49 protein-coding genes and 3 pseudogenes (1 of these 52 running past the window's edge) are annotated in these 56,971 nt (G+C 74.3%); 24 read left to right on the top strand and 28 right to left on the bottom strand.

What is annotated here, in order from left to right:
* Both ACFYYN_RS26940 and ACFYYN_RS26935 read right to left on the bottom strand, forming a co-directional pair.
* Positions 1–651: the 5' portion of a carboxylate-amine ligase gene (locus ACFYYN_RS26940; RefSeq protein WP_500547822.1), read on the bottom strand. The gene continues 606 nt to the left of window position 1, outside the view; only the first 651 of its 1,257 coding nucleotides appear in the window; it begins with the start codon at positions 649–651; the stop codon falls past the left edge of the window.
* 76 nt (positions 652–727) lie between these two features.
* Positions 728–1,189: an SRPBCC family protein gene (locus ACFYYN_RS26935; RefSeq protein WP_499515568.1), complete on the bottom strand. Its 462-nt coding sequence runs from the start codon at positions 1,187–1,189 to the stop codon at positions 728–730.
* Positions 1,190–1,313: 124 nt separating this feature from the next.
* On the opposite strand from ACFYYN_RS26935, the pseudogene ACFYYN_RS26930 reads away from it, so the two are divergent.
* The 9 genes and pseudogenes from ACFYYN_RS26930 to fxsA all read left to right on the top strand — a co-directional run.
* Positions 1,314–1,562: pseudogene (locus ACFYYN_RS26930) on the top strand (50S ribosomal protein L11 methyltransferase); the annotation flags it as partial.
* Positions 1,563–1,626: 64 nt separating this feature from the next.
* Positions 1,627–2,259 (top strand): annotated as a pseudogene (locus tag ACFYYN_RS26925) (HemK2/MTQ2 family protein methyltransferase).
* Positions 2,240–2,509, top strand: coding sequence for a CDGSH iron-sulfur domain-containing protein (locus tag ACFYYN_RS26920; protein ID WP_500547821.1), 270 nt, complete (start codon positions 2,240–2,242; stop codon positions 2,507–2,509). Before ACFYYN_RS26925 ends, ACFYYN_RS26920 begins: the two are co-directional and overlap by 20 nt.
* Complete coding sequence (locus ACFYYN_RS26915; RefSeq protein WP_500547820.1) at positions 2,506–4,911, top strand: PP2C family protein-serine/threonine phosphatase; 2,406 nt, start codon at positions 2,506–2,508, stop codon at positions 4,909–4,911. Before ACFYYN_RS26920 ends, ACFYYN_RS26915 begins: the two co-directional genes overlap by 4 nt.
* A 282-nt stretch (positions 4,912–5,193) precedes the next feature.
* A complete protein-coding gene (locus ACFYYN_RS26910) occupies positions 5,194–5,634 on the top strand; it encodes an Lrp/AsnC family transcriptional regulator (RefSeq protein WP_361803599.1) in 441 nt (146 codons plus the stop codon).
* Between the two features lie 202 nt (positions 5,635–5,836).
* On the top strand, positions 5,837–7,387 hold the full coding sequence (locus ACFYYN_RS26905) for an amidohydrolase (protein WP_500547877.1): 1,551 nt from the start codon (positions 5,837–5,839) through the stop codon (positions 7,385–7,387).
* A gap of 532 nt (positions 7,388–7,919) precedes the next feature.
* Entirely contained in the window at positions 7,920–9,578 is a 1,659-nt protein-coding gene (gene lnt / locus ACFYYN_RS26900; RefSeq protein ID WP_500547819.1) for an apolipoprotein N-acyltransferase, read from the top strand.
* Positions 9,575–10,369 carry a polyprenol monophosphomannose synthase gene (locus ACFYYN_RS26895; RefSeq protein ID WP_500547818.1) on the top strand — a complete coding sequence of 265 codons (795 nt, stop codon included), beginning with the start codon at positions 9,575–9,577 and terminating at the stop codon, positions 10,367–10,369. The genes lnt and ACFYYN_RS26895 overlap by 4 nt, the downstream gene beginning before the upstream one ends.
* A 43-nt stretch (positions 10,370–10,412) precedes the next feature.
* Positions 10,413–11,054: an FxsA family membrane protein gene (gene fxsA, locus ACFYYN_RS26890; RefSeq protein ID WP_500547817.1), complete on the top strand. Its 642-nt coding sequence runs from the start codon at positions 10,413–10,415 to the stop codon at positions 11,052–11,054.
* Between the two features lie 63 nt (positions 11,055–11,117).
* Here fxsA and ACFYYN_RS26885 read toward each other — a convergent pair whose 3' ends face one another.
* The 3 genes from ACFYYN_RS26885 to ACFYYN_RS26875 form a co-directional block, all read right to left on the bottom strand.
* The gene (locus ACFYYN_RS26885; RefSeq protein WP_499515576.1) at positions 11,118–11,492 is read right to left on the bottom strand and encodes an RNA polymerase-binding protein RbpA; all 375 of its coding nucleotides are present in this window, start codon (positions 11,490–11,492) and stop codon (positions 11,118–11,120) included.
* 256 nt (positions 11,493–11,748) lie between these two features.
* A complete protein-coding gene (locus tag ACFYYN_RS26880; RefSeq protein WP_500547876.1) occupies positions 11,749–13,113 on the bottom strand; it encodes an MFS transporter in 1,365 nt (454 codons plus the stop codon).
* Between the two features lie 243 nt (positions 13,114–13,356).
* Positions 13,357–14,496, bottom strand: coding sequence for a hypothetical protein (locus ACFYYN_RS26875; protein ID WP_500547816.1), 1,140 nt, complete (start codon positions 14,494–14,496; stop codon positions 13,357–13,359).
* 1,624 nt (positions 14,497–16,120) lie between these two features.
* On the opposite strand from ACFYYN_RS26875, the gene ACFYYN_RS26870 reads away from it, so the two are divergent.
* Positions 16,121–16,762, top strand: a complete 642-nt coding sequence (locus tag ACFYYN_RS26870) for a class F sortase (protein ID WP_500547875.1) — start codon at positions 16,121–16,123, stop codon at positions 16,760–16,762.
* A 30-nt stretch (positions 16,763–16,792) separates the two neighbouring features.
* Here the strand turns inward: ACFYYN_RS26870 and ACFYYN_RS26865 are convergent, their stop codons facing one another.
* Together ACFYYN_RS26865 and yczE are read right to left on the bottom strand one after the other, a co-directional pair.
* Positions 16,793–17,581, bottom strand: a complete 789-nt coding sequence (locus tag ACFYYN_RS26865) for a glycerophosphodiester phosphodiesterase family protein (RefSeq protein WP_500547815.1) — start codon at positions 17,579–17,581, stop codon at positions 16,793–16,795.
* Positions 17,578–18,258 (bottom strand): membrane protein YczE, encoded by a 681-nt coding sequence (yczE, locus tag ACFYYN_RS26860; RefSeq protein ID WP_500547814.1) that lies wholly within the window; start codon positions 18,256–18,258, stop codon positions 17,578–17,580. Before yczE ends, ACFYYN_RS26865 begins: the two co-directional genes overlap by 4 nt.
* Positions 18,259–18,356: 98 nt before the next feature.
* Here yczE and yczR point away from each other — a divergent pair, with 98 nt between their 5' ends.
* Entirely contained in the window at positions 18,357–19,847 is a 1,491-nt protein-coding gene (gene yczR, locus ACFYYN_RS26855) for a MocR-like transcription factor YczR (RefSeq protein ID WP_500547813.1), read from the top strand.
* A gap of 97 nt (positions 19,848–19,944) precedes the next feature.
* On the opposite strand, the gene ACFYYN_RS26850 is transcribed toward yczR, so the two are convergent.
* Complete coding sequence (locus ACFYYN_RS26850; protein ID WP_499515581.1) at positions 19,945–20,331, bottom strand: hypothetical protein; 387 nt, start codon at positions 20,329–20,331, stop codon at positions 19,945–19,947.
* Positions 20,332–20,534: 203 nt separating this feature from the next.
* The gene (locus ACFYYN_RS26845; protein ID WP_500547812.1) at positions 20,535–21,854 is read right to left on the bottom strand and encodes a M28 family metallopeptidase; all 1,320 of its coding nucleotides are present in this window, start codon (positions 21,852–21,854) and stop codon (positions 20,535–20,537) included.
* Between the two features lie 167 nt (positions 21,855–22,021).
* Here ACFYYN_RS26845 and ACFYYN_RS26840 point away from each other — a divergent pair, with 167 nt between their 5' ends.
* Complete coding sequence (locus tag ACFYYN_RS26840) at positions 22,022–22,399, top strand: RNA-binding S4 domain-containing protein (RefSeq protein ID WP_499515583.1); 378 nt, start codon at positions 22,022–22,024, stop codon at positions 22,397–22,399.
* Between the two features lie 17 nt (positions 22,400–22,416).
* Here the strand turns inward: ACFYYN_RS26840 and ACFYYN_RS26835 are convergent, their stop codons facing one another.
* From ACFYYN_RS26835 to ACFYYN_RS26825, 3 genes are all read right to left on the bottom strand, one after another.
* Positions 22,417–22,884, bottom strand: a complete 468-nt coding sequence (locus tag ACFYYN_RS26835) for a tetratricopeptide repeat protein (protein ID WP_500547811.1) — start codon at positions 22,882–22,884, stop codon at positions 22,417–22,419.
* A 161-nt stretch (positions 22,885–23,045) separates the two neighbouring features.
* Positions 23,046–25,358, bottom strand: coding sequence for an ABC transporter permease (locus ACFYYN_RS26830; RefSeq protein ID WP_500547810.1), 2,313 nt, complete (start codon positions 25,356–25,358; stop codon positions 23,046–23,048).
* Positions 25,355–26,062, bottom strand: a complete 708-nt coding sequence (locus ACFYYN_RS26825) for an ABC transporter ATP-binding protein (RefSeq protein WP_499515586.1) — start codon at positions 26,060–26,062, stop codon at positions 25,355–25,357. The genes ACFYYN_RS26830 and ACFYYN_RS26825 overlap by 4 nt, the downstream gene beginning before the upstream one ends.
* A 134-nt stretch (positions 26,063–26,196) precedes the next feature.
* On the opposite strand from ACFYYN_RS26825, the gene ACFYYN_RS26820 reads away from it, so the two are divergent.
* Together ACFYYN_RS26820 and ACFYYN_RS26815 are read left to right on the top strand one after the other, a co-directional pair.
* Positions 26,197–27,105, top strand: a complete 909-nt coding sequence (locus ACFYYN_RS26820) for a sensor histidine kinase (RefSeq protein WP_500547809.1) — start codon at positions 26,197–26,199, stop codon at positions 27,103–27,105.
* The gene (locus ACFYYN_RS26815) at positions 27,102–27,815 is read left to right on the top strand and encodes a response regulator (protein ID WP_500547808.1); all 714 of its coding nucleotides are present in this window, start codon (positions 27,102–27,104) and stop codon (positions 27,813–27,815) included. Before ACFYYN_RS26820 ends, ACFYYN_RS26815 begins: the two co-directional genes overlap by 4 nt.
* Before the next feature lie 1,048 nt (positions 27,816–28,863).
* Here the strand turns inward: ACFYYN_RS26815 and ACFYYN_RS26810 are convergent.
* Positions 28,864–29,307, bottom strand: coding sequence for a YchJ family protein (locus ACFYYN_RS26810; RefSeq protein ID WP_500547807.1), 444 nt, complete (start codon positions 29,305–29,307; stop codon positions 28,864–28,866).
* 114 nt (positions 29,308–29,421) lie between these two features.
* On the opposite strand from ACFYYN_RS26810, the gene ACFYYN_RS26805 reads away from it, so the two are divergent.
* Positions 29,422–30,300, top strand: a complete 879-nt coding sequence (locus tag ACFYYN_RS26805) for a DcsG N-terminal domain-containing protein (RefSeq protein WP_500547806.1) — start codon at positions 29,422–29,424, stop codon at positions 30,298–30,300.
* Positions 30,301–30,303: 3 nt separating this feature from the next.
* On the opposite strand, the gene ACFYYN_RS26800 is transcribed toward ACFYYN_RS26805, so the two are convergent.
* The 6 genes and pseudogenes from ACFYYN_RS26800 to ACFYYN_RS26775 form a co-directional block, all read right to left on the bottom strand.
* On the bottom strand, positions 30,304–31,065 hold the full coding sequence (locus ACFYYN_RS26800) for a uracil-DNA glycosylase (RefSeq protein ID WP_500547805.1): 762 nt from the start codon (positions 31,063–31,065) through the stop codon (positions 30,304–30,306).
* A gap of 138 nt (positions 31,066–31,203) precedes the next feature.
* Positions 31,204–33,450 carry an MMPL family transporter gene (locus ACFYYN_RS26795; protein WP_500547804.1) on the bottom strand — a complete coding sequence of 749 codons (2,247 nt, stop codon included), beginning with the start codon at positions 33,448–33,450 and terminating at the stop codon, positions 31,204–31,206.
* A 48-nt stretch (positions 33,451–33,498) separates the two neighbouring features.
* Positions 33,499–34,122: a TetR/AcrR family transcriptional regulator gene (locus ACFYYN_RS26790; protein ID WP_500547803.1), complete on the bottom strand. Its 624-nt coding sequence runs from the start codon at positions 34,120–34,122 to the stop codon at positions 33,499–33,501.
* Positions 34,123–34,258: 136 nt separating this feature from the next.
* On the bottom strand, positions 34,259–35,413 hold the full coding sequence (locus ACFYYN_RS26785; protein WP_500547802.1) for a spore photoproduct lyase family protein: 1,155 nt from the start codon (positions 35,411–35,413) through the stop codon (positions 34,259–34,261).
* 111 nt (positions 35,414–35,524) lie between these two features.
* A pseudogene (locus ACFYYN_RS26780) lies at positions 35,525–35,653 on the bottom strand (DUF3152 domain-containing protein); the annotation flags it as partial.
* Positions 35,654–36,166: 513 nt separating this feature from the next.
* Positions 36,167–36,877 (bottom strand): TetR/AcrR family transcriptional regulator, encoded by a 711-nt coding sequence (locus ACFYYN_RS26775; protein ID WP_500547801.1) that lies wholly within the window; start codon positions 36,875–36,877, stop codon positions 36,167–36,169.
* Between the two features lie 118 nt (positions 36,878–36,995).
* On the opposite strand from ACFYYN_RS26775, the gene ACFYYN_RS26770 reads away from it, so the two are divergent.
* Positions 36,996–38,216: a saccharopine dehydrogenase family protein gene (locus tag ACFYYN_RS26770; RefSeq protein WP_500547800.1), complete on the top strand. Its 1,221-nt coding sequence runs from the start codon at positions 36,996–36,998 to the stop codon at positions 38,214–38,216.
* Here the strand turns inward: ACFYYN_RS26770 and tgmB are convergent.
* From tgmB to ACFYYN_RS26745, 5 genes are all read right to left on the bottom strand, one after another.
* Positions 38,183–39,139 carry an ATP-grasp ribosomal peptide maturase gene (tgmB, locus tag ACFYYN_RS26765; protein WP_500547799.1) on the bottom strand — a complete coding sequence of 319 codons (957 nt, stop codon included), beginning with the start codon at positions 39,137–39,139 and terminating at the stop codon, positions 38,183–38,185. The genes ACFYYN_RS26770 and tgmB overlap by 34 nt on opposite strands.
* A gap of 14 nt (positions 39,140–39,153) precedes the next feature.
* On the bottom strand, positions 39,154–39,345 hold the full coding sequence (gene tgmA / locus ACFYYN_RS26760; RefSeq protein ID WP_018562451.1) for a putative ATP-grasp-modified RiPP: 192 nt from the start codon (positions 39,343–39,345) through the stop codon (positions 39,154–39,156).
* Between the two features lie 243 nt (positions 39,346–39,588).
* Positions 39,589–41,076, bottom strand: coding sequence for a cryptochrome/photolyase family protein (locus ACFYYN_RS26755; protein WP_500547798.1), 1,488 nt, complete (start codon positions 41,074–41,076; stop codon positions 39,589–39,591).
* Positions 41,077–41,394: 318 nt separating this feature from the next.
* On the bottom strand, positions 41,395–41,949 hold the full coding sequence (locus ACFYYN_RS26750) for a GNAT family N-acetyltransferase (RefSeq protein ID WP_500547797.1): 555 nt from the start codon (positions 41,947–41,949) through the stop codon (positions 41,395–41,397).
* Positions 41,946–42,851 carry an amidohydrolase family protein gene (locus ACFYYN_RS26745; protein WP_500547796.1) on the bottom strand — a complete coding sequence of 302 codons (906 nt, stop codon included), beginning with the start codon at positions 42,849–42,851 and terminating at the stop codon, positions 41,946–41,948. The genes ACFYYN_RS26750 and ACFYYN_RS26745 overlap by 4 nt, the downstream gene beginning before the upstream one ends.
* 140 nt (positions 42,852–42,991) lie before the next feature.
* Between ACFYYN_RS26745 and ACFYYN_RS26740 the strand changes: the two genes are divergently transcribed.
* The 4 genes from ACFYYN_RS26740 to ACFYYN_RS26725 all read left to right on the top strand — a co-directional run bounded on the left by ACFYYN_RS26740 (position 42,992) and on the right by ACFYYN_RS26725 (position 48,882).
* Complete coding sequence (locus ACFYYN_RS26740) at positions 42,992–44,191, top strand: CaiB/BaiF CoA transferase family protein (protein ID WP_500547795.1); 1,200 nt, start codon at positions 42,992–42,994, stop codon at positions 44,189–44,191.
* Positions 44,192–44,221: 30 nt separating this feature from the next.
* Positions 44,222–45,364 carry an acyl-CoA dehydrogenase family protein gene (locus ACFYYN_RS26735; protein ID WP_500547794.1) on the top strand — a complete coding sequence of 381 codons (1,143 nt, stop codon included), beginning with the start codon at positions 44,222–44,224 and terminating at the stop codon, positions 45,362–45,364.
* 82 nt (positions 45,365–45,446) lie between these two features.
* Positions 45,447–46,661: an acetyl-CoA C-acetyltransferase gene (locus ACFYYN_RS26730; RefSeq protein ID WP_500326479.1), complete on the top strand. Its 1,215-nt coding sequence runs from the start codon at positions 45,447–45,449 to the stop codon at positions 46,659–46,661.
* 37 nt (positions 46,662–46,698) lie between these two features.
* Positions 46,699–48,882: a 3-hydroxyacyl-CoA dehydrogenase NAD-binding domain-containing protein gene (locus ACFYYN_RS26725; protein WP_500547793.1), complete on the top strand. Its 2,184-nt coding sequence runs from the start codon at positions 46,699–46,701 to the stop codon at positions 48,880–48,882.
* 53 nt (positions 48,883–48,935) lie between these two features.
* On the opposite strand, the gene ACFYYN_RS26720 is transcribed toward ACFYYN_RS26725, so the two are convergent.
* From ACFYYN_RS26720 to ACFYYN_RS26710, 3 genes are all read right to left on the bottom strand, one after another.
* Positions 48,936–49,712, bottom strand: a complete 777-nt coding sequence (locus ACFYYN_RS26720) for a MerR family transcriptional regulator (RefSeq protein WP_500547792.1) — start codon at positions 49,710–49,712, stop codon at positions 48,936–48,938.
* Between the two features lie 238 nt (positions 49,713–49,950).
* On the bottom strand, positions 49,951–51,537 hold the full coding sequence (locus ACFYYN_RS26715; RefSeq protein ID WP_500547791.1) for a PP2C family protein-serine/threonine phosphatase: 1,587 nt from the start codon (positions 51,535–51,537) through the stop codon (positions 49,951–49,953).
* A gap of 230 nt (positions 51,538–51,767) precedes the next feature.
* Complete coding sequence (locus tag ACFYYN_RS26710; RefSeq protein ID WP_500547790.1) at positions 51,768–52,925, bottom strand: PP2C family protein-serine/threonine phosphatase; 1,158 nt, start codon at positions 52,923–52,925, stop codon at positions 51,768–51,770.
* Positions 52,926–53,061: 136 nt separating this feature from the next.
* Between ACFYYN_RS26710 and ACFYYN_RS26705 the strand changes: the two genes are divergently transcribed.
* The 3 genes from ACFYYN_RS26705 (at position 53,062) to ACFYYN_RS26695 (ending at position 55,550) form a co-directional block, all read left to right on the top strand.
* Positions 53,062–53,556 carry a MarR family winged helix-turn-helix transcriptional regulator gene (locus ACFYYN_RS26705; protein WP_500547789.1) on the top strand — a complete coding sequence of 165 codons (495 nt, stop codon included), beginning with the start codon at positions 53,062–53,064 and terminating at the stop codon, positions 53,554–53,556.
* Positions 53,557–53,764: 208 nt separating this feature from the next.
* Complete coding sequence (locus ACFYYN_RS26700; RefSeq protein ID WP_500326469.1) at positions 53,765–54,982, top strand: PP2C family protein-serine/threonine phosphatase; 1,218 nt, start codon at positions 53,765–53,767, stop codon at positions 54,980–54,982.
* Between the two features lie 130 nt (positions 54,983–55,112).
* A complete protein-coding gene (locus ACFYYN_RS26695) occupies positions 55,113–55,550 on the top strand; it encodes a response regulator (protein WP_499517013.1) in 438 nt (145 codons plus the stop codon).
* A gap of 30 nt (positions 55,551–55,580) precedes the next feature.
* Here ACFYYN_RS26695 and ACFYYN_RS26690 read toward each other — a convergent pair whose 3' ends face one another.
* The gene (locus ACFYYN_RS26690) at positions 55,581–56,408 is read right to left on the bottom strand and encodes a DUF1206 domain-containing protein (protein WP_500438211.1); all 828 of its coding nucleotides are present in this window, start codon (positions 56,406–56,408) and stop codon (positions 55,581–55,583) included.
* A 169-nt stretch (positions 56,409–56,577) separates the two neighbouring features.
* On the opposite strand from ACFYYN_RS26690, the gene ACFYYN_RS26685 reads away from it, so the two are divergent.
* The gene (locus tag ACFYYN_RS26685) at positions 56,578–56,841 is read left to right on the top strand and encodes a GlsB/YeaQ/YmgE family stress response membrane protein (RefSeq protein ID WP_500547788.1); all 264 of its coding nucleotides are present in this window, start codon (positions 56,578–56,580) and stop codon (positions 56,839–56,841) included.
* Positions 56,842–56,971 lie beyond the last annotated feature (130 nt).

Raw genomic sequence — 56,971 nt, 5'->3', positions numbered from 1 at the left:
CCCGCAGGCCACCAGCCGGTCGACCTCGGCGTCGTGCTCCGCCGCCGACGCGAACCACGGGGGGATCCCGGAACCGGGGAACCGCGCCTGGTCCAGCACACGCCAGCTGGCGTAGCCGGAGTCGCGGCCCCGGTCGTAGGGCGAGTTGGCGGACAGCGCCAGCAGCGTCGGCAGCCACGGCCGCAGGTGGTTGAGGACCGCGACGGCGGTCTCCCGGTCCGGTACGCCCACGTGGACGTGGCAGCCGCAGGCCCGGTAGCCGGTCGCCTGGCTCTCGTAGATGCCGGCGATCGCGGCGTAGCGCTCGCCCGCACTGATCCCGGAGGGGCCGTCCAGTACGGGCGTTCCCGAAGAGACCAGCCGCGTGCCCTCGGCGGCGGCGGCGCCGGCCAGCAGGCGGCGCGTGGCCGCCAGCTGGCCGGTCAGCTCGGACAGGTGCGTGGCCACCCCGGTGGCCGACTCGATCTGCGCGGCCGACAGCTCGTGCTGCAGCGCGACGTCCGGGGCGGGCGGCGGCACGCACGAGGCCCGGGCGATGACGGCGGCCGCGCCGTCGACCAGCCGTCCGGTCCGCGGGTCGACCAGCAGGAACTCCTCCTCGACCCCGAAGGTCAGGCCGCCCGCCGGCGCCCGGTCGTCCACATCGCCCATGCACCCCCCTTACCCCGCCCGCACCGTGCCGGACCCGAACGGCCGCACGCGGAGGCCCCAGGGGCGGGCACGGGGATCATCCGCCCGGGGCGACACGACCGCGCCACGCGCCCGTCTCGCTGCCCCGTTCCTCGATGAAGTGCTTGAAGCGCCGCAGGTCGCCCCGGGCCCGCCGGTCCACGACGCCGAGCGCGTCGGCGGCCTTCTCCGCGAGGCCGGAGGTCTGGAGCTCCATGGCCAGGTTGACCCGTGTGTGCGAGGCGTCCAGCTCCTGGAACGTCACGACGCCGCGCTGCCGGACGTCCCCGGTGACGGTGCGCCACGCGACCCGCTCGTCCGGCAGCTGGTCGATGATCTCCGTGTCGAATTCCCGGCGGGCACCGGCGACGTTCGTCACCCAGTGGTTGTGCCGGTCGTCGACCTGCGTCACCTGTTCCACGCCCTCCATGAAGTTCGGGAACTCCTCGAACTGCGTCCACTGGTTGTACGCGGTGTGCAGCGGGACGTCGACGTCGACGGATTCGCTGATCGTGCCCATGGGTCCTCTCCTTCCGAGGAATCGTCGCTGGGTCGGCTTCCCGGTGCGGATGTGCCTAATCGTCCCGATCCGGCGGTCGGCCGGGTCCGGTGTTCGGTGCGGTGCCCTCGGGTAGCGGAGTGAGGTGTGGCTTCTGTGTCCACCCGGCGTGTACCGGCCCCAGGACGACACCTCCCTGCTCGGCGAGGCCCTCCGCCGCGAGGGACTGGCCGACGCCGCCGAGGTGCTGGACCCCGGCACCGGATCCGGCGTCCTCGCCCTCGCCGCGGCATCCCGGAGCGCGGCCCGCGTCACCGCGGTGGACGCCTCCGCACGGGCGGTGTGCGCCGCCCGGCTCAACGCGCGTCCGAACGGCCTGCGCGTACGGGTGCTGCGCGGCGACCTCACGGCACCGGCCGCAGGGTGCCGCTTCGACCTGATCTTCGCCAATCCCCGGCGTGTACCGGCCCCAGGACGACACTTCCCTGCTCGGCGAGGCCCTCCGCCGCGAGGGACTGGCCGACGGCGCCGAGGTGCTGGACCCCGGCACCGGATCCGGCGTCCTCGCCCTCGCCGCGGCATCCCGGAGCGCGGCCCGCGTCACCGCGGTGGACGCCTCCGCACGGGCGGTGTGCGCCGCCCGGCTCAACGCGCGTCCGAACGGCCTGCGCGTGCGGGTGCTGCGCGGCGACCTCACGGCACCGGCCGCAGGGTGCCGCTTCGACCTGATCGTCGCCAATCCCCCGTACGTGCCGTCCCCGCACGCCCACCACGCCCGCCGGGGCTTGTCCCCGGCCGGCAACGCGGGACCCGACGGGCGGGCGCTGCTCGACCGCGTCGTGGAAGCCCCGCCCCGCCCTTGCTGCTCCCCGGCGGTGCCCTGCTGCTCGTCCAGTCAGGACTCTGCGGCGTAGCGCACGCTGCAGCGGCTCGGCGGCGCCGGGCTGCGGCCCGCCGTCACCGAGCACCGGCGCATCCCCTTCGGGCCGCTGTTGCGGCGCCGCGCGTCATGGCTGGCGGCACAGGGGCTCATCGAGCCGGGCGAGGAGAAGGAAGAGCTGGTGGTGATCCGTGCCGAACGCGCGCCATGACCCCTTCGACGGCCCCGCACCCACCCGCGTGACCCTGACCGCGGACGGCCCGATCCTCATCGAGGGCCCTGTCGAGGTCGTCCTCGACGACGACCGCACCGTCCGCTCCGACCGGTTCGTCGTGGCCGTGTGCGCCTGCCGCCGCAGCGAGCGCCACCCCTGGTGCGACACCAGCCACCGCCGCGGCCCCCCACGGCCTACCCGGCGCGGGAGTTTTCCCTGGGGTGATTGTGCGATGCTCACAGGGTGAGCCACGACGGGGTCGCTTCGGCGTCCGGTGGCCGGCCGGACGAGCGGTCCGTGGCCGACCAACTGGCCCGCACCGTCGCACGGCTGCGCGCCGAACTCGACGAGGAGCGGCTCGCCGCACCCGCCCGGGCCGCGGCCGAGCGGGCCAAGGGCGTGCTGATGGGACGCCTCGGGCTGGGCCCCGGTGCCGCCCAGGAGGAGCTGGAGCAGCGCGCGGGCCGGGCCGGTCACACCGTGCTGGAGGAGGCATGGGCGCTGCTCGGCGACATCCACACCTCCCGCGTGCCGCGACCCCCGCCGTCGCAGCAGCCGGAACCGGCCCCCGAGGCCGACGCCCTCCCGCCGGCGCCCGACGGCGATCTCCGCTCCTTCACCTCGTCCCGGTACACCTCCCGGCACCACCGCCCCCCGCCGCGCCCGCAGGGGATCGGCGGCGTCCTCACCGCCGCCGGCACCGCCGAGGAACTCACCTGGCTGCTCGTCGGGCAACTCGGGGAGGGCGCGGACGTCGACGCCGTCCTGCTCTACAGCAGCGCACCGGCGGGCGGACTGGACCTGGTCGCCCACGCAGGCATCGACGCGGGCACCGCGTCCGCCTGGGGACACCTGCCCCCGCTGCCGCAACTGGCACCGGTGGAGGCGGTCCGCCAGGGCCGGCCGGTGTGGCTCAGCCGCCTCGACGAGGACGGCGCCGACCGCGCCCTCCTCGGCGACCGCCCCGGCACGTGGGCCTCCCGGGCGTGGCTGCCGCTGTGGCGTGGCGGTGGCGTCGTGGGCGTGGCCGGATTCCTCCGCCGACGCCCCGACGACTTCGGCACCGCCGACCGCGCCCTGCTGACGGCCGCCGCGCGGGCCTGCGCCGCCTGCCTGTCACCCGCCCCCGCCGCCACGTGGCCGGCGACCGTCCAAGCCGTCCTGGACACCCTGTACGAGGCGGCGGTCCTCCTCGTCCCCGTACGCGGCGTGGAGGGCGAGGTGACCGACTTCCGCATCGAGGCGGCCGCCCCGGCCTCGGTGGACGTGGCCGGCCGCACGGGCCGCGAACTGGTCGGCAGGCGCGTCCTGGAGTGCTACCCGACCGTGGCCGGCACCCCGCTGTGGCACGGGTACCTCGACGCCCTGGCGACCGGTGAGCCGTACGAGAGCGAGCCCTTCGAGTACCACGAGGTGGCCGCCGGCGTCCCGCGGAGCTCCACCTACTCCGTGGCCGTGGCACGCCTCGGTGACGCCCTGGTCGTCTCCTGGTTGCGGCACGACACGGCCGACCGCGAGGTCGAACGGCTGCGCCGGCTCCAGCACCTGGGCAACCTCGGCTGGGCCGACTGGGACCTGGCCGCCGACACCCTGAGCTGGTCACCGCAGGTGTACACGGTCTTCGACCGGGACCCGGCACTCGGGCCGATGCCGCTCGACGAGCTGCCGCAGCACCTCTTCCCCGAGGACGTGCCCGCCGTGGGCGCCGCGGTGCAGGCGCTGCTCGAACGGGGCGAGCCGGCCGACGTGCCCTTCCGCATCCGGACCGGGCACGGCACCCGCCACCTGCGTCTGGTCGCCGAGGCCGTCACCGACGCCGAGGGCACCCCCGTGGTGGTGCACGGCTTCTTCCAGGACCTGACCGCCCTGCGCCACCGCGAGATCGCCCTGGACGAGGCCCACCGGGCGTTCAGCTCCCAGCAGCGGACCCTGAACGCCGAGCACATCCTGGCGCGGCGGCTGCAGCGCGCCCTGCTGCCCGTCCCCGAGGAGCCCTTCGAACTGGGCGGCATCAGCTGCGACGTCTCGTACCTGCCGGCCGAGAGCACGATCCAGATCGGCGGTGACTGGTTCACCGCCGTCGCCCTGCCCGACGACTCCGTGCTGCTCGCGGTCGGCGACGTCGCGGGCCACGGCATCGAGGCCGCCGCCACGATGGCCGGGCTCCGCTACGGCGCCGAGGCCATGGCTTTGAGCGGCACGCCCCCGCACCGTCTGCTGGAGCGGCTCAACCAGGTGCTCATGAACACCGGCTCCGCCACCGCCACCATGGTGCTCGCCCAGTACCGGCCCGCAGAGAGCGTCCTCACCTGGGCGCAGGCCGGACACCTCCCCCCGCTCCACCTGCGCGGCGTTCGCGCCGAGTACCTGCAGCGGCCCGAGGGCCGCATCCTCGGGGCCGGCCGCGACAGCGTCTACGGCCTGAGCGAGACCCGGCTGCCCCCGGGGGACCGGCTCTTCCTCTTCACCGACGGCCTCATCGAACGCCGCGGCCAGGACCTCGACGTCGGCCTCGCCAACCTCGCCCGCGTCGCCGAGCGCGTCGCCACGGAGGACTGCACCACGGTCGCCGCCGTCCTCACGCACGCCCTGGGCCCCGCGAACCCGCGCGACGACACGTGCCTGCTCTGCGTCCGCGTCCGCGCCTGACCGGGACTCGCCACGCGGACGGCCCGCAGGGCGGAGAGCCGTCCGGCCCTGGCGAGGGCCCGGGCGTCGACGGCGGCGAAGGCGTCCCGGCGGCCCACCGTCAGGTCGTCCCGCTGGGCGGCCGGGCACGGGCGGCCCGAGGGGTCCGCAGACCGGGACCCCGGCGCCGCCGCCGTGCTCTCCCCGGCCCCGGCAGGTCGGCACCGCGCCGCCGCTCGCGCCCGGCCGGGACGGGGCGGCCGGATACCGTCGTCGTCCGGGGACCCTGTAGGTTCTTGCGCTGTGGAGGAGCTGGACCGGCAGATCGTGGAACTTCTCGTGGCCGACGGGCGCATGAGCTACACCGACCTGGGCAAGGCCACCGGCCTGTCCACGTCCGCGGTGCACCAGCGCGTACGGCGCCTGGAGCAGCGCGGGGTGATCCGCGGGTACGCGGCGATCGTGGACCCGGAGTCGGTGGGGCTGTCGCTGACGGCGTTCATCTCGGTGAAGCCCTTCGACCCGAGCGCACCCGACGACATCGCCGACCGTCTTGCCGAGGTCCCCGAGATCGAGGCGTGCCACAGCGTCGCGGGGGAGGAGAACTACATCCTCAAGGTCCGGGTGGCGACCCCGATCGAGCTGGAGCACCTGCTCGCGAAGATCCGCACCCTGGCCGGGGTCTCCACCCGCACCACGGTGGTCCTCTCCACGCCGTACGAGGCGCGCCCACCGCGCGTCTGAGGGCCCCACGGCCCCCTGACCCACCGCACGATCCCGTCCCCTCGCCCCCACCGGGGCCCGGGCGGGCCCACATCACATCGCGAGGCGAAACCCAGTGCCGCACACCACGAACGAGCCGACCACCAGCGGATCCGGCGCGAGCCGCACCGTGCTGCTGCGCGGCGGCAACGTCTACAGCCCCGCCGACCCCTTCGCGACGGCCATGGTCGTCGACGGCGGCACGGTCGCCTGGCTCGGCTCGGAGGGCGCCGCGGAGTCCTTCGCCGCGGGCGTCGACGAGGTGGTCGACCTCGCCGGTGCGCTGGTCACCCCCGCGTTCACCGACGCCCACGTGCACACCACCGCCACCGGCCTGGCGCTGACCGGCCTCGACCTGGCCCCCGCCCGCGACCTGACCGACGCCCTCGCCAGGGTCGCCGCGTACGCGCAGGCCAACCCCGGCCACCGGGTGCTGCTCGGCCACGGCTGGGACGAGAGCCGCTGGCCGGGGCAGCGCCCGCCGACCCGCGCGGAACTCGACGCGGCGACCGGCGGCCGCCCCCTGTACCTGACCCGCGCCGACGTCCACTCGGCGGTCGTCACCACCGCCCTGCTGGCGCTGGTCCCCGATGTCGGGACGATGGCCGGCCACCACCCCGACGGGCCGCTCACCCGCGACGCCCACCACGCGGTCCGGCGCGCGGCCTACGGCGCCGTCACGCCCGCGCAGCGTGCCGCCGCGCAGCGCGCCGCACTCGCCCACGCCGCCTCGCTCGGCATCAGCGCCGTCCACGAGTGCGCGGGCCCGGACATCTCCTCCGAGGACGACCTCACCGCGCTGCTGCGGCTGGCCGCGGCCGAGCCCGGGCCGCGCGTGTACGGCTACTGGGCCGAGGCCGTGACCGGCGCCGAGGACCTGGAGCGGATCCGGGACCTGGGCGCCGTCGGCGCGGGCGGCGACCTCTTCGTGGACGGCTCCATCGGCTCCCGCACGGCCTGCCTGCACGCCCCGTACACCGACGCCCCCGCCGTCGGCGGCACCGCCTACCTGGACGCGGCGGCGATCGCCGACCACGTGGCCCTGTGCACCGAGGCGGGGGTGCAGGCGGGTTTCCACGCGATCGGTGACGCCGCCGTGGCCGCCGTCGCGGAGGGGATGCGCGAGGCCGCCCGCCGGGTGGGCCTGGACCGGGTGCGCGCGCTGCGGCACCGCGTCGAGCACGCCGAGATGATGACCGAGGACACCGTCGCCGCCTTCGCGGAGCTGGGCCTGGTCGCCTCCGTGCAGCCCGCCTTCGACGCCGCCTGGGGCGGTGAGGACGGCATGTACGCCCAGCGGCTCGGCGCCGAGCGGGCCGGCACCCTCAACCCGTTCGCCGCCATGACCCGGGCCGGGGTGCCCCTGGCCCTCGGTTCCGACAGCCCGGTCACGCCGCTCGACCCCTGGGGCACGGTGCGCGCCGCCGCCTTCCACCGGACCCTCGAGCACCGCATCTCCGTCCGTGGCGCGTTCAACGCGCACACCCGCGGCGGCTGGCGCGCCGTGGGCCGCGACGACGCGGGCGTCCTCGTGCCCGGCGCACCCGCGGACTACGTGGTGTGGCAGGCCGGTGACCTCGTGGTCCAGGCCCCCGACGAGCGGGTCGCCAACTGGTCCACCGACCCGCGCTCCGGCACCCCCGGGCTGCCCGAACTCACCCCCGGGCTGCCGCTGCCGACGGCGCTGCGCACGGTGGTCGGCGGCCGTACGGTCTTCGCACGGCCGAACGAGTGACGGGTCAACGGCCGATGCCCCCGAACGGTTCTCCGTCGGGATGGCGTGGAACTTTCCCCGGCCTCGCGTTGACCTGCTGATTTGGTCAATCCGCGCAGGTCAAACGGCTGTTGACAGGCGACGGTCGGGGGCGAGTAGGTTCGGCCGGGTCCACCACCGGACGTCCGACCGGATCTCCGTGCGCCGACGGCCGCAGCTGGGCCACGGGGCGTCGCCGTACGGCGTGCGCCACTGGCAGCCAGGTCCAGCGCTCGCGGCACGGAACGCGGTCCGCCTCAACGAGAGGCTCCGCCCGGTCGGCAGGTGTGACCCGGGAGGGGCCCGGACGCCCAGTAGACAACGGCCTTGTCGCCGATCCGCAGCCAGCGGGTCCCAGGTCGGCCCGAAGGGCGTTCCGGGCCCCGAGCAGTTCACGCCCCTCCCGCGCCGCGGATCCGCCGCGGGAGGCTTTGCCCGCCCGGGGTCCGCGGACAGGTCCGTTGGGGGTACGGTCACTGTCACACAGTGACCACCTGCAGGAAGGCCGCGTACCTTGCGACCGCGCTCCGACGCCGCACCGGCCCCCGCCGCGCCGCCGGCGACGTCCGTAGAACCGCCGCCGCCACCCGCTCCGGCACCCGGCCGCATCGCCCGCACGGCGCGCGCCGTGCGGGCGAACGCGCGGCGGTCGGCGCTCGCCGCGCTGTGCGGCCTGGCCCTGGCGGCCGCGTTCCCCCCGTACGGGGTGTGGCCGCTGTCGGTCGCTGCCGTGGCCGGCCTGGCGCTGCTGACCCGGGGCCGTACCGCCCGCCAGGGCGCGTGGCTGGGCTTCGCCTTCGGACTGCCGTTCTTCGTGTGGCTCCTGCTGTGGCTGCGGGTGATCGGCTGGGACGCGGTCGTGGGCCTGTCCGTCATCGAGGCCGCCTTCGTCGCCGTGCTCGGCGCGGGTCTGGCGGTCACCTCGCGGCTGCGCGCCTGGCCGCTGTGGGGCGCCTGCCTGTGGGTGGCGGAGGAACTCGCCAGGGACCGGCTGCCGTTCGGCGGCTTCCCGTGGGGCAGGCTGGCCTTCGCGAACACCGCCACCCCCTTCACCCCGGTCGCCGCGCTCGGCGGCGCGCCGCTGGTGACCTTCGCCGTCGCGCTGTGCGGTTCGCTGCTGGCCGCGGCCGCGGTCGCCGTGTGGCGGCTGCGCAGGGGCCCGGTCGTCTTCGGCCCGCGCCGTTATGTGCCCGCCACGACGGCGGCGGTGCTGGCGGTGGCCACCTTCGCCGCCGGGTACGCGGTGCCGGTGCCCACCGCGGCCGACGACACCGTCCGGGTGGCCATCGTGCAGGGCAACGTCCAGCAGCCGGGCATGCACTTCCTGGGCCGGCCCCTGAAGATCCTCAACAACCACGTCGAGGCGACCCTGAAGCTCGCCGAGGACGTCAAGGCGGGCCGTGCGCCCAAGCCCGATCTGGTGATCTGGCCGGAGAACTCCTCCGACATGGACCCGTTCTCCGAGCCCCAGGCCTACGCCCTGATCACCAAGGCGGTCCGCGCCGTCGGCGTCCCCGTCCTCGTCGGCGCTCTGGTCGACGGCCCGGACGCGGACCACGTCCAGAACGAGGGCATCGTCTGGGACCCGGAGAGCGGTCCCGGCGACCACTACACCAAGCAGCACCCGGTCCCCTTCGGCGAGTACGTGCCCTTCCGCGAGCAGCTCACCAAGGTCATCAAGCGGCTCGACCAGGTCCCGCGCGACTTCTACCCGGGCAAGGGCAGCGGCGTCCTGCAGATCGGCCCGGCGAAGCTCGGCGACGTCATCTGCTTCGAGGTGGCGTACGACGGGATCGTCCACGACACCGTCACCGCGGGCGCCCGCGCCCTGGTCATCCAGACCAACAACGCCACCTACGGCCGCACCGGCCAGCCCGAGCAGCAACTGGCGATGTCCCGGCTGCGCGCCGTCGAGCACGGCCGCGCCGTGGTCACGGCGGCGACGAGCGGCATCACCGCCGTCGTCGCCCCCGACGGGCGGATCGAGCAGCAGACCGAGGAGTTCACGCAGACCGTGCTCAGCGCCCGGCTGCCGCTCCGCGACGATCTGACCGTCGCCGACCGCGTCGGCTCCGCTCCCGAATGGACCCTCGCTATGGTGGGCCTGCTGTCCTGGGCCGCGGCGATCATGCTGGGCAGGCGAGGACGTACCGAGACGGAGGAACAGCAGTGAGCGATGGCGGTGGGGTCACCCGTGGCGCAGCCCAGGGGAGGGCCTTCGGGCCGCTCGGCTCGGTTCTCGTGATCATCCCGACGTACAACGAGGCCGACAACGTCAAGCCGATCGTCGCCCGGGTCCGCGCGGCCGTGCCCGAGGCGCACGTCCTCGTCGCCGACGACAACAGCCCCGACGGCACCGGCAAGCTCGCCGACGAGCTGGCCGCCGCCGACGACCACGTCCACGTGCTGCACCGCAAGGGCAAGGAGGGGCTGGGCGCCGCCTACCTGGCCGGCTTCCGCTGGGGCATCGAGCGGGACTACGGCGTGCTCGTCGAGATGGACGCCGACGGCTCGCACCAGCCCGAGGAGCTGCCGCGTCTGCTGACCGCGCTCAAGGGCGCCGACGTGGTGCTCGGCTCCCGCTGGATCCCCGGCGGCCGGGTGGTCAACTGGCCGAAGTCCCGCGAGTTCCTGTCGCGCGGCGGCAGCACCTACTCGCGGCTGCTCCTCGACGTGCCGCTGCGCGACGTGACGGGGGGCTACCGGGCGTTCCGCAAGGAGACGCTGCTGGGCCTGGGCATGGAGGAGGTGGCCTCCCAGGGCTACTGCTTCCAGGTCGACCTCGCCCGGCGCGCGGTGAAGTCCGGCTTCCACGTCGTCGAGGTCCCCATCACCTTCGTGGAGCGGGAACGCGGCGACAGCAAGATGAGCCGGGAGATCGTCGCCGAGGCGCTGTGGCGGGTCACCGCCTGGGGCGTCGGCTCCCGTGTCAAGCGGCTGACGTCCGGGCGGCGCAGCGGCTGACCGGCCCTCCGGGCTCCGGCGGGGAGCAGGCACAATGGTGCGTATGACGATCAGCTCCCCGCCGCCGGCCGGTCCGCGGCAACCGGGCGGTGACGGGCGTCCGCGGCGGCGTTCGCGCGCCGGGACGTGGATACCGCTCGGTGTGGCCGCTTACGCGCTGCTGGAGATCTGGCTGCTCATCCTCGTGGCCGGGGCCGCCGGCGGGCTCACGGTCCTCGTGCTGCTCGTGGCGGGCTTCGTGTGCGGGGCGCTGGCCGTACGGCACGCCGGGCGCAGCGCGTGGCGGGCGCTGAACGAGGCGATGCGCTCCGGAGGGCCGGAGCGGGACCGGGAGGAGCCGAAGGGCTCCGGCGCCGGGAACGGCGGCAGCGGTGCGGCGCCGATCATGATCGGCGGCCTGCTGCTGATGGTGCCCGGGCTGATCTCGGACGTGGCGGGGCTGCTCTTCCTCTTCCCGCCGACCCGCTCCCTGCTGACGAGGGCGGGTGCACGCGCTCTGGACCGCCGGGCGTCCGCCGCCGGGGAGCGGGGCGCGGGCTCGGGCTCGCTGGGTGACCTCTTCGCCCAGGCGCGCGCCGCCGAGGAGCAGATGCGCATCCACCGCCCCGACGGCAAGGTGATCCAGGGCGAGGTCGTCGACCACAAGCCCGAGCAGGACGACGAAAACCCCGGGCCGCGGCACTGAGGCCACGCTCGCCCGGGGCGCACGTCTGATGGGGCCCGCCCCTCACGGGCCCAGTTCCTTCGGTCAGGCGGTCTTGCGGTGGTCGCGCGGATGTACCGCGATGTTCATGGCGCCGGAGCGCAGAACGGCCAGCCGTTCGGCCAGGACTTCCTCCAGCTCCTCGACCGTGCGCCGCTCCATGAGCATGTCCCAGTGCGTACGCGCGGGCTTGCTCGTCTTCTCCTCCGGGCCCTCTCCGTCGACCAGGAGTGCGATCTGGCCGCAGGCGCGGCACTCCCACTCCGGCGGGATCTCGGCCTCCACCGAGAACGGCATCTCGAATCGATGTCCGTTCCGGCATGCGTACTCAACGGTCTGGCGCGGTGCCAGATCGATGCCGCGGTCGGTCTCGTAGCTTGTCGCCCCGAGTCGCGTGCCGCGGAGAGCTCGCTCACTCATGAATCGTGCCTCCCGGGCTGTGTCGCCCACAGGACAGGTGTCGCTGTCGTCGTCATCCGGTCAACGTCCGGTCGGCGGTGAAGATTCCCGTTCTCGGGAGGTGCGTCGCCCGTCGTGCCGCCCCTTTTTGTACCCATCGACGCCCGCTTTGTCACATCTCGCGAGAGATGTCACCCTGCGTTCTGGTATCTTTAGCGCGCAGTAACGGCCCGTCCGACGGCCAACGGCGTACACTACCGCGCCGCACCCATCCGCACTAAATCGTCTCGGGGACCGGATTGCCCGCGGCCGCCACCGCCCGCCGCATCGGCACCCTGGCCAGCAGCACGAACCCGATGACGAAGAACGCCACCAGGGACACGATCGCGTCCCGGTAGCTCCCGGTCAGCTGGTACGTCAGACCGAACAGCAGCGGCCCCAGCCAACTCGTGCCCCGGTCGCTGACCTCGTACACCGAGTAGTACTCGGCCTCCTTGCCGCGCGGGATCAGGTGCGAGAAGAGCGAGCGCGACAGCGCCTGGCTGCCGCCCAGGACCATCCCGATGGCCGCGGCCAGACAGTAGAACGCCACCGGCTCGCCGGCCGGCAGGAAGAAGCCGGCCCCGATCGTCGCCGTCCACGCCACCAGCGAGCCCAGCACCGTACGGCGCGCCCCGTACCGCGCCGCGAGCCGGCCCAGCAGCAGGGCGCCGAAGACGGCCAGCACCTGCACCAGGAGGATCGCGCCGATCAGGGCCGTCTCGTCCAGCTCCAGCTCCTCCGAGCCGTAGAGCGAGGCCTGCGAGATCACGGTCTGGATGCCGTCGTTGTAGATGAGGTACGCCAGCAGGAAGGCGAGCGTGAGCGGGTGGCGGCGCATGTCCCGCAAGGTTTCGGCGAGTTGACGCCAGCCCTGGCGGAGTGAACCCCCGCCCTTGACCGCCGGCCCGGCCGACCGCCGGCCGGGCGCGGTGTCGCGCAGCCGTATCAGCGGGACGAGCGTGAAGGCCGCCCACCACAGGCCGGCCGACGCCAGGCAGATCCGCACCGCCATGCCCTTGGAGACGCCGACCGCGTCGTGCCCGAGGAACAACGCCAGGTTGGCGACGAGCATCAACGCCCCGGCCGCGTATCCGAACGCCCAGCCCCGCGAGGAGACCGCGTCCCGCTCGTGGGGTTCGGCGATCTCCGGCAGGAAGGCGTTGTAGAGGACCATGGCCGACGCGAACGCCACGTTGGCGACGATCAGGAGTCCGCCGCCGAGGCGGTAGCGGTCCCCGGTCACGAAGAACATCGCCGTCGTCGCCGCGGCGCCGACGTACGCGAAGGTCCCGAGCAGCGCCTTCTTGCGCCCGGTCCGGTCCGCGACGGCCCCGGCGAGCGGCATCACCAGCACGGACAGCAGGACCGAGGCGGAGACCACGTACGCGAAGTACGCCCCGGCGCGGACCGGTATCCCGAGCGGGTGGACGTAGCCGTCCGGGCCCGCGGCGGCCTCCGCGACGTCGGTGAGGTACGGCCCCAGGAAGACCGTGATCACACTGGTGGAGAAGACCGAGTTGGCCCAGTCGTAGAAGTACCAGCCGCGCTGTGCGCGCCGCCGCTCGTGCGCCGGGGCGGCGGTTCCGTCCTGCACCGCCATGTCCTGCGCCTCGCCCGTGGTCACCCGTGGTTCCTGCCGATCCGTGTCGTGCGCCCTGCCGATGTGATCGGTCATGATGCCATCCACGGCCGGGGTGGGGGAGGGGGATCATCCGCCGGATTCCTCCGTTCATCCGGCGGACGCCTCCGGTCCGCCCGACCCGTGCACGGGACTGCCCCCGGGCCGCCGCGTGGGCGGCCCGGGGGCAGAACGGTCAGCCTGTGTCGCGGAGGTCCGCGACGGTCAGGCGCGACCGCCGTTCATGCGCCGGCGACGCAGCATGTAGACGCCGCCACCGGCACCGGCGAGCAGGAGCGAGGCGCCGAGCAGGGTCTCCGGGGTGTTCATGCCCATCGAACCGCCGAAGCCGGTGTCGGGGCCACCGCCGTTGCCGCCGCCCCCACCGCCACCGCCGCCGTTGCCGCCACCGCCACCGCCACCGCCACCGCCGCCGTTGCCGCCGCCGCCGTGGCCGCCCTTGCAGCCCTTGTTGCCGCCACCGCCGCCGCCGTTGCCGCCCCACGAGTCGTCCATGTTGCGGCCGTCGTCGGACGCGCTGCCGAAGCTCTGGGCGGTCAGGTCGTTGCCGTTCTTGTTGTCGTCGCTCCCGTTGTCGTCGCTTCCGTTGTCGTTGCTGTCGTTATTGCCGCCGCCGTTACCGCCGCCGTCGTTCCCGCCGCCGCCGTTACCGCCGCCGTCGTTCCCGCCGCCGCCGTAACCGCCGCCGCCGCCGTCGTTGCCCCCGCCGCCGTAACCGCCGCCGCCGCCACGACCGTTGTCGTCGTCGCCGCCCCACCACGACTCGCACCGGTCGTCGCCGCCGTAGCCGCCGTGACCGCGCCCGTAGCCGCCACCGCCGCCACCGTGGCCGCCACCGCGACCGCCGCCGTAGCCGCCACCGCCGTGGCCGCCGCCGTAACCGCCGTCCTCGTGCTCCCCGCCGTAGCCGCCCTTGTCGCCGTGGTCGCCCTTGTCTCCCTTTTCGCCGTCACCCGACGGTGACGGCGACGGCGCGGCGTTGTTGACGGTGAGGGTTGCGCTGTTGAGTACACCGTTGCAGCTCAGGGTGATGGTGTATTGACCTGCAGCGAGGCCGGCCGGAACGGCGAATTGGGCGGTCTTCGGGTTGTTGCCAAGGAATGCGCTGTTGGGAAGCACGGCCCCTGGGAAGGCGGCGAACAGCGTTTCGGGGGAAGAGGTGGCCGTCACCGTTTTCGCCGCACCGTTGCAATCGGACCCAGAAGCGGAGACGCTCACGGTAGTGCCCGGGCTGACGGGGTTGGGAGTGATGCCGATGACAGCGTCGGCGAAGGCATGCGACGCCGGGAGAACCACGGCGGCAACCGTCATCGATGCCGCTGCGAGAATGCGTGAACCACGCATGGGGTGAACCTCCTTGCGGGACGGGGCAGGAGGGATTGGGGTTCCCTCGACACGAACTGCGACCGCGTCCTTGAGATCCATGGCACGAGGGCGGGGATCTTCACGCACCTCGGAATCGGCACAGGCCTTCCCCCGGACGGGGCATCAGAATTCCGGCCCGAACAGCATCGCCGCAGGTGGGGAGGCATACCCACGGCGGCGTCAGAAAAATGTGAAGAGCTCGTCAAACGGGTGACCGGCAGTGGGCCCGACAACACATCAGGCGATGGTCAGTCAGCCGACGGCATGTCAGATGACGTCGGTGCCGGCAGGCGGCCGGACCGCGACGCTCACGACTGCGCGGCGCAGCGCCGCCCCCACCGGGCGCCGATGGCTTCGATACCCCTGCGGCAACGCGGGCTTCCGGACTGCGATCTCACACGGATTCACCAGAACGGCCCACCACCAGGGTTCGTGCACCGCAGCCACGAGAGCCCGGGGCGCCCAGGGCTCCGGTGTCCTCGGAGCTCGCATCCTCGAGCGAGGGCGACCGTCCACCACGGGCCGGCGAACCGCACGGGGCAGCGGAGCCGAACTCGCTGAACCCGGGCCCTCCCAGGGCGGTCTTGGCCGGCGCAGGCGAGCACGGGCTGGGCGCCACGGGCGGACCCCGCCGCGCCCACCCCGGCCACGGCAGGCGGCCGCGCGACAGGGAGCGGTCCGCGGCCAGGCTCGCCGGTACGAGGTCTGTCCGACCCCGCCGCCTGGCGCCGCTGCGCCCCGGCCGCAGAGCGGTCCGCGGCCGGGAAGCCGCCCGGCGGCCATGGGGCGCGCGCGTGGTACACGACGCCCGTGGCGACGGCCAGCGAGCGCAGGCCGTCGGGGCCAGGCGCGCACGGCTGGTGAGGGTTCATCAGGACGCGGGCGTCATCATGGGCGCTCGTCCTGGCAGCGCGGCGCCGGATTGCCCCCGCTGCCGCAGCGCCGCCACCCGATCGGGTGGGGAGCACATTGCCCGGTTGGCGCTGATCCATCCGCGTTTGACGCATACTTCGGTTTAACATCATTTATGACGGACTGTCACTCATGACCTGCCGGTCGGAGCTGAAGGACTGCGATGCTGCGAAACTCCGGGGATCACACCACCCCCGTGCCCTGGTACGGACAGCCCGACGCCTGGTACGGGCAGCCCGACCCCTGGTTCGGCCAGCCGTTCGTGCCCGGGCGCACGGCGGACGCGGCACGCGAGCCCGGCCGGCCGGGCCGCGCGCCGCAGCCCCCGGCCCGGGCCCGGCCCACCCCGCCCGCCGCACAGGCGGGACAGCCGCCCGCGAAGAAGCGGAAGGCGAAGGGCACATCCACCGCGAAGGCACAGCCTCCGGCGAAGGGCCCCGCGAGGCCTCCGGCACCGCCTGCCGCGAAGCCGCCCGCGTCGGCTCCGGTGAAGCCACCGGCACCGGCACCGGCTCCGGCGAAGTCACCCGCCTCGGCTCCCGCGAAGCCGCCGGCCCGGCCCGCCGGCAAGGGCTCCCGTCCGGTCGCCGATGCCGCACCGGCCCGGGGCGGGACCGCGGAGCAGACCCGGCGTCAGCCCCTGCGCCGTCCCGGCCGTCCGGCCGGCGGTGCCGCCAGGCCTCCCCGGCAGCTGAAGCTCACGCGGCGCGGCCGCGGCGCGGTCGGGGTGCTGGTGTGCTCGGTCCTCGTCGCAGGGGTGGTGCTGACCTTCCAGGGCTTCGCCGGGATGGACGGCCCGCCCCAGCCGTCCGCGGCCTCCGCGGCGCTGTCCGACGCGGCGGCGATCAAGGCGCCGCCGCCGCTCCCGCCGGCCCAGCCGACACGCATCCGCATCCGCTCCGTGAGCATCGACGCGCCGATCATGAACGTGGGGCTGGACAGCCGTGGCGTGATCGCGGCCCCGCCGCTGGAGAAGGCGGGCGAGGCCGCCTGGTTCAAGGACTCGGTCAGCCCGGGGGCCCGGGGCTCCTCCGTCATCGTGGGGCACGTCGACAACGAGAGCGGGCCCGCGGTCTTCTACAGCCTGGGGGCGCTGAAGAAGGGCTCGACCATCGACGTCGTGCGGGACGACGGCACCACGGCGATCTTCACCATCTACGGCATCGAGGTGTTCACCAAGGCCGAGTTCCCCGCCAAGCGCGTCTACGGGGACACCAAGGACCCCGAGCTGCGCGTGATCACCTGCGGCGGCACCTACAGCAAGGACTCGGGGTACTCGGGCAACGTCGTGGTCTTCGCCCGCATGTCCAAGACGAAGCAGGCCAAGGTGTGACGGGTCCGGGCGGGCGGCGGGGGCCGGTCGTCAGGTCCAGGCCCCGCGTTCGGTGTACACCGCGCGCAGGGCCTCCAGCCGGTCCGTCATGATCCCGTCCACGCCCAGGTCCAGCAGGGCGCGCATCCGGGCCTCGTCGTTGATCGTCCACACGTGCACCTGCAGGTCCAGTCCGTGCGCCGCCGCGAGGAACGCGGGGTCGACGACCCGGATGCCGTACGCCTGCTCGGGGACCTGCACGCACACCGCGCCGCGCCGCCGCGCCGCGGCGAGGAACAGCCGTTGGGCGGCACGGCCCCCGCGCGAGAGCAGCCGTAGCTCCGCCACGCCCCGGGTGCCCAGCGAACTGGCCAGCCGCGGGCCGCCCAGCGCGCGGGCCCGGACCAGCCGGGCCTCGGAGAACGAGCCCACGCACACCCGGTCCCAGGCATCCGCGCGGCGCACCGCCTCCACCAGGGGCCCGACCGCGGCGTCCGACTTGGTGTCCACGTTCCAGCGGGCGTCCGGGAACGCCTCCAGCAGTTCCTCGAACAGCGGCACCGGCTCGCGGCCCGCCACGCGGGCCCGGCCCACCTGGCTCCAGGGGAGGTCCGCGATCCGCCCGCCGGTGTCGGTGACCCGGTCCAGGGACGGGTCGTGGAAGGCGACCAGGACGCCGTCCGAGGTCAGGTGGACGTCGGTCTCCAGGTAGCGGTAGCCGAGGTCGACGGCCCGCCGGAAGGCCCAGGCGGTGTTCTCCAGGCCGTCCGCCGTGCCTCCGCGGTGGGCGAAGGCGATCGGGGCCGGGCTGTCCAGGTACGGATGGCGTATGGCGCTCACTCCGGCAGTATGGCGCGCCCCTCCGGGGTGTCCGCCACCGGCCGCCCCCCGCGGGCGACCACCACCGAATCGTCCTCCGGCCGCGACCGCGGCAGCTCGAAGAGCCGCAGGAAGAACTGCGCCAGCGGCCCGATCGACACCGCGTACACGACCGTGCCGATCCCGACGCTGCCGCCGAGCACGAAGCCGACCGCCAGCACGGTCACCTCGATCGCGGTGCGCACCAGGCGGATCGAGCGGCCCGTGCGGCGGTGCAGGCCCGTCATCAGGCCGTCGCGGGGGCCGGGGCCGTACCGGGCGGTGATGTAGAGGCCGGTCGCCACGCCGTTGAGCACCACGCCCGCCACCAGCAGCGGGATCCGCACGCCGAGACCGTGCGGCTGGGGCAGCAGGGCGAGGGTCGCGTCCATCGACAGGCCGACGACGAAGACATTGGAGACCGTGCCGAGGCCCGGCCGCTGCCGCAACGGCCACCACAGCAGCAGGACGAGCGCGCCCACCGCCACCGAGACCAGGCCGATGCTGACCCCGGTGTGCCGCGAGATGCCCTGGTGGAGGACGTCCCACGGGTCGAGACCCAGCGCGGCGCGCACCTGCAGGGCCGCGCTCGCGCCGTAGAGGGCCAGTCCTGCGTACAGGTGCAACAGGCGGCGTGCGGTTCTGGATTGGCCCTCCACGGGACCCCCCTATGGCCATGACGAGTGGATGCGCGACACTATGTGGCATGGTTCTGGGAGAAATCCATGGCCAATATGCGGAAGGTGGACCGGAAACCATGTCGCAGTGGACCGCAACGGTAGGGGTCACTCATCTCGCGCGTCTGCTCGAGCCCCGTCCGGCACAGCGCGCCACCGGCCGCCGTGTCCCCGCCTACCGGGGGCTCGCCGACGGCATCCGGGTCCTGGTCCTGGAGGGGCGTGTGCCGGTGGCCGCGCGGCTCCCCGCGGAACGCGAGCTGGCGCTCGCCCTGGCCGTCAGCCGTACCACCGTCGCCGCCGCGTACGAGGCGCTGCGCGCCGAGGGCTTCGCCCGGTCACGGCGCGGCGCCGGCACGTGGACCGCGGTCCCGGAGGGCCACGCCCTGCCGACCCGCGGTCTGGAGCCGCTGCCCCCGGACGCCGCGGGCACCGTCATCGACCTCGGCTGCGCGGCGCTGCCCGCACCCGAGCCGTGGCTGACGCGTGCGGTCGAGGGCGCCCTGGCCGACCTGCCGTCCTACTCGGCCACCCACGGCGACTTCCCCGCGGGGCTGCCCGTGCTGCGCGAGGCCATCGCGGCCCGCTACACCGCGCGCGGCATCCCCACCCTGCCCGAGCAGATCATGGTGACCACCGGCGCCATGGGTGCCATCGCGGCCGCCGTGCGCCGGCTGGGCGCCCCCGGTGAGCGTGTCGCCGTCGAGTCGCCGAGCTACGCCAACGTCCTGGAACTGCTGCGGGAGAACGGTGCCCGGCTCGTCCCGGTCGCCATGCGCGAAGGGCTCGGCGGCTGGGACCTCGACGCCTGGAAGCGCGTCCTGCGCGACGCGGCTCCCCGCATGGCCTACGTCATGCCCGACTTCCACAACCCCACCGGCACCCTCGTGCCCGACGACCAGCGCCGCGCCCTCGTCGAGGCCGCCCGCGCCGCCGGGACCGTCCTCGTCGCCGACGAGACCATGGCCGAGCTGCCGCTCGACGGGACGGCCTCCGCGCCGCGCCCGATGGCCGCCTTCGACCGCGGCGGCAGCGTCATCACCGTCGGCTCCGCGAGCAAGGCCATCTGGGCCGGGCTGCGCATCGGCTGGGTCCGCGCCGCGCCCGACGTCGTGCGCCGCCTCGTCAGCGCCCGCGCCTACCTCGACCTCGGCTCGCCCGTCGTCGACCAGCTCGCGGTGGCCTGGCTGCTGCGCACGGGGGCGTGGGACGACGCGGTCGCGGCCCGTCGCGAGCGGGCCCGCGCCCACCGCGACGACCTGGTGGCGGCGCTGCGCGAGCGGCTGCCCGACTGGGAGTTCGCCGTCCCGTCCGGCGGCATGACCATGTGGGTGCGGACCGGCGACGTCTCCGGCTCACGCCTCGCCGTCGCGGGCGAGCGCCTCGGCGTCCGCGTCCCCTCGGGGCCGCGCTTCGGCGTCGACGGCGCCTTCGAGGGCTACGTCCGGCTGCCCTTCACCGTCGGGGGGCCCGTCGCGCGTGACGCCGTCGAGCGCCTGGCGGCGGCCGCGCAGACCGTCCGCGACGGAGGCGGCTCCGAGGGCGAGGGCGCTGGGCTCTTCGTGGCCTGAGGCGGCCTGAGGCGGCCTGACGTGGCCTGATGGGCCCCCGGACAGGAGCCGGGACGGCTCGCATGGCGAGCCATCCCGGTCGGGGACGCCGTCCGGCTCAGCGGCCGTCGGGGAGCTCCGTGAGGCGGAGACGGAGCTCGACCTCCTGGTCGCCGGAGACTGATCCCTGCTCCTCGAGGCGGAAGGAGTCGCCGAGCACCTTCTTGACCTCGCGTACGTGACGGGGCCCGCCGGAGAGGTCCGCGGTCAGGGAGCCGTCGAGGTGGACGGGGCCGAGTTCGTGGCCGTGGCTGCGGGTGTCGACGGAGGCGGCCCACACGGTCGGGTGGGAGGACCCGGGGCGGGGCTCCACGGCCTCGGTGAGCGACTCGCCGGGACGTGTCGGGAAGGCGGCCTCCAACGCGCCGAGCACGGCTCCGGCGTCCTGCCGCTCGCAGCCGGTGAGGAGGACGTCGACGTGGGAATTGGTGTGATGACTGCTCATCAGCGGTTCTCCTCTCGCAGGAGGCCCGGCACGGTGCGTCGGGCACCGCAAGCCGCGCCCCCCTTCAGCGTAGGACGGCGACCGGGTACCCGCAGCGGGCGCCCTGCGCACCCGGCGCGCAGAGCGAGGGCCGGGTCACGTTCCGTCGCGGCGCACGGGGGTGGCCCCCGCGCGAGGGCGGGGGCCACCACGGTCGCGGGCGCCTAGAAGGTCAGCTTCCAGCTGTTGATGTAGCCGGTGTCCTGGGAGGCCACGTCCTGCACGCGCAGCTTCCACGTGCCGCCTGCGACCTCGCTCGACGCGTTGACCGTGTACGTGGCGATGACGTTGTCAGCGGAGTCGCTGCTGCTGGAGTTCTTCAGCCGGTAGCTGCTCCCGTCCGGGGCGACCAGGTCCACGACGAGGTCGCCGCGCCAGGTGTGCCGGATGTCCACGCCGACCGCGAGGGCCGCCGGGGCGTTGCCGCTGACGCCGCTGACGGTGATCGAGGACGTCACGGCCGCGCCGTTGTCGGGGACGCTGACGTCCGCGGTGTTCTCGAAGACCGTGCCGGGCGGGGGAGCGGTGGCGGTGCCCAGGGTCCAGATCGCGTTGGCGATCGCGTCGCTGTTGTTGTCCAGCGCGGTGTCGTTGATGTTCGACGCCGTGTCGCAGGAGGAGTGGTAGCAGCGGTCGAAGGCCTGCCCGGCCGTGCCGCCCCACTTCTGCGCCTGTGCCGAGGTCTTGGTGTAGTCGGCGCCGGAGAACAGCCCGCCGACCGGGATGCCCGCGCTCTTGAAGGGCGCGTGGTCGGAGCGGCCGTCGCCCTCGGTCTCGATCTCGGTCGCGATCCCCTTGGCGGTGAAGAAGTCCTTGAAGACCTTCTCCAGCGCGGCGTTGTCGTCGTAGACGAAGTAACCGGGGTTGGGTGAGCCGATCATGTCGAAGTTCAGGTAGCCGTCGATCTTGGCCCGCTCGGTGCCGGCCAGGCCGTTGACGTACGCCTTGGAGCCGATCATGCCCAGTTCCTCGGCGCCCCACCAGCCGAACCGCAGGTGCTTCGTGGGCTGCAGGTTCTCGCGTGCGACGGCAAGGGCGGTCTCCAGGACGGCGGCGGAGCCGGAGCCGTTGTCGTTGATGCCGGGTCCCGCGGTGACCGAGTCGAGGTGCGCCCCCGCCATGATCACGTGGTTGGTGTCGCCGCCGGGCCAGTCGGCGACCAGGTTCCAGCCGGTGGCGCCGCTGGAGGTGAACTGCTGGAGCGTGGTGGTGTAGCCGGCGGCGTCCAGCTTGGCCTTCACGTAGTCGATCGAGGCCCGGTACCCGGCTCTGCCGTGGGCACGGTTGCCGCCGTTGGCGGTGGCGATCGACTGCAGCTGGCTCAGGTGCGCCTTGACGTTCGCCACCGGGATGTCGGGGGCCGCCGCGAGGGCGGCGGGCCGTGCGGAGGCGGGTGTCGCGGACGCGGGTGTCGCGGAGGCGGTGAGCAGGGCCGCGGCGAGCGCGGTGGCGGCCCCGGCCGCGACGATCTTGAATGCGGGCACAGGTCACTCCGGTGTGTGGGGGATGGAGTTGCGCGGGACTGTGCGGGCGGTACGGAGGCATGCTTGACGTGTGCATGCCTGGGCGCATCCTGTGGGTCGCGGGGCCTTCCGTCAAGAGCGCATACCGGACGCCGCGTTCCGGGAACCGGGCGCGCTAGGGTCGTGACATGGCTGACGACGAAGGCCCCGTGCGGGTCGACGCCTGGATCTGGTCCGTCCGGCTCACCAAGACGCGCTCCATGGCCGCCACCGCGTGCCGTGCCGGGCACGTGCGGGTCAACGGCGAGCGCGTCAAGCCCGCGCACGCGGTCCGCCCCGGTGACGAGGTGCGGCTGCGCGGTGCGGGGCACGAGCGGATCGTCGTCGTCACTCGCCTGGTGCGGAAGCGGGTCGGCGCGGCCGTCGCGGCGGAGTGCTTCGTCGACAACAGCCCTCCGCCGCCGACCCCCGAGCAGGTGCCGGCCCCCGTCCTCCGCGACCGCGGTACGGGCCGGCCGACCAAGCGGGACCGGCGGGACATGGAGCGGCTGCGCGGCACGCGCTGAGACGGGACGGTCGGCGGTCAGCCCGTGGCGGTGGCCGGCAGGCCGAGGGTGGTGAGGCGCGCGCGTGCCTCGTCGAGCTGCGGCCAGCCGTGCGTTCCGGCCGGCAGCGCCTCGCCGGAACGCTGCTCCCGGGAGGCGCCCACGGGGTCACCGGCGAGGGCCGGCGCCTCGGCCAGGTGCAGACGGCACGGCGCCTGCGCCACGGGGTGGCGCAGACCGCTCAGCACCCTGATGGCGGCCTCGAACTCCCGGACCGCCGCGGCGGGATCGCCCAGCAGGACGAGCAGGCCACCGAGGTCCCCGCGGGTGTAGGCGGTCCCCGGTGCGTTGCCAGGCTCCTCGAACAGGCGCAAGGCCGTACGGTGGCAGGCCGGCGCGGTCGCCGTGCCCCCCTCCTCGCGGGCCACCAGGCCCAGGCCGTGCAGGCCGTACGCCTCGCCCAGCCGGTTGCCGGCGCGACCCCGCACGGTACCGGCGGCCGGCATCGCCGGACGGGCCACGGCCTCGGCCCGGGGCGTGCCTCGGAGCCGCCAACGCCCGGTCCCTGGACTCTCGTTCCGGGGCGGCGTCAGGAACCGCCGTCGCCTGGCCGCCTTGTGCGGCCGACGGGTGGGCGTGGCGCGCGCGGGCGGCTCCGGCCGAGCCGTCACTCGTTGTGGAGGACCTGCGCGATGGTCAGGCGGGCCGCGCGGCGGGCGGGGAGGTAGGCGCCGAGGACCGCGATGGCGATGCCCGTCAGGGCGAGGGCGGTCAGGGCCGGGGGGTGCCAGACGTCCGTCATGTACGGGGGGAGGGTCAGGTCGACCGCGTCCACCATGCGCGGGACGACCTGCCGGTAGCCCCAGATGCCCAGCGGGACGCCGAGTGCGGAGCCGAGGGCGCCGAGGACGGCCATCGAGGTCGTCATCATCACCGTGACCTGCCGCGGGGTCATCCCGATGGACTTGAGCATGCCCAGGTCTCGGCGCCGGTCGCGGGTGTTGAGGACGACCGTGTTGAAGACGCCGAGCGAAGCGACGAAGGCCAGCATCGCGGTGAGCACCGAGGCGGAGCCGACGACGGTCTGGGTGATGGCGTTCGGGCCCGTGACGGCCGGGCTGACGCCCGGGTCGGCGGCCGCGGCCGCACGGGCGTAGGCGGCCGGGTCGGTGCCGTCGCGGAGCTTGACGTGGTAGGCGATGGGCTTTTCCCCGGGGGCGAGCGCCGTGAACGTCGGCCAGTCGGCGACGAGCAGTTGGCCGTCGCTCTCCATGAACGCGCCGACGACGGTCACCTCCTCGCTCCGGTCGCCCCTCCGCAGCCGCACGGCGTCGCCGACGCGCAGGCCGGACTGCCGGAGCCAGGCCGTCCCAGCGACGACTTCTCCGGCCCGCCGCATCCAGCGGCCATCGGTGAGCACGCCGCCCAGTTCGGGCCCGTCGCCGCGGCGGCCCTCGAGCATGGCCTCGCGCGTGGAACCGGCTACCGTCACGTCCACGTCCCCGCGGGCTGTGATCCCGGCGGCTCCGGGCAACGAGCCGAGCAGGGAGGTGAGTTCGGGGTCCGAGTGTTCCGGGTCGACGACCTCGCCGTGCCGCACGTTGCTCGCGTACACGGTGACCTGGTACGCGTCCCGGCCCGCGGTGCCGAACCGGGTCATCGTCGTGGCCAGGCCGGACGCGAAGGTCACCGTGGTCACGCCCAGGACCACCGCGGCCACCGTGAGGGCGCTGCGGCCGGGCCGGGCGAACGGCAGCCCTATGCCGAGGCTCACCGAACGCGGCAGGCGGCTGCCGGCCAGGTGTCGCTGGACGCCCAGGGCGCGCCCCGTCCGCGGGGCGGTGCCCGCGCTGATCGCCCGCGCCGCGGAGAGCCGGTGCGCGCGCAGCGAGGGGGCCAGCGCGGCGAGGACGCAGACGGCCGGCATGCCGAGCAGGGCGAGCACGTTCACCCACGGCGCGATGCCGACGCTGTCGTGGAACACGCCCGCGTCGGGTCCGGTGAACGTGAACTCGAAGAAGGGCCCCGCCAGCAGGTTCCCGGCGACCACACCGACGGCGCAGCCCAGGACCGCGGGCGCGGTCACCATCACCAGGTACACGGCGAGCACTTGTCCCGGTGTGAACCCCAGGGCCTTGAGGATGCCGATGTGCCGGAAGCCGGAGATGACGGCGCCGCTCACCACGTTGGCGACGATCAGCACGGACACCACGATGCCGAGGATGCCGAAGGCCATCAGGTATGGCGCGTACGCCCGCGCCGCCCCGCCGATCCGGTGCTTGAGCGTGAGGTACGACTCGGAACCGGCGAGGGAGCCCTGAGGGAGCCGTGCGGTCACCGTCCCGAGCTGCTCGCGGAGCCGGGCGTCCGACGAGGCGTCGGAGAAGCGCAGGAGCAGCTGCGTGGTGGCCGGGTGCAGCGCGTCGATCTGGGCGGGCGCCACCCAGGCGTCGGCGGTGCGGCTCAGGTCGAAGGCGAAGCCCACGATGGTGAGCGTGGGACCGGAGGGGACCCGGATGCGTTTGCCCAGGTCGTCGGCGGTCCAGTCCGGCTGCCGGTTGAGGACCACCTCGCCGGGCGCCGTCGCCCAGCGGCCCGCCCAGAGGTCCAGCCGGTCCACCGCCCCGCCCGGATCCGCCCGGCCGACGACGGTGACCTCGCCGAAGACCCCGTACGTGGCGGTGTCCCGCGGCAGCTCGACCGTGGCCTGCGGGAAGGGTCCGCCGACGGCCTCGACGCCGGGTTCCCCCACCGCCTGGGCCAGTTGGGCGTCCGAGGTCCTGGACCGGTCGAACGCGGCGACGACATGGGGTCCGTGCTGCTTGCCGAAGGCCTTGTCGAAGGGCGCGGAGGCCGCGTCGACCAGTCCGAGCGCGACGACGATCGCCCCCGTCGAGGTCAGGGTGACCAGCGCGATGACGAGGGTCTGGAGCCTGCGCCGCCGTACGGCCGCCCGCGCGGCCCGCCACACCGCCCTCATGCGGACGGCTCCAGGGTGTGCTGCCCGGTCACCCGGCCGTCGGCGAGGGTGACCAGGCGGCTGGCGCAGCGGCGCGCGAGGTGCTCGTCGTGCGTGACCAGGACGAGCGTCTGCCCGATCTGGTTGAGGTCGAGGAGCAGGTCCATCACCTGCTCGCCCGCGCGGCTGTCCAGGGCGCCGGTCGGCTCGTCGGCGAGCAGCAGGGCGGGCCGGTTCATCAAGGCGCGTGCCACGGCGACGCGTTGCCGTTCGCCGCCGCTCAGCACGGCCGGATAGGCGTTCGCGCGGTCCGCGATGCCGAGTTCCTCGAAGAGTTCCAGGGCGCGGCGCCGGGCCGGCCGGGCGGGGGTGCCGGTCAACTGGGCGGCGAGCGCGACGTTGTCCAGCGCGGACAGGTCGTCGACGAGGTTGAAGAACTGGAAGATCATGCCGATGCGCCGCCGCCGGTACAGGGCGAGGCCCCGCTCGCTCAACCGCCCCACGTCCTCGCCGTGCACCAGCACCGTGCCGGACGTGGGCCGGTCCAGGCCGGCGATCATGTTGAGCAGGGTGGACTTGCCGCACCCGGAGGGGCCCATCACGGCGACCGCCTCCCCGGCGCGGATCTCCAGCGTGACGCCGTTCAGGGCGGTCGTCTCGCCGTATTCCTTGCGTACGCCGTCGAGCCGTACGACGGTCTTCCCGCTGCTGTCCTCAGTGACCATGAACAGGACGCTAGGGGCGCGGCGCGGCCCGGACATCCCTCCCCGGTTGGCACATTGCCGGGGATCTCATCCTGGGGATGCAGGAACCCTGCATCCAGGGGCTGATGCGTCCGGGGTGGTCGTCTGCGAAGGTGATGCCGTGGCGAGAGGGGGAGCCGGACGTGCTGGTCGTGGCGCTGGGGGTGGCGTGCTTCGCCGCCGTGTGCCTGGCGGTGGCCCTGGTGCGCACGCGGCGCCGCTGGCAGGCGGCCGTGGGGGAACGCGGCTGGCTGGTCGAGCGGGAGCGGGAGAGCGCGGCGCGCGCCGCGGTGACGGCCGAACGGGACCGGATCGCAAGGGAGTTGCACGACATCGTCAGTCACAACGTCAGCCTCATGGTGGTCCAGGCCGGCGCGGCGCGTGAGGTGATGGGCACGATGCCGGACGAGGCCGCGGCGGCGCTCCGGGCGGTCGAGGACGCGGGGCGCGGGGCCATGACCGACCTCCGGCACCTGCTGGGACTGCTGGCGCCGTCCCCGGACGGCGTGGACGGCGAGGACACCGGGGGCGGGGAGCCTGCTCCGGGTGGGCCCGGCGACGAGGGCGTCGAGGCGCTGGCCCCGCAGCCCGGCCTGGACCGGCTGGGGGCGCTCGTCGACCGGGTCTCCTTCGCCGGGCTGCCCGTCGAGGTGCGCGTCTCCGGCGAACCGCGCCCCCTGCCGCAGGGCATCGACGTGACGGCGTACCGCATCGTCCAGGAGGCGCTGACCAACGCGCTCCGGCACGGCGACGGCGGGAAGGCGGAGGTGACGGTGCGGTACGCGGAGCGCGCGCTGCGCGTCGAGGTGCTCAACACCGGCCCCAGCGTGCTGGACGGAGCCGGGAGCACGCAGTCCGCGCAGTCCGTGGCGGACCGCGCCGTGGCGCGCCGCCGTGAGGGCACCGGACGCGGTCTGCTGGGCCTGCGCGAACGGGTCGCGGTGTACGGCGGAGACCTGGACGCCCGGCGCCGCCTCGGCGGCGGTTACCGGGTCAGGGCGCGCATCCCGCTGGACCGGCCGTGACGGCGGCCGCGGACGGGGCGGCCCCCCGCGTGCTCATCGCCGACGACCAGACCCTCATCAGGACGGGCTTCCGGCTCATCCTCACCGCGCGCGGCATCACGGTGGTCGGCGAGGCCGCGGACGGCGCGGAGGCGGTCGCCGAGGCACACCGGCTGCGGCCGGACGTCGTGCTCATGGACATCCGCATGCCGGCCATGGACGGCCTGGAGGCCACCCGCCGCATCCTGGAGCGGACCCCGCAGTGCCGGGTGCTCATCCTGACCACCTTCGACCTGGACCGCTACGTCTACGCGGCGCTGTCGTTGGGGGCGAGCGGCTTCCTGCTCAAGGACGTCACGCCGGAGCACCTGGCGGCGGCCGTACGGCTGGTCGGCACGGGGGACGCCCTGCTGGCGCCGTCGATCACTCGGAGGCTGGTGGAACGCTTCGCCTCCGGGTCCGCGGCCGCGCAGGATGGGCCTTCGGTCCACGCCGACCTCGCCGCCCTGACCCCTCGTGAGCTGGAGGTCCTCACGCTGCTGGGCCGCGGCCTGTCCAACCTCGAACTGGCCGCGGAACTGACGCTGAGCGAGGCGACGGTGAAGTCGCACGTCGCCCGCATCTTCGCGAAGCTCGCGCTGCGCGACCGGGCCCAAGCGGTGGTGCTGGCCTACGAGACGGGCCTGGTGCGGCCGCGCGGCCTGGATGCCGGGGGCTCCCCGGAGCGGTGACCCCGCGGCCTTCGGAGGGCCGGTGAGGCGCCTGGTCTGCGGGGCACGGATGCCGTCCTGCAGCCCGCGTGCGGGTCGGTGCTGCAGGATCGGGCTCAGGTGCCGGGCGTGGTCGGCGGGGTGAGTGCCCCGGAGCGACGCCGAGGGGTGCCCGGGACCGGTGACGGTGGTGTGTCGCCGGAGCGGTGATCCCGCGGCTTTCGGAGGGCCGGTGAGGCGCCTGGTCTGCGGGGCACGGATGCTGTCCCGCAGCCCGCGTGCGGGTCGGTGCTGCAGGATCGCGCTCAGGTGCCGGGCGTGGTCGGCGGGGTGAGTGCCCCGGAGCGACGCCGAGGGGTGCCCGGGACCGGTGACCCCGCGGCCTTCGGACGGCCGGTGAGGCGCCTGGTCTGCGGGGCACGGATGCCGTCCTGCAGCCCGCGTGCGGGTCGCTGCTGCAGGACCGCGCTCAGGTGCCGGGCGTGGTCGGCGGGGTGAGTGCCCCGGAGCGACGCCGAGGGGTGCCCGGGACCGGGGACGGTGGTGTGTCGCCGGAGCGGTGATCCCGCGGCCTTCGGAGGGCCGGTGAGGCGCCTGGTCTGCGGGGCACGGATGCCGTCCTGCAGCCCGTGCGCGGGTCGGTGCTGCAGGACCGTGCCCAGGTGCCGGGCGTGGTCGGCGGGGTGAGTGCCCCGGAGCGACGCCGAGGGGTGCCCGGGACCGGGGACGGTGGTGTGTCGCCGGAGCGGTGAACCTCCGCGGCGTCAGCCGCGGTCCGCCGCACGTCGACCGCCTGCTTGCCCCGTCGGCTTGTGCGATCGCGTACCGGCAAGCGTGCCGGCCGACGGGACGGCGCGGGCGGCCTCGGCGCCGGGTACCGCCGAGCGGAAGCAGGCGATGGGGAGGCCGCCGGGGCTCCCGGGCGATGAGCCCCGGCGGTCGGCCGCGGGCTGCCGCCGTGACGGCGCGTGTGCGTACCACGGTTCGGGCCTGCGGACGGGTCTGGTCAGGTCCCGGGGGCTTCGGTGCCGAGGGTTCCCCGGGCGGTGCGGTTCCCGCCGCGATGCGCTCAGGGCAGGGGCGCCACGTAGACCCAGGCGCCGTCATGGCGGACGAAGCGGCTGTTCTCCTGCATCGCGTCGTGCTCGCCGTGCAGGCTGTAGTGCGCGCGGAAGGCGACGGTGCCCTCGCTGTGGAAGGCGCTGCCGTCGGTCGTGGCGAGGATCTCCAGCCGCTCCCAGCGCAGGTGGTGGTCGAGGTCCAGGTCCGCGGGCCGGGTCTCCGGGTGCCAGGTGCGCAGTACGTACGCCGCGTCGTGCACCGCGTAGGCGCTGTAGCGGGAGCGCATCAGGGCCTCGGCGGTGGGGGCGGCGGCGTGGCCGGAGTGGTAGCGGCCGCAGCAGTCGCCGTACGTGGCGGGCAGCCCGCAGGGGCAGGGCGTTCCGGGGGAGTGCGGCACGGGACGGGAGTGGGGGCGCGGGGCGGAACGGCGGCCGGGGCGGGACTTGGGCATGCCGCCATTGTGCACGGCCGCTGCGGGCGTGCCCGCAGGCCCCGTGACCACCGGCGATTCCTCCCGGGTAGCCTGCGGGACGGCAAGATCTCCGCCCGACCCCGAGGAGCCCCCGTGCCGCAGCCGAGGATCGCCCTGGTGACCACCGCGCACCTTCCGGCGGGCGCCGTCGACCGCGACCTGCCCCTGCTGCGGGACGCCGTCGCGGCGGCGGGCGCCGAGGCCGTGATCGTGCACTGGGACGACCCGGACGTCGACTGGGCCGGGTTCGACCTGGTGGTCATACGGTCGACCTGGGACTACACGGTGCGCACCGAGGAATTCCTGGCCTGGGCCGACCGCTGCGGCGCCGCCACCACCCTGTTCAACCCGCCCGCGGTCGTGCGCTGGAACTCCGACAAGCGCTACCTCGGCGAGCTGGCCTCGCTCGGCGTGCCCGCGGTCGCCACCCGCTACCTCCCGCCGGGCGGCGGCACCGGCGGGCTGCCCGGCGACCGGGATTTCGTGGTCAAGCCCGCCGCGGGCGCGGGCGCCCGCTACGCCGCGCGCTACCGCCCCGGGCAGCACGAGGAGGCGCGGGCGCACGTGGCGCGGATGCACGAGGAGGGCCTCACCGCGATGGTCCAGCCCTACATGCCGCGGATCGACACCACCGGCGAGCGCGCCCTGGTCTTCCTCGGCGGCCGGTTCCTGCACGCCATCGCCAAGAACGCCGTGCTGTCCCCGGACACGCGCTACGACCAGCGCAAGGTCGCCCACCCCGGGGTGCGTCCCTGGACCCCGACCGAGGCCGAACTGGCCGCCGCGGAGCGGGCGCTGGCCGCCGTACCGGGTACGCCGGAGCTGCTCTACGCCCGGGTGGACCTCGTCGACGGCGAGGACGGCACCCCGTGCGTGATGGAGCTGGAGCTCATCGAGCCCAACCTGTTCCTGACGGACCACCCGGACTCGCTGCCCGTGGTCGCCGGGGCGATCGTGCGCGCCGCGGGCTGAGTCTCAGCGGGTCACGGGCAGCCCGGCACGCGCGGCGGCCGTCGCGAGGACTTCGCGCAGCATGGCGGGGGTGAGCCGCCCGGTGAAGGTGTTCTGCTGGCTGACGTGGTAGCAGCCGAACAGGTGCAGCGGCGGCTCCCCTTCCACGGGGGCCGCCAGTTCCACGTGCGCGCCGTGCCCGAACCGGGGGAGCGGCCGCGGCAGCCGGTACCCGGCGCCGCCGAGCACGGGCAGCAGCGCCTGCCAGCCGAACGCGCCGAGGACGACGATCGCGCGCAGCGTGGGCCGCAGCAGTTCCAGTTCGCGCACCAGCCACGGGCGGCAGGTCAGCCGCTCCTGCGTGGTGGGCTTGTTGGCGGGCGGCGCGCAGTGGACGGGCGAGGTCACCCGTACCCCGTACAGCTCCAGGCCGTCGCCGCGTTCCGTGGAGGTGGGCTGGGAGGCCAGGCCGACGGCGTGCAGCGCCTCGAACAGCACGTCGCCCGAGCGGTCGCCGGTGAACATCCGGCCGGTGCGGTTGCCGCCGTGCGCGGCGGGGGCCAGACCGACCAGGGCCAGCGCGGCGTCCGGCGGGCCGAAGCCCGGCACGGGACGGGCCCAGTACTCCCATCCGGCGTAGGCGCGGCGCCGGACCCGGGCGGTCTCCTCGCGCCAGGCGACCAGCCGCGGGCAGGCCCGGCAGCCGGTCAGCCGTTCGTCGAGCGCGGCCAGGTCCCCCGCACCGGGCGCGGCCAGGGCGGGGAAGTCCGCCGATTCCTGCTGCACCGTGCGCCGTCCCTTCACGGCCCGTACGGCGGTCGCAGGGCCCGCGTCCCACGCTACCCACCAGGCCCCCGGCCCCGCCGCGGGGGCGCGGCGGGGCCGGGGGAACGCGCCGGGAGAGCGCGGGGTCGGGGCGTCGGGTCAGGCGCGGGCCGGCTCAGGTTCCCCCGCCGCACCGGACGGTTCCGCCGCGTCCGCGGCGGGCACGGGGCGCAGCCCCTCGCCCTCGACGTCGACGTTCGGCAGGATCCGGTCCAGCCAGGACGGGAGCCACCAGGCCCGGCGGCCCAGCAGCGCGAGCACCGCGGGGACGATCGCCATCCGGACGACGAACGCGTCGAAGAAGACGGCGGTCGCCAGACCGAACCCGATCGACTTGATCATCGCCTCGCCGGAGCCGATGAACCCGGCGAAGACGGCGATCATGATGATCGCGGCGGCGGTGACCACCCGGGCACCGTGCCGGAACCCGGTGACGATGGCCTGACCGGGCCGCTCGCCGTGGACGTGGGCCTCGCGGATGCGGGTGACCAGGAAGACCTCGTAGTCCATGGCGAGGCCGAAGACCACCCCCACCAGGAAGATCGGCATCATCGACATGATCGGGCCGGTCTGCTCGACGCCCAGGAGCGAGGCGAGCCAGCCCCACTGGAAGACCGCGACGACCGCGCCGAGGGCCGCGGCGACCGAGAGCAGGAAGCCGAGTGCGGCCTTCAGCGGCACGAGCACCGAGCGGAACACGACGATCAGCAGCACGAAGGCGAGGCCGACGACGAGCGCCAGGTAGGGCAGCAGCGCGTCGGTGAGCTTCTGCGAGGTGTCGATGTTCAGCGCCGTGGTGCCGGTGACGGAGACCTTGGCACCGGTGCGCTCGGTGATCCCGTCCCCCGTGGTGCGGATCGCCTTGACCAGGTCCTCGGTCTCGGCGCTGCTCGGCTTGGACGCGGGCACCACGTTGATGATCGCGGTGTCCCCGGCCTTGTTGAACGTCGCCGGGGTCACGGCCGCCACGTCGTCGAGGCCCTTGATGTCCGCGGTGGCCTCGCGGACCGCACCCCGGGGGTCGACGGCGCCCTTGACGTCGGCGACCACGACGAGCGGCCCGTTGAAACCGGGGCCGAAGCCCTCCGACAGCAGGTCGTACGCCCGGCGCTGGGTCGTCGAGACGGGCTGGGAGCCGTCGTCGCCGAGGCCGAGTTCGATCGACGCGGCCGGCACGGCCACCGCGCCGAGCGCCGCGACGCAGACGAGCAGGACGGCGACGGGCCGCCGGATGACGAACCGGGCCCAGCGGGTGCCCATGTTGGGCCGTTCCGTGCGGGCCCTGCGGTGGGCGTGGTGCGCGTTCCCGTCGCGGCGGCGGAACAGGCCCCCGGCGTCCGCCGGCCGGACGCGCCGGCCGGCGAAGCCGATGAGGGCGGGCACCAGGGTGAGGGCGATGAGGACGGCGATGACGACCGTGCCGGCGGCGGCCACGCCCATCTTCGTCAGCATCGGGATGTTGACGACCGACAGCCCCACCAGCGCGATCACGACGGTCAGTCCGGCGAAGACCACTGCGGACCCCGCGGTGCCGACGGCGCGGCCGGCCGCCTCCTCGCCCTGCCGCCCCTCGGCGAGTTCGGCACGGAAGCGGGACACGATGAACAGGGCGTAGTCGATGCCCACGGCCAGGCCGATCATCATCGCCAGGATCGAGGTGGTGGACCCCAGGTCGAGGGCGCTGGCGAGCGCGGTGATGGAGCTGACGCCGATCCCGACGCCGATCAGCGCCGTGACCAGGGGCAGCCCGGCGGAGACCAGCGAACCGAAGGTGATCACCAGGACGACGGCGGCGACGGCGATGCCGATCACCTCGGTGGACCCGGTCTCCGGGCTCGTCTGGAGCGCGTCACCGCCGATCTCCACCGTCAGCCCCTTGTCGCGGGCGTGCGCGGCGGCGGTCTCCAGTTCCTCGCGGGAGGAGTCCCGCAGCTCCATGCCGGGGACCTCGTACGCCACGCGGACGTAGGCGATGGTCCGGTCCTCGCTCACGGCCCTGGCCGTGTACGGGTCGTCGACGGAGGCGACCTCGGCGCCCTGCCGCAGCTCGTCCACGACCTGCCGGACGGCCTTCTTGTTGGCGCTCTGCGTCATCTTCCCGCCGGCGGGGGCCTTGAAGACCACGCGGGCGGTCGCGCCGTCGGAGCCGGTGCCGGGGAAGCGCTGGTCGAGGAGGTCGAAGGCCTTCTGGGACTCGGTGCCGGGCACGGAGAAGGAGGAGCTGCCCGCGGCGGGCGCGTTGGCGGCGCCGACACCGGCGAGGGCGAGCAGCGCCACCCAGATCAGGACGACGAAGTGCCGTCGCCGGAAGGCGAACCGGCCGGTCCGGTGGAGGAATGTGGCCACGGGGGCGTACTCCCTGTCGGGTTCGTGGGTCGGTGGAGGGGGGTGCCGTCAGGGAGCGGGCGCGGGGACGGGTCCGGGACGGACGCCGAGCGCGGGCAGGATCACCGCGTCGAGGAAGGCCAGCAGGTACCTCTGGGTGGGCGGGACGCCCTCGAGCACGTGCCGGGTGGCGAAGGCGCCCAGCAGCATCTGCACGAGGTAGGGGATCGCCGGGTTGTCCGCGCTGATCTCCCCGCGGTCGACGGCGCGCCGCAGCAGGGTGTCCAGGCCCGAGCGCTCCGGCTGGACCATGACCTCGCGCAGGGCGTGCAGCAGGTCGGGGTGGGCGTGCAGGGCCATGGCCAGACCGCGCATGAGCGCGCAATCGCGCTCCAGCCGCCGGTCGTCCTCGAGGGTCAGCAGGGCGCGCAGGTCGCCGCGGAGGCTCCCGGTGTCGAGGTCACCGGCGCTGACGGGCTTCTCGTGCCGCAGTGCCATGGCGACCAACTCGGCCTTGCCGCCCCACTGGCGGTACAGGGTGGCCTTGCTGCAGTGGCAGCGAGCGGCGACGGCGTCCATGGTCAGGGCCTCGTAGCCGACCTCGCGGAGCAGGTCGAGGGTGCTCGCGTAGACCGCGGCCTCGCGTTCCGGGGTGAGGCGGCTGCCACGGCGGGCGGTGACCGGTGCGGGCATGGCCCTCTCCCTCCTAAACGAAACGGTTTCGTACTTGTCTGAGCATAGGGTTGGAGCTCATCGAAACGAAACGGTTTCGTACGTGGCCTGTGTCACGTCGTGGACGGGAACTCCCGCAGAACTCCCGGAGGAAGCCTCAGAAGGCGTAGCGGATGCGGAGCCACGGCGCGTGCTCCGCGGCGAGCGCCAGCAGCCGGCGTACGGACGCGGCCTTCTCCGCGGCGCGGTAGCGCACGTTCAGGTCCCCGTTCTGCGAGCGCTTCGGCTCCTGCAGCGCGGGGCGCCACAGCAGCTCCTCGGCCCGGGGGTGCCAGCCCAGGTTGACCTCGTGCAGCCCGGCGTTGTGGGTGAGCATGATCACCTTGGCCGCGGCCTGGGCCTTCACCGCCGCCGGAAGGACGTCGTCCAGGTGCCGGAACAGCTCCGCCCACGCGGTCTGCCAGCCGGGACGCACGACGACCGGCGACAGGTTGAGGTGCACCTCGTACCCGGCCTCCAGGAAGTCGCCCGCGGCGGCGATCCGTTCGGCCACCGGGCTGGTGCGGACGTCCAGCAGCCGGGAGTCCTCGGGCGGCATCAGCGAGAAGCGGATCCTCGTGCGTCCCCGGGGGTCGAGCCGCAGCAGGTCGGGGTTGACGAACTTGGTCGCGAAGGAGGCCTTCGCCGTGGGCCACCGCCGGAAGGCCGCTACGAGGTCGGCGGTGTTGTCGCTGATCAGGGCGTCCACCGAGCAGTCGCCGTTCTCGCCGACGTCGTACACCCACGCCCGCGGGTCGCACTGGTTCGGCGCGGGCTTGCGGCCCTGCTCTGCGACGTGCCGCGCGATGCGGCCGATGACGCGGTCGATGTTGGTGAAGGTGGTGACCGGGTTGGCGTAGCCCTTGCGGCGCGGGACGTAGCAGTAGGCGCAGGCCATGGCACAGCCGTTGGAGGCGCCGGGCGCGATCCAGTCGGCCGAGCGGCCGTTGGGGCGGACGGTGAGCGTCTTCTTCACCCCGAGGACCAGGGTCCGCGTCTTCACCCGCACCCAGCGCGCGGCGTTGCCCTCGTTGCCGTGCAGGCCCGGGATCCGCCAGTGCGACGGCACCTCGACGACGACGGCGTCCGGGAAGCGGGCGAGGATCTCCCGCCCCCGCGGGGACGCGGCCGCCTCCGGCTCCGCGTAGACGGTGCGGACGTCCAGCAGACGGGCGGCGGCGGGGGAGTCGCGGAAGGACGCGCCGCCCGCCGCCGTGTGCCGCGGGGGCAGGACGTCGTCGAGCGGGAAGAGCCCCTCTGGTTCCGGTGCCACCGTCCCGACCCTACCCGGACGGGCGGGGCCGCCCGGGGAGCCGGCGTGCGGCGTCGCGGTCATCTGCCGGCCGGGCCGCGGGGCCCGGCCCGGGCGCTGCGCGGTCGCCCGTCACGGGACGGCGGGGCCGGTGATCATCCGGCCGTGCCGGTCGTACGGCCAGGCGTTGGCGACGCAGCCGTGCAGGCCCTTGATCTGCTGCATCATCGCCGGGGCGGGCCGCCCGGGACCGGGGCAGCCGCCCGCAGCGGGGTGCCGTGCCCGATGGTCCGCCGGCTGCCGGGGGCCTTGGTGAACCTGCCGTCGCCGTGCTCCGGAACCCGGGTCGGGGTCGGCGTTGCCGTCGGCGTCCGTGGGGGCGCCGAGGGCCGCAGGGCGGAGGCGGCCGGGCCGTGCCGGCCGGCCGCGGGGACCGCCCGCTCGTGGGCGTTCTGTAGGGCGGGCACCGCGCACAGCGCGCCGGCGCAGACCCCGAGGACCGCGAGGCACGGCACCAACAACCGCCACCGGGGCTTCGTCGCGGGGGCTCGGTCCGTCCGGCGGTGCTTCATACGTCGTACTCCATACGGCCGCGTGCGAACCGGCGGCGAGCGCCGGAGCTCACGCTCCTCTCACGGTTGTGCGGTCATGCCGGGCGGGCAGTGCGACGCCGGCGGAGGGCTCGACGGGCGCCCCGGCGAACCCGGACCCGCGCAGGTCACGGGCGGGTCCGGCCTTCAAGTATGCGCAGAGAGGTGAACGGCAGGTGAGCCCTCAGGCTTCCCGCGACGCCGCCAGCCGGGCCGCGGCGCTGTCCAGCAGCATGTCGAGGGCGGTGGGGTAGGCGCTGCGGTTCATGCGGTCGACCAGCAGGCCGGCGGTGGCCGCGATGTGCGGGTGGGTCCGCGCCGGGAGGCGCGCGTACGTCTCCCGCCACACGTCCCGGTCGGCGGACCGGGCGGCCTCGGGGAGGGCCAGCGTCGCCGCGTCCAGCGCGGCGAAGGCCAGGGCCTGGTCGATGAAGGCCTGGTAGATCGCGACCGCGGCGGGGTCGGGGAAACCGGCGGTGCGCAGGATGCCCAGGACGGTCTCGTCGGCAGCGGTCTCGTGGGCGCGGCCGGAGACCCGGCTGGCGGTGAGCACCGCCGCCTGCGGATGGGCGAGGTACGCGGTGTGGATGCGCAGCCCCAGGTCGCGCAGGTCGGCGCGCCAGGTGCCGGTGGACCGCCAGCCCTCCACGGCCCGGCCCATCAGGTCGTCCGCGATGGCCAGGGTGAGGTCGTCCATGCCGCGGAAGTAGCGGTACAGCGTGCTCGGGTCGGCGCCGAGCGCGGTGCCCAGCCGGCGCACGGTCAGCCCGGCGGAGCCGTGCTCGCGCAGCATCCGCAGCGCGGTGTCGAGGATCAGCCGGTGCGAGAGCACGGCCCCGCTCCTGGTGGGGCGGCGGCGCCGGCGTGCCGCCTCCTGGACGACCTTCTTGGGCACGCGCCCCTCCTTCCCGCCTGGGCCGGCCTTATGCCAACACCATTGACCATACGTCGCGCGGCGGCGTTTCATCCCTGGGCAGAGGCGCCTCCGCCTCGGAAACGGAGACTTGTCAGCCATGCGCGTACTGCTCGTGGGAGCCGGCGGGGTGGGCACCGCCATCACCCGGATCGCCGCCCGCCGCTCGTTCTTCGAGGCCATGGTCGTGGCCGACCGGGACCTCGCCCGCGCCGAGGCCGCCGTCGCGGCCGCGGAGGACGGGACGGGCCGGTTCCTCGCCGCCCGCGTCGACGCCTCCGACGAGGCCGCGGTCACCGCGCTGCTCGCCGAGCGGCGTTGCGACGTCCTGCTCAACGCCACCGACCCGCGCTTCGTGATGCCCCTGTTCGGTGCCGCCCTCGCCGCCGGCGCCGACTACCTCGACATGGCGATGTCGCTGTCCCGCCCGCACCCCGAGCGTCCCCATCAGGAGTGCGGGGTCAAGCTCGGCGACGAGCAGTTCGAGCGGGCCGCCGAGTGGGAGGAGGCCGGACGGCTGGCCCTGGTCGGGATGGGCGTGGAGCCGGGCCTGTCGGACGTCTTCGCCCGCTACGCCGCCGACGAGCTGTTCGACGCGATCGAGGAGATCGGGGTGCGCGACGGCGCGAACCTCACCGTCGACGGCTACGACTTCGCTCCGTCGTTCAGCATCTGGACCACCATCGAGGAGTGCCTCAACCCGCCGGTGGTCTACGAGGCCGGACGCGGCTGGTTCACGACCCCGCCCTTCAGCGAGCCCGAGGTCTTCGACTTCCCCGAGGGCATCGGCCCCGTCAGCTGCGTGAACGTCGAGCACGAGGAGGTGCTGCTGATGCCGCGCTGGGTCGACGCGGGGCGCGTCACCTTCAAGTACGGCCTGGGGGAGGAGTTCATCGGCACCCTCAGGACCCTCCACCAGCTCGGCCTGGACCGCACCGAACCCGTCGCGGTGGGCAGCGACCTGGGAGCGGCCCGGGTCAGCCCGCGGGACGTGGTGGCCGCCTGCCTGCCGGACCCGGCGACGCTGGGCGAGCGCATGCACGGCAAGACCTGCGCCGGGACGTGGGTCAAGGGGACGAAGGACGGCCGGGCGCGCGAGGTGTACCTGTACCACGTCGTCGACAACCAGTGGTCGATGCGCGAGTACGGCTCGCAGGCCGTCGTCTGGCAGACGGCCGTCAACCCCGTCGTGGCCCTGGAACTGATGGCCGCGGGCACCTGGGCGGGCAGCGGGGTCCTCGGCCCGGAGGCCTTCGCGCCGCGTCCGTTCCTCGACCTGCTGACCTCCTACGGCGCCCCGTGGGGCGTGCGGGAGTCCTGACAGCCGGCCAGCCAGTCGGCGATGGCCGCGGTGATGGGCTGCCCCGTCGCCAGCTCGACGAAGCCGAACTGCCCGCCCTGGTTGCACTCCAGGAACCACCAGGTCCCGTCGGTGTCCTCGGCGAAGTCGAAGGCGCCGTAGGCGAGTCCGGCCGCGGCCATGTACTCCCGCACCGAGCGCACGATGCGCGCCGGCGGCTCGACGGGCTCCCAGTCGGCGTCCTCGGGGCTGCCGAACCGGCCGTCGACCTGGTCGGGGCCGGACTTCTTGCGGGCCGCGAACAGCCCCGTCCCCACGCAGGTCAGCCGGATGTCGGCGGCCTTGGGTATGTACTGCTGCAGCAGCGTCGGGCCGGCGGCCACCGCGGAGAAGTCGGCGTCCGGGGCGACCAGCGTGGTCGGCAGCGCCATCGGCGGATCGCCCGGATGCGTGCCGGAGACCGACTTGACCACCAGTTGCGGATGCTGCTCGGCGAACTCCCGCGCCGCCTGCGGGAAGGTGGTGATGAGCGTGGCGGGGACCGCGAACCCGCAGTGGTGCGCGGTGAACAACTGCCACGGCTTGTAACGGGCCTGCGCCGCGGCGCCCGGGTGGTTCATCCACCGGGCCCGCACGCAGCGCAGCGCCCCGTACAGTGCTCCGCCGGCCTCGGCGGTCAGCCACGCGGACTGCTCCGCCGCGCCCGCGCCGGGTGTGCCGGGTCTTCGGATCCAGATCGAGCGCACGCTGTCCATGCTCACCATGCGCTCCTGGACCGACAGGTACCCGCGTACGTCACCGCGTACGTACTCGGCGGACATGGACACCTCGCCGGGCAGGTCCGCAGGGTCCAGGCGGACCACCGGCGTCCCGCGGTCGTGCAGCGCGGCCACCACCAGGTCGGCTGTCACGTCCTCGGGGGAGGTGAGGATCAGGACGGTCATCGGGTTCGGGGTGCTCAGTCGTCGAAGTGCGTCTTGGAGCCTGCGGTGGAGACGGTGGCGGCCGTGGCGAGCAGCAGCGCGCGGTCGGTGATGACGGGTCGTCCGTCGGGGAGCACGTTCAGCTGCAGGGCGGAATCGTAGGTGTACGGCGCTACGAATGTTTCGGGTGTGGCCGGCCGGGCATGAATCAGCGCGAACGGTCGCATGGCTTCTCCTCACTACTCCTGCGCGTCGGGCAGCAACCAGCTCCAGTGCCCAACTGCGGCCCTACGTATGAGACTCACGTGGGCCCCCGAACCGTTCCCTGTTACTGGTGTGACGCAGGTAACTATACGTGCCTGAAGTGCATTGAGTTCGCTACACAGAGTGACGAAGTGACTCTCTTTCGTAGGTATCGCCAAGGGGCACCGGTGTTCGCGTACCCCCTGCACGGCTGAGGTTGCGCACCGTCACGGAGCTCGTCGTTCGCGCTCCTCCTCCAGGGCCAGCACCTCGGGCAGGTTCCCCAGCCGCTCCAGCCCCCGAACCGCCCTCGCCGTACGGTGGTTGGCGGCGAGCAGGTCCCGGTGCCGGTGCACGAAGGACCAGTAGCCGGTCGTGTATGGGCAGGCGCGCTCGCCCGTCCGTTCGGCGGGCCGGTAGGCACAGCCGTCGCACAGGTCGCTCATGCGGTGGATGTAGGCGCCCGCCGAGGTGTACGGCTTGGTCGTCATCAGCCCGCCGTCCGCGTACTGGGACATCCCGACCACGTTCGGCGCCATCACCCAGTCGTGGCCGTCGACGAAGCAGCGGTGGAACCAGTCCGTCAACTCCGCCGGGTCCCAGCCGTGTTGGAGGGCGTGACTGCCCAGCACCATCAGCCGGGGGATGTGGTGGGTCCACCCCGTGTCGCGGACCTGGGCCAGCACCGTCGACAGGCAGCGCGCCCGCACCGCTTCCGCGTCCAGTTCCAGGAACCAGCGCGGCAGCCGTGTGTGGTGGCGCAGTTCGTTGCGGTGCCGGTAGCCGGCGCCGAAGTGCCAGTACAACTGCTGTACGTACTCGCGCCATCCGGCGACCTGCCGGACGAAGCCCTCCACGCTGTTCAGCGGCGCCTCACCGGACCGCAGGGCGCGCTCCGCCCGCTCGACGCACTCGGCGGGGTGCAACAGCCCCAGGTTCAGGGGGGCGGAGAGCAGGCTGTGGCTCATCACCGGGTCCCCGGCGAGCATGGCGTCCTCGTACCGCCCGAACTCCGGCAGCCGGTGCGCGACGAAGGCGCGGAGCGCCGACAGTGCCTCGCGCCGGGTCGCGGGGAACATACGGGGGCCGTCGCGTCCCACGAAGCGGACCCGGCCCTCGCGCTCCCAGCGGTCCAGGTCGCGCCGGACCTCCTCGTCGATCTCGTCCTCGTGCGGCCGCCAGGGCGGCGGCACCCCGAGGTCGTCCCGGTCGCGCGGCGGCGGTTCCCGGTTGTCGTGGTCCAGGTTCCAGCGCCCGCCGGCCGGTTCGCCGCCGTCCATCAGCAGGTCGTGGGAGCGGCGCACCCAGCGGTAGAAGTCCTCCAGCAGCAGGCGTCCGCCGGAGCGGCCCTCCAGCCACCCGGCGAAGTCCTCACGCGGCACCAGGAACGCGCGGTCCGGCAGCACCTCGACCCGGTCCAGCGACTCCACCAGCCTCAGCGCGGCCCGGGAGCTCGGCCGGCACACGGTCACGCCTGCGTCGCCGACCGCCTCGCGCAGCCCCTCGCGGTAGGTCCCTGCCCGCACGTAGCGCACGCGGTCGCCGAGTTCCGCCGCCCGGTGCCGCATCGCGGACAGCAGGAGATGGGCCTTGGCCCGGTGCGAGCGGCGCCGGGCGAACGCCGAGCGCGCCTCGATCATCACCACGGGGACGCCGGGGTCGAGGAAGTGCGGCCCCAGCTGGTCGCCGAAGAGCCAGTGCGGACGTGGCGCCATGCGGGGTACCTCCGGTGGCGTGCGGCGGGACGTAGCGGGATGTTCCGGGCGGGGACATCCTTCATCACGCCGACGGCCGACGGCTGCAATGGCGTCCGTGGCCGCCCGCCGGTGTCGTCGTTCCGGACTGCGGTGAGCGGGGAGCCCCTTCGCCCGCTCCCGATGAGCCTGCCCGAGGCGCCTGGGGCGCCCTCGCATGCGGTACGGCCGTGACCGCCACCCTGCTGCCTCAGCCGTCCCGGCGCCGCGCGCCTTCCGTCGGAGCGCCGCACGGGCCGCCGCACGGGCCCGGCGGCCCGGCAGCACCCGCCGAGCGGGTCAGCCCCGTGTCGCGTCGGATCGCGGGGTGACGCCGCGCTGCCAGCGGGTCTCGCCGTCCACGACGAGGGACGTGGCGGCCAGGCCCGCCGCCGCGGCGACCGCCCCGGACGCCCGGTGCCCGGGGTGGACGTGGGCGACGACGCGGTCCACGGGGAGCACGGCGAGCCAGGCGACGAGGGCGACGGCCGCCTCGGTGGCGATGCCCCGGCCCTGCCAGGGGGTGCCGACCACCCAGGCGACCTCCGCGACCGTGCCATCCGGCGTGTCCCACGCCACCGTCGCCTGCACGGTGCCCGCGAGGCGGTCGTCCGCGCGCAGCCGGACCACCCAGTTCCACCAGGACACGCTCGGGTCCCCGGAGCCGGCGACGAGGCGGGCGTAGCGGGCGCGCAGGCCCGGTGCGTCGTACGGAGCGCCACCGGTGAACTCGTGGAGCCGGGGGTCGCCGAGCACGGCGGCCATCTCCTCGGCGTGCTCGACCCGCAGCGGTTCGAGGACCAGCCGCGCCGTGGTGAGCGCTTCGGGGCCGCCGGGCCGCAGGGGCGCCGTCACCCGGCGAGCCCGAACAGCCGGACGGCGTTGCCGTGCAGGACGCCCCGCGTCCACGCGTCGCCCAGCTCCAGCCGCCTCAGCGCCTCGAGGGCGTGCGGGTACGCGTACGGGATGTTGGGGAAGTCGCTGCCGAACAGGACGCGCTCCCCGAGGTCGGCCAGCCGCTTGCGCTCCGGGGGCGGGAAGGGCGCCGCGGCCTCGCTGAAGTCCGTGAAGGCCATCGTCGTGTCCAGGTGCACGCCCTCGTACCGCCCGGCGAGGTCCAGGAACGCCCCGTACTCGGGCATCCCCATGTGGGCGACGACCAGCCGCAGCCGGGGGTGCCGGGCCAGCAGCCGCGCGATCGGGCCGGGACCGGTGTGGCGGCCGGGGACGGGGCCCGACCCGCAGTGGGTGACGACGGGGACGCCGCTGTCCGCGAGCAGCCCCCAGACGGGGTCGAGCAGCGGGTCGTTGGGGTCGAAGGCCCCGACCTGGACGTGGCACTTGAAGACCCGGGTGCCCGCCTCCAGCGCCTGCCGGACGTAGCCCGGCGCCTGCTGCTCCGGGAAGAAGGTCGCCGTGTGCAGGCAGTCGGGCGTCCGGGCTGCGAAGCCGGCGGCCCAGGAGTTCAGCCAGGCGGCCATCGCGGGCTTGTGCGGGTAGAGCATCGAGGTGAAGGCGCGCACCCCGAACGCCCGGAGCGTGGCCACCCGCGCGTCCTCGTCGGTGCGGTACGCGATGGGCCACGGCCGGCCCGTGAGCGGGCCGGCGGAGTCGAAGTACGCCCAGACCTTGGCCAGCACGCGGTCCGGCATGAAGTGCGTGTGCACGTCCACGATCCCCGGCAGGCCCAGACCCTGCCAGAGCTCCCTCACCCGTACGGCGTCGTCCGGCGGCGCCACGTCCGTCACCTGTGCCACTGTGCCTCCTCCATGGCGGTGATCCTCACACGAACCGCGGCCCGCCGGGGCTGCGGCCCTTGTCAACGGCATCGCGCATCCATAGCATCGCCAGTGTTACAGCAATACTGTCATGCTCGTTGCGAAGCCGGAGGCCCCCGATGACCGAGGCGGGAACGCGACCCGGGGAAGCGGCCTCCACCGGCGGGCCGCTCGCCGGTGTGCGCGTGGTGGAGCTGGCCGGCATCGGGCCGGCCCCGTTCGCCGCCATGCTGCTCGGCGACCTCGGCGCCGACGTCGTCCGCGTCGACCGGCCCGGTGGCTCACGGCTCGGCATCGACCCGGCGCACGACGTCACCAACCGCAACAAACGCTCCGTGGTCGCCGACCTCAAGAGCGAGGAGGGCGCCCGGCTGGTCCTGGACCTCGCCGCCCGCGCCGACATCCTGCTGGAGGGCAACCGCCCCGGCGTCGCCGAACGCCTCGGCGTCGGTCCCGCCGACTGCCACGCCCGCAACCCCCGCCTCGTCTACGGCCGGATGACCGGCTGGGGCCAGGACGGGCCGCTCGCCGCGCGCGCCGGGCACGACATCGGCTACATCGCCGTCGCCGGGGCCCTCGGGATGATCGGCTCCGGCGACGGACCGCCCGCCATCCCGGCCAACCTGCTCGGCGACTACGCGGGCGGCTCCCTCTACCTCGTCACCGGCGTCCTCGCGGCCCTGCACCACGCCCGCGCCACCGGCACCGGACAGGTCGTCGACGCGGCCATCGTCGACGGCGTCGCCCACCTCGGCGCAATGATCCGCGGCATGGTCGCCGCCGGCGGCTGGCAGGACCGGCGCGGCGCCAACCTGCTGGACGGCGGCTGCCCCTACTACGCCGTCTACGAGACCGCCGACGGCGGCTGGATGGCCGTCGGCGCCCTGGAACCCGCCTTCTACGCGGAGTTCGCCCGGCTGCTCGACCTCCCCCAGGACGCGCCGGACCGGGGCGACCTCGGACGCTGGGACGAACTGCGCGCCGTGATCGCGGCCCGCTTCAAGTCCCGTACCCGCCAGGAGTGGACGGAGGTCTTCGAGGGCAGCGACGCCTGCACGGCGCCGGTGCTGTCGCTGGCGGAGGCCGCGGCCCACCCCCACCTGGCCGCCCGCGGCACCTTCGCCGACGCCGGCGGCACCACCCAGCCCGCTCCCGCCCCCCGCTTCTCCGCCACCCCCGGCGCGCTGCGCCGGACGCCCGCGATGCCCGGCGCGCACACCGCCGAGGTCGCCCGCGACTGGGACCTGCCGGCGCCCGCCCCCGGGGCCGCGCCGCCCACCACCACCCTCGTCGAGCAGGCCGGGGACCGGCTCCCGTAGCCGCGCCACCGGCGGAAGGCAGGCACAAGCATGCAGCGCGACCTCTTCACGGCCGAGCACGAGGCGTTCCGGGAGACCGTGCGGACCTTCCTCGCCAAGGAGGTGCTGCCGCACCACGAGCGCTGGGAGAAGGCCGGCATCGTCGACCGCGAGGCCTGGCTCGCCGCCGGCCGCCAGGGCCTGCTCGGCCCGGCCGTCCCCGAGGAGTACGGCGGCGGGGGCAGCGACGACTTCCGCTACGCGGTCGTGCTGACCGAGGAGTTCGCCCGCGCCGGGGCGCACGGGCTCGCCCTCGGCCTGCACAACGACGTCATCGGCCCGTACCTGACCGGACTGGCCACCGAGGAGCAGAAGCGGCGCTGGCTGCCCGGCTTCTGCAGCGGCGAGACCATCACGGCCATCGCCATGACCGAGCCCGGTGCGGGCTCCGACCTGCAGGGCATCCGCACCACCGCCACCGACGCGGGCGACGCCTACGTCCTCAACGGCTCCAAGACCTTCATCTCCAACGGGATCCTCGCCGACCTCGTCGTGGTCGTCGCGCGCACCACCCCCGAAGGCGGTGCGCGCGGGCTGAGCCTCCTCGTCGTGGAGCGCGGCATGCCCGGCTTCGAACGCGGCCGCAACCTCGACAAGATCGGCCAGAAGGCCCAGGACACCGCCGAGCTCTTCTTCCACGACGTACGGGTGCCCAAGGAGAACCTCCTCGGCACCGAGAACCAGGCCTTCTTCCACCTGATGGCCAACCTCGCCCAGGAGCGGCTCACCATCGCCGTCGCCGCGGCGGCCGCCGCCGAGCACCTGCTCGACCTCACCACCACCTACGTCAAGGAGCGCGAGGCCTTTGGCCGGCCGCTCGCCCGGCTCCAGCACATACGGTTCGAGATCGCCGAGATGGCCACCGAGTGCGCGGTCACGCGCACCTTCGTCGACCGCTGCATCGGCGAGCACGCGGCGGGCCGCCTCGACGCGGTGCACGCGTCGATGGCCAAATGGTGGGCGACGGAACTGCAGAAGCGGGTCACCGACCGCTGTCTGCAACTGCACGGCGGCTACGGCTACATGAGCGAGTTCCCGATCGCCAAGGCCTTCACCGACGGACGCATCCAGACCATCTACGGCGGCACCACGGAGATCATGAAGGAAATCATCGGCCGTTCGCTGCTCGGCTGATCCGGCCCCATCCCCGCCCGTCACCCCCACCGGCATCCCCACCCGCATCCCCACCGACACCCTCATCGAAAGGCACCCGACGTTGAGCACCGACGCCTACGTCTACGAGGCCATCCGCACCCCGCGCGGGCGCGGAAAGGCCAACGGCTCCCTGCACGGCACCAAGCCCATCGACCTGGTCACCGGGCTCATCGACGAACTGCGCCGCCGCCTGCCGGGCCTCGACCCGGCCGCGATCGACGACATCGTGCTCGGCGTCGTGACCCCGATCGGCGACCAGGGCTCCGACATCGCCAAGACCGCCGCCATCGCCGCCGGGCTGCCCGAGACCGTGGCGGGCGTCCAGGAGAACCGCTTCTGCGCCTCCGGTCTGGAGGCCGTCAACATGGCCGCCGCCAAGGTGCGTTCCGGCTGGGAGGACCTGGTGCTCGCGGGCGGCGTCGAGTCGATGTCCCGCGTCCCCATGGGCTCCGACGGCGGGGCCTGGGCCATGGACCCCATGACCAGCTACACCACGGGCTTCGTGCCCCAGGGCGTCGGCGCCGACCTCATCGCCACCATCGAGGGCTTCAGCCGCCACGACGTCGACTCCTACGCCGCCGAGTCGCAGGCGCGCGCCGTCGAGGCCTGGAAGGAGGGGCGTTTCGACCGCTCCGTCGTCCCCGTCGTCGACCGCAACGGCCTGGTCGTCCTCGACCGCGACGAGCACATCCGGCCCGGCACCACCGCGGAGAGCCTGGCCGGGCTGAAGCCCTCCTTCGCCACGATCGGCGAGGCGGGCGGCTTCGACGCCGTCGCGCTGCAGAAGTACCACTGGGTCGAGAAGATCGACCACGTCCACCACGCGGGCAACTCCTCCGGCATCGTGGACGGCGCCGCCCTGGTCGCCATCGGCAACCGCGAGACGGGCGAGCGCTTCGGCCTGGCCCCGCGCGCCCGCATCGTCTCCGCCGCGGTCTCCGGCTCCGACCCCACCATCATGCTCACCGGCCCCGCCCCCGCCTGCCGCAAGGCGCTCGCCAAGGCCGGGCTGACCGTCGACGACATCGACCTCGTCGAGATCAACGAGGCCTTCGCCGCCGTCGTCCTGCGCTTCATGCGCGAGATGGGCCTGAGCCACGACAAGGTCAACGTCAACGGCGGCGCCATCGCGCTCGGCCACCCGCTCGGCGCCACCGGCGCCATGATCCTGGGCACCCTGATCGACGAACTGGAGCGCCGCGACCAGCGGTACGGACTCGCCACGCTGTGCGTCGGCGGCGGCATGGGCATCGCCACCGTCGTCGAGCGTCTCTGACCTCCTGTCCCGCACCCCGCAACGGAGCCGACCGAACATGACCGCTCTTCCGACGAACACCACCATCCGCTGGGAACAGGACGGGACCGGGGTCGTCACCCTCGTCCTCGACGACCCGAACCAGTCCGCCAACACCATGAACCAGGCCTTCAGGGAGTCCCTGCGGGCCGTCGCCGACCGCCTGGAGGCGGAACGCGACTCGGTCCGCGGCGTCATCGTCACCTCCGCCAAGAAGACCTTCTTCGCCGGCGGCGACCTCAAGGACATGATCAAGGCGGGTCCCGAGGACGCCCCGCAGATCTTCGAGGCCGGCATGGGCATCAAGCGCGACCTGCGCCGCATCGAGACCCTCGGCAAGCCCGTGGTCGCCGCCGTCAACGGCGCGGCCCTCGGCGGCGGTTACGAGATCGCGCTGGCCTGTCACCACCGCGTCGCGCTCGACGCCCGCGGATCGAAGATCGGCCTGCCCGAGGCGACCCTCGGCCTGCTCCCCGGCGGCGGCGGGGTGGTCCGCACGGTGCGGCTGCTGGGCATCACCGACGCGCTGCTGAAGGTGCTGCTGCAGGGCAACCAGTACGATCCGCGGCGCGCGCTGGAGAACGGGCTCGTGCACGAGGTCGCCACGGACCACGACGACATGCTGGCCAAGGCGCACGCCTTCATCGACGCCCACCCCGAGTCCGCGCAGCCGTGGGACGTCAAGGGCTACCGCATCCCCGGCGGCACCCCCAGCACCCCCGCGTTCGCGGCCAACCTGCCCGCCTTCCCGGCCAACCTGAGGAAGCAGCTCGCCGGCGCCCCCTACCCGGCGCAGCGCAACATCCTGGCCGCCGCCGTCGAGGGCGCCCAGGTCGACATCGACACCGCCTTCACGATCGAGGCCCGTTACTTCACCGAGCTGGTGACCGGCCAGGTCGCGAAGAACATGATCCAGGCCTTCTTCTTCGACATGCAGGCCGTCAACTCCGGTGCCAGCCGCCCCAAGGACGTCCCGGCCCGGCAGGTCACCAAGGTGGCCGTGCTCGGCGCCGGCATGATGGGCGCGGGCATCGCCTACTCCTGCGCCAAGGCGGGCATCGAGGTCGTCCTGAAGGACGTCACCGCCGAGGCCGCCGAGCGCGGCAAGGCGTACTCCGCGGGACTGCTCGACAAGGCCCTGGCCAGGGGCCGCACCACCCAGGAGAAGCGGGACGAACTGCTCGCCCGGATCCACCCCACCGCAGACCCGCAGGACCTGGCGGGCTGCGACGCCGTGATCGAGGCGGTCTTCGAGGACCCGGCCCTGAAGCACAAGGTCTTCCAGGAGATCGAGGGCGTGGTCGCCCCCGACGCCCTGCTGTGCTCCAACACCTCCACCCTGCCCATCACGCTGCTCGCCGAGGGCGTGCAGCGCCGCGAGGACTTCATCGGCCTGCACTTCTTCTCGCCGGTCGACAAGATGCCGCTGGTCGAGATCATCAAGGGCGCCCGCTCCGGCGACGAGGCCGTCGCCCGCGCCTTCGACCTGGTCCGGCAGATCCGCAAGACCCCGATCGTCGTCAACGACTCGCGCGGTTTCTTCACCTCGCGCGTCATCGGGCACTTCATCAACGAGGGCGTCGCCATGGTCGGCGAGGGCGTCGACCCCGCGACCGTGGAGCAGGCCGCCGCCCAGGCGGGCTACCCGGCCAAGGTGCTCTCCCTGATGGACGAGCTGACGCTCACGCTGCCCCGCAAGATCCGCGAGGAGTCACGGCGTGCGGTGGAGGAGGCCGGCGGCACCTGGCATCCGCACCCGGCCGACGCCGTCATCGACCGCATGGTCGAGGAGTTCGGCCGCCCCGGGCGCAGCGGGGGCGCCGGCTTCTACGACTACGCGGACGGCAGGCGGGCGGGCCTGTGGCCCGGACTGCGCGAGCACTTCACCAAACCGGAGGCGGCGGCCGTCCCCTTCGAGGACCTCAAGGAGCGCATGCTCTTCGCCGAGGCGCTGGACACCGTCCGCTGCCTGGAGGAGGGCGTCCTCACCTCCGTCGCCGACGCCAACATCGGCTCCATCCTGGGCATCGGCTTCCCCGCCTGGACCGGTGGCGTCCTGCAGTACGTCAACGGCTACCCCGGTGGCCCGGCCGGCTTCCTCGCCCGCGCCGAGGAGTTGAGGGCCGCCTACGGCGAGCGCTTCGCGGCGCCGGAGCTGCTGGTGCGCAAGGCCGGGCGGGGCGAGACCTTCACCGACGGCTGACCCGTACGACGGTGCCGCGGCCCCCGCACCCGGGGGACCGCGGCACCGTCGTCTCAGTCCTCGCCGCGCCCCCGGTCGCCGAGCCCGGCGGCCGTGGCCCGCAGTTCCTCGGCGAGCGACCGCTGGAAGGCGGTGACCAGGGCCTGGACGACCATCGGCTGCAGGTCGTCGGTGAGCCTGCGCATCCGGGCCCGCTCCTCCGGCGCCGGGCGTCCGGCCACGTACGGCTGCCACACCTCCTGCTGGAAGAGCCGGTGCAGCTCGTGGGCGACCGCGCGGGCGTGCTTCAGCACGATCTCCCGGGTGGCGAGCAGCGTCTCCAGCGGGATCGGCACGTCCAGCAGGCGCACGCCCAGGTGCAGCAGGGCCGGGTTCACCAGCAGCACACCGGGGTCCCCGGTGGGGTGCAGGACGCCCATGGCCGCGAGCCGGTCCAGGTCATGGTCGCTCAGCGGCCGCCCCGCCCGCTGCTCCAGCCTGTCGCGGGCCAGCTCCTCCGCTGCGTCCGGCATCCACGTCGCCACCAGCGCCCGGTGCAGTGCGAGGTCCTCGGGGGTGATGTCGGCCGGCAACTGGTCCAGGTAGCGGCCGATCGCGGCCAGCGTCAGTCCCTGCCGCTGCAGCTCCTCGATCAGCGCCAGACGGGCGAGGTGGTCCGGCCCGTACAGACCGACGCGCCGGGTGCCCAGTTCCGGCGGCGGCAGCAGGCCCTTGGCGCTGTAGAAGCGGATCGTGCGGACCGTCGTACCGGACCGTGCCGCGAGCTCGTCCACCGTCAGGCGCGGCTCCTCGGCCGCCGGCGCGGTCTGCCGGGCGGGGGACTGCGTCATGCGCCGGATCTCGCTCTCTGCCTCGCCGCGCTGGTCATGACACCAGTATGACCGGTCACGGTGCGCAGCCGGGGCCGCGCCGGCGTCCGCGGCGGGCCCGGGAGGGCCACCGCACACGGCATGCCGCGCCCGTCGGGGGATCCGACCGTCGGCGAACGCCCGGGACCACCGCGGCCATCGGCGGGTGCAGCATCCGGCCGGCGGCGCTGGTCGCGCGGGACTCAGGGCCCCGCGGGACTCAGGACCCCGCGGGGCGGCGGGAGCCGGGGTCCGCGTCGCCATCGGTGCCGCGCGGGGCGGCCATGCCGACCAGCGCGATGTCGTCGTGGGGGCGGTCGGCGAGCCATTCGGTGGTGCGCATCTCCACGTGCTCGACCAGGGCCTGCACGGGCATGCCGACACACCCGGCCATGGTCGTCTTCAGGCGCTCCGAGCCGAAGAACTCACGGCCCGTCACCCCGCCGCGGGCCTCGGTGACGCCGTCCGAGTAGAGCAGGCAGCTCTCCCCGGGCTGTAGCACAGTGGTGAAGGTCGTCGCCCGTACGTCGGGCACCGCGCCGATCAGCGTGCCGGTCGTGTCGGCCTCCTCCACCTCGCCGGAGGCCCGCAGGATGAGCGGGGCCGGGTGGCCGCCCGCGGTGAGCCGCAGCCGCACCTGGCCGTGGCCGAGCGGGGTGACACCCGCCAGCACCATGGTCGCGAACCGCGTGTGCGCGGTGTTGAGGAGCGCGTCGTTGAGCAGCGTCAGCAGCCGCACGTGGTCGGTCTCGACCAGGCGCAGGGCACTGAGGGTGTTGCGGATCTTGCCGGTGAGGACGGCGGCCTCCAGGCCCTTGCCGCACACGTCCCCCAGGACCACGGTGCTCTCGCCGTCGGAGTCCAGCGCCGGGTAGGCGTCGTAGAAGTCCCCGCCGATGCGCAGCGCCTCGCGGGCCGGCCGGTAGGAGCCCGCGACCTCGGTGCCCCTGAGGGGCTTCAGCCGCGGCGGCAGCAGGTCCTCCTGGAGCAGGGCGGCGCTGCGCGCCTGTTCGGTGTAGAGGACGCAGGCGCAGATCGCGGCGCCGGCCCGGGCGGCGAAGACCCGGGCGAAGGTCTCCTCCTCGACCGTGAACGGCCCGCCGAGGCGCCGCATCAGGATGAGCGCCCCTGCCGGGACCCCGTTGCCCGGCAGCGGGGTCACCAGCAGCGACACCGGGGTGCCGAAGTCCTCGGGGACCACCCAGTCCGGGGTCTGCGCGGGGTCGATCCAGCGGGACGGCACCGGGGGGAACCCGGCCAGCGCCTCCGCCAGCCCCGGCACCTCGGCGGGATCGGCGGACGGCGCGCACTCCTCCACGCCGGGGCGGCCCGCGACGGCCCAGGTCAGCCGCAGCCGCCGGTCGGGCGGGGTGACGACCACCGCGGCGTCGGCGAGCCGCGACGCGGCCAGTTCGGCCGTGGCGGCCAGGCACTTGCGCGGGTCGAGCGAGGAGAGCAGCCGGGCGGACGCCTCGGCCAGGAACGCCGTCCGTTCCTGGGCCAGCCGTAGTTCGCGGTCGGCGCTGCGGGCGTCCGTCACGTCGGTGAGGTACCAGGCGTGGTGCCCGCCCGGGAGGTCGGCGCGGCGTGCCGTGACCTGCCGGCTCCCCACGCCGCCGTGGGCGGTGGAAGCCCCGGAGGCGTCCGCCGTCGTCAGCCACGCGGGCGCGGTAGCGGCGAGCGGGCGGCCGGGCACCGCGTGCGGGGCCCAGGAGGTGACCACGGCGTTCACGGCACGGATCACCCCGGCGCGGTCGCACACCACGACGGCGGTCTCGGTCAGGGACTCGATCAGCGCGCGCAGCACCCGTTGCCCGATCCGAGCGGAGGTGCCTGACCCCTGCTCTCGGGCCACTGGTGAGCGCGGAGGCGGGAGAGACGTCACGATGCGGTAGGAGCATGGCCGGGGCCGTCTGGGACCGTCGGGCTCGCTCCGGTCACCCTCTCGTACCTGGACGAAGGTTGGCTGGGCAAACAGTTGCCCTTCGGCAAGAGTCTTCCCCATCGCCCGTCACCGGGCAAGCTCCTCCCAGCGGTTCACCGCCAGTCCAGGCACACGATCAGCGCGTCGTCCTCGGCCTCCGGCAGGACGCGGTGACCCGGCAGTTCGCCCAGGATCGCCCCCGGGACGTCCGCGGCGGGAAGCAGCCGGGTGGCCAGGGCCGCGCGGGCCAGGGCCCGTTCGCCGTACGTCTCGCCGCCCGGGGAGGCGGTCGCGTACACGCCGTCGCTCACCACCAGGAGCCGGTCGCCGGAGCGCACCTCGAACGGCTGCGGCACGTACGGGGTGTCCTCGAACATGCCCAGGGGGAACTGCGCCTCGAAGCCGATCGTCTCCACCGCCGAGCCGCGCAGCCGGTACACGCGCGGCGATCCGGCCTCGACGACCTCGGCCGCGCCGGTCGCCAGGTCGAAGCGCATCAGCAGGACCGAAACGTACCGTTCGCCCCGGTACCGGGCGTAGACGGCCTGGTCCGCGAGCGCCGCCTGGTCGGCGAGGGGGACGCCGGCACGCCGGGCGTTGCGCAGTGCGTTCACGGTGAGGCTGGTCAGCAGGGCGGCCTCGATGCCCTCTCCCATGCCGTTGGTGACGGTCAGCGTGAGGTCCCGCGCGGAGGCCGACCAGTCGAAGTTGTCTCCGTGGATGTCGTACGCGGGCTCCAGCTGGGCGCCGAGGGCGTACTCGGGGCGGGCACACGCCCGTCCGGGCAGCAGCTCCCACTGCACCTCCGCGGCGAGGGTCAGCCGCTCCCGGCGGCGGGCGCGCAGGTAGCGGTCGGTGTCCCGGTCGGCGACGAGGAGGTGGTGGCCGAGGACCTCCGCGATCTCCGCGAGGTCCCGGACCTCCTCCGGCGCGGGTTCGCCGGGGAGGCCGACGCTCAGCACGCCGATCCGGTCACCGCGCACGCTCACCGGCAGGTGGAGGCGCACGCCGTCCTCGCCCGCCGGCTCGGCGAACGGTTCCTGGGCGCCGAAGCACCGGCCTTCGGGCGTTCCCGCGACGGGTACGGCGGCCTCAGCGGGTTCGGGCGCGGAGACCGGCTGGAGCACCGCCAGGCCGTAGTCGGCGAGCAGGATCTCCACGGAGCGTGCCGCGCAGTGCGTGCGGAGGACCTCCGTCAGGGCGGCGGGCAGTGCGTGCGGCGGCGCGGCGCGCAGGGCGCGTTCGGCGGCGAGCGGGGCGTGTCGGTTCACCGGGGTGCGACGGTCCTTCTTGGTCCGGGGGCGGGTCGGTTAGCGTGGTGGCGCGCCGTTCGGCGCGCCTTGTCCTGTCTTCGTCTACCCGCTCGCCCGCGGTACCCCGCGGGCGGCGCGCCGTGAGGAGGTGCCCTTGCCCGCAACTGCCGGATCGCAGCGGGACGCCGCCGTGGCCGCGGCGTCGTCCGTGGTCGAGGCACTGGAGGTGCTGTGGGGCCGCGGCCGGGAGGCGGGCGACCCACCCGTACCGCCCTCGCAACTGCGCGTGCTGTTCGCGCTGGAGGGCAACGAGGGGATCAACCTGAGGACGCTGTGCGACGTCCTGGGTGCCGCGCCGCCCGCGGTGAGCCGGCTCTGCGACCGGCTGCAGGCGGTGGGGTACCTCACCCGGGACACCAGCCCCACCTCACGCCGGGAGGTGTGCCTGTGGCTGACGCCGCGCGGTGCCGCCTTCCTCGCCCAGCTGCGGGAACGCCGGGAGCAGGAACTGGCGACGGTCGTGGCGGCGATGCCCGAGCGTGCCCGGCGCGCGCTGCTGGAGGGGCTGACCGCGTTCCGCTCCGCCGCCGACGCGACGGGGCTCGGTGCCGTACGGCCGCTCCCCGGCGACCGCAGCCACACCGCGTAGCCGTCCGGCCCGCGCTCCCCGCCGTGCGTCCGGCGCCGGGGACGTTGGCCGGCGGGGCGCTCTCCGTGCAATTGTTGTGTTCGACTACTGTTGCCAAACGGCAATGATCGAAGATGATCGGCACTGTCCCAAAGGGCATCCGGCCAGGGTGCCGGTCGCGTACGATCCCATCGCCCCACCTGGGGCACCGCAGGGGTGGGGAGACGATGTGGAAGGCAACACGCTGACGCCCCCCGAGGGCGTCATCCCCAGACAGGGCGACGGCCGGCGCAGTCGGCTGTCCGTCCTCCTCGTCGAGGACGACGCGGGGGACGCGCTGCTCGTCGAGGAACTGGTCGCCGACAGCGGGGTGCCAGTCGAACTGCGCTGGGTGCGCACGCTGGCCGAGGCCGGCACCGAGCTCGCCGCCCGCCCCGCCGACTGCGTCCTGCTCGACCTGCACCTGCCCGACGGCCAGGGCCTCGACGCCCTCGGCCGGGCGCTGTCGCTCACCGACCGCGCCGCCGTCGTCGTGCTGACCGGTCTCGCCGAGGAACGGACCGGCCTCGCCGCGCTCTCCGCCGGGGCGCAGGACTACCTGGTCAAGGGGCGCGTCGAGGGCGAACTCCTCGGCCGCGCGCTGCGCTACGCCGTCGAACGCAAGCAGGCCGAACGCGCGGCGCTCGCCCTGCGGGCCAGCCAGATGCGGGCCCAGGAGAACGCCCGCCTGGAGCGCGGACTGCTCCCGCTGCCCATGCTGCGCACCAAGGACGTCACCGTCACGCCCCGTTACCGCCCCGGCCGGGCCGACTCCCTGCTCGGCGGGGACTTCTACGACGTCGTGGAGACCACCGAGGGCGTCGTCCACACCCTCATCGGGGACGTCTCCGGGCACGGGCCCGACGAGGCCGCGCTCGGCGTGGGACTGCGCATCGCCTGGCGCACGCTGGTCCTGACCGGGGTCGAAGGCGCCCGGCAACTCGCCCTGCTGGAGCAGGTGCTGGTGGCCGAACGCGCCGCCCCCGAGATCTTCGCCACCGCCACCATCCTCACCCTCGCCCCCGACCGCCGTACCGCCCGGGTGTGGCGGGCCGGCCACCACGGACTGCTCAACCTGACCCCGGAGGGCACCGTCGAGTACACCGAGCCGCCCCGCGGGCCCGCGCTGGGCGTGGTGCCCGGCGCGGGGGAGTGGCCCGAGGGCCGCCTGGAACTGCGACCCGGCCAGTCGCTGATGCTCTTCACGGACGGGCTGTTCGAAGGCCGCACCGACCAGGGCCGGCTCGGTGAGGAGGGGCTGCTCGCACTGGCCAGACAGCACGCCACCCTGCCCGCCTCGGAGTTCGTCGACACCCTGATCGCGCGCGCCGAGGCCCTGGCCGCCGACCACGGCGGCCTGGACGACGACCTGGCCGTGGTCCACCTCACCTGGAGCCCCTCGCCGTGACCGCCGCCCGCGCGCGGCCGGCCGGGCCGGATCCGGCTCGACCCGGGCACCCGGAGGGCACCCGCATCCGCTTCACCCTGCCGGCGGCCGCCGAGCGGGGACCCGCACCGCAGGAAGGATCCGCGTGAACCTGCAGGAACCGGAACCGATCATCGTGCTGCTCGTCGAGGACGACCCCGGCGACGAGCTGATGACCCGCGAGGCGTTCCAGGAGAACAAGGTCCGCAACGTCCTGCACGTCGTACGGGACGGCGAGGAGGCCCTGGACTTCCTCAACCGGCGCGGCGCCCACGCCGGCGCACCGCGCCCCGGCCTGATCCTCCTCGACCTCAACCTGCCCCGCTTCGACGGCCGTCAGGTGCTCGCCGAGATCAAGGCCGACGCCGACCTGTGCACCATCCCGGTCGTCGTCCTCACCACCTCCGAGGCCGAGGAGGACATCCTGCGCAGCTACGCGCTGCACGCCAACGCGTACGTGACCAAGCCGGTGGACTTCGACCGGTTCATCGAGGTGGTCCGGCAGATCGACGACTTCTTCGTGACGGTGGTCAAGCTCCCGGGCCGCTGAACCGCGCCCGGCGCCTGCGGACCGCGCCCCTCAGACCCTCCGCCAGCGGGCCATCGCCCAGGAGAACACCCCGAACAGCCCCAGGCCCACCGCGACCACGGCCAGCAGCCACGGCCCGGCGGGGGTGTCCCGGAACGTGCGCAGCGTGTCGTCCAGCCCCTTCGCCCGGTCCGGGTCGAAGCGCACCGCCGCGACGACGACGAAGCAGCCCGCGGCGGCGAACACCACGCCCCGGCTGGCCCCTCCGGCCACCCCGAGGAAGTCGACCACCTTGCGGACCCGCGGCGACATCGCGCCCGTCCGCAGGTGCTTGCGGAACTTCCGCATCAGCGCCCGCACCGCGATCCATACCCCGGCTCCCAGCAGGACCAGGCCCGCCGCCCCCACCAGCCAGCGGCCCATGGGCCAGCCCAGGGCGTGTGCGGTGGCGTCCTTGGAGGTCTCGTCGCTCGACCCGCCCGCAGAGGAGCCGCCCACCGCGAAGGTCACCACGGAGTACGTCACGAAGGCGTAGAAGACCGCGCGGGCCGCGGACATCAGCCGCTTGCCGGCCTTGTCCCCGTCCGGTCCCGCCGCGCCGAACGCGGCCTCCGACAAGCGCCACAGCGTCATCCCGGCGAAGCCCACCGCCAGGGCCCACACCAGGAACCCGCCGAAGGGCTGCGCCGCCAGCCGGGCGACCGCGCCGCCCCGGTCGGCCTGTTCCGAGGACCCGTCGAAGGCCACCTGCAGGGCCAGCACGCCCAGCAGCGCGTAGATGACCCCGCGCGCCGCGAGGCCCGCCCGCGCCCCGGCGCGGATCGCCTTCTTCCCCTGCGTCCCGGGCCGTACCGCGCCCGTACCCACCGTCGTGCCCACACCGGCCTCCCTGCCCCAAGTGCTCCGGTCCACCGGGTGCCCCGTCGTGGGCGGAACACACCCGGCGACGCCGGGGTGCGCGGCTGCGTGGAGCGCCCGGCCGGGGGTATCCGCGTGGTGCGAACACACTTCCGGCCAGGGGCCGGACGAGGTTGGGGTTGAGGTGGAGATGGAGATCTCGAGCATCATCAGTGCCATCGTGATCGGTCTGGTCGTCGGTGTGCTGGGGCGTCTGGTGGCGCCGGGGCGGCAGCCGATCGGAGTGCTGTGGACGATCGTCGTCGGCATCGTGGCGGCCTTCATCGGCAGCGCGATCGCCCAGGGGTTCGGCGTCGCCGACACCGACGGCGTCGACTGGGTCGAGTGGCTGATACAGATCGGCCTCGCGGCCGTCGGAGTGAGCCTGCTGTCGCGGAGCAAGGCGCGGCGGTGAGCAGCGCGGTGCGGCCGCCCCCCCCCCCGGGGGGGCGGGCCCCCCGGGGGCGGCGCCCCCGGCCGGCGCCGGCGGCCGGGGGGGCGGGGGCCCCCCCCCGCCGGCGGCGGCCCCCGGGGGGGAGGGCCAA

Source organism: Streptomyces sp. NPDC001902, assembly GCF_042891295.1.
Lineage (GTDB): Bacteria > Actinomycetota > Actinomycetes > Streptomycetales > Streptomycetaceae > Actinacidiphila.
This window is presented reverse-complemented; position numbering and strand designations above follow the sequence as displayed.

Coding starts and splice junctions, on each gene's coding strand:
- ACFYYN_RS26935 (WP_499515568.1), bottom strand. CDS start 1,189: ATGGGCACGATCAGCGAATCCGTCGACGTCGACGTCCCGCTGCACACC.
- ACFYYN_RS26905 (WP_500547877.1), top strand. CDS start 5,837: ATGGTCGTCGACGGCGGCACGGTCGCCTGGCTCGGCTCGGAGGGCGCC.
- fxsA (WP_500547817.1), top strand. CDS start 10,413: ATGACGATCAGCTCCCCGCCGCCGGCCGGTCCGCGGCAACCGGGCGGT.
- ACFYYN_RS26885 (WP_499515576.1), bottom strand. CDS start 11,492: ATGAGTGAGCGAGCTCTCCGCGGCACGCGACTCGGGGCGACAAGCTAC.
- ACFYYN_RS26880 (WP_500547876.1), bottom strand. CDS start 13,113: ATGGCGGTGCAGGACGGAACCGCCGCCCCGGCGCACGAGCGGCGGCGC.
- ACFYYN_RS26875 (WP_500547816.1), bottom strand. CDS start 14,496: ATGCGTGGTTCACGCATTCTCGCAGCGGCATCGATGACGGTTGCCGCC.
- yczR (WP_500547813.1), top strand. CDS start 18,357: ATGTCGCAGTGGACCGCAACGGTAGGGGTCACTCATCTCGCGCGTCTG.
- ACFYYN_RS26850 (WP_499515581.1), bottom strand. CDS start 20,331: ATGAGCAGTCATCACACCAATTCCCACGTCGACGTCCTCCTCACCGGC.
- ACFYYN_RS26840 (WP_499515583.1), top strand. CDS start 22,022: ATGGCTGACGACGAAGGCCCCGTGCGGGTCGACGCCTGGATCTGGTCC.
- ACFYYN_RS26835 (WP_500547811.1), bottom strand. CDS start 22,884: ATGCCGGCCGCCGGTACCGTGCGGGGTCGCGCCGGCAACCGGCTGGGC.
- ACFYYN_RS26830 (WP_500547810.1), bottom strand. CDS start 25,358: ATGAGGGCGGTGTGGCGGGCCGCGCGGGCGGCCGTACGGCGGCGCAGG.
- ACFYYN_RS26825 (WP_499515586.1), bottom strand. CDS start 26,062: ATGGTCACTGAGGACAGCAGCGGGAAGACCGTCGTACGGCTCGACGGC.
- ACFYYN_RS26820 (WP_500547809.1), top strand. CDS start 26,197: ATGCCGTGGCGAGAGGGGGAGCCGGACGTGCTGGTCGTGGCGCTGGGG.
- ACFYYN_RS26810 (WP_500547807.1), bottom strand. CDS start 29,307: ATGCCCAAGTCCCGCCCCGGCCGCCGTTCCGCCCCGCGCCCCCACTCC.
- ACFYYN_RS26790 (WP_500547803.1), bottom strand. CDS start 34,122: ATGCCCGCACCGGTCACCGCCCGCCGTGGCAGCCGCCTCACCCCGGAA.
- ACFYYN_RS26770 (WP_500547800.1), top strand. CDS start 36,996: ATGCGCGTACTGCTCGTGGGAGCCGGCGGGGTGGGCACCGCCATCACC.
- tgmB (WP_500547799.1), bottom strand. CDS start 39,139: ATGACCGTCCTGATCCTCACCTCCCCCGAGGACGTGACAGCCGACCTG.
- tgmA (WP_018562451.1), bottom strand. CDS start 39,345: ATGCGACCGTTCGCGCTGATTCATGCCCGGCCGGCCACACCCGAAACA.
- ACFYYN_RS26755 (WP_500547798.1), bottom strand. CDS start 41,076: ATGGCGCCACGTCCGCACTGGCTCTTCGGCGACCAGCTGGGGCCGCAC.
- ACFYYN_RS26740 (WP_500547795.1), top strand. CDS start 42,992: ATGACCGAGGCGGGAACGCGACCCGGGGAAGCGGCCTCCACCGGCGGG.
- ACFYYN_RS26735 (WP_500547794.1), top strand. CDS start 44,222: ATGCAGCGCGACCTCTTCACGGCCGAGCACGAGGCGTTCCGGGAGACC.
- ACFYYN_RS26725 (WP_500547793.1), top strand. CDS start 46,699: ATGACCGCTCTTCCGACGAACACCACCATCCGCTGGGAACAGGACGGG.
- ACFYYN_RS26720 (WP_500547792.1), bottom strand. CDS start 49,712: ATGACGCAGTCCCCCGCCCGGCAGACCGCGCCGGCGGCCGAGGAGCCG.
- ACFYYN_RS26685 (WP_500547788.1), top strand. CDS start 56,578: ATGGAGATCTCGAGCATCATCAGTGCCATCGTGATCGGTCTGGTCGTC.